We start from the raw sequence: 57,671 nt of genomic DNA, 5'->3' as shown, positions 1-57,671 counted from the left end.
CCGCCCCGGCGGACGCCGGACCGGCCCCGGCGGGGCGCATCGCCTTCGCCGGTACCGAACACCGCAGCCTGGGGCGGGCCAACGACCAGGACACCACCGACCCGCTGTTCGGCGACGGGCCCGCCCACTACGACCAGGACCCCTCCGCCCGCGGTGACGTCCTGGTCTTCACCAGCCTGCGCGACAGCGCCAAGCCCCAGGTGTACGTACGGGGCGCGGACGGGTCGGTGCGCCGGCTCACCGACGGCCGGGACGCGGCCCGGCCCGAACTCTCCCCGGACGGACGGACCGTCGTCTTCGACTCGGCGGAGCCAGGACCCGGCGGCACGGTCCAGCGCGATCTGTGGTCGGTCGGCGTCGACGGCTCGAATCTGCGGCGGCTCACCGACACCGCCGACAACGAGGAGTCCCCGACCTGGTCCCCGGACGGCACGAGGATCGCGTACGCCTGCGACGGCGACACCGTCCTCGGATGGCAGATCTACGTACGGGACGTCGCGGGCGGCCCGCAGACCCGGATCAGCGACGCGGGGGCCGGCGACGCCACCGAGCCGTCCTGGAACCCGGGCACCGACCCCGCCGACCGGAACACCGTCGCGTACACCCTCACCACCGATCCGGACCCGGACGTCGACGACGGCACAGAACTGCGGGCCACCGAGGGCCTCGGCACCGACCGCCCCCTGTTGGCCGGCGGGCACGCCGAGTGGGGCACCCGGTCGGCCTCCTGGCTGCCCGACGGGAAGGACGTCGTCTTCCTCAGCCCGTACCACACCTGCGGCTGCGACGACTTCGACCACGTCTACCGGGTGACCGCCTTCGACCCCGACCCGCCGGACCAACTGGTCAACGAGAACCGCGAGGTGGGGCCGCCCACCTGGTTCCCCCCGGCCGGGACCGTCGTCGTCCCCCGGATCACCCCGGACCCCGAGACCGTCAAGAAGCCCGGCGAACTGCTGGCCGCCGCACAGATCGTGACGCTCCAGGACGTGCGTCAGGACGGCTCCGACCCTCGCGACCTGGGCCTCACCATCCTGAAGGAGGACCCGGCGGCCCGCACCAACGAGAACCCCGCCGTGGACCCGCTGTTCAGCCCGGCCGCGGGCTTCGACCCCTGGACCGAGCGGCAGAGCTACACGCCCGACGGCCGCCGCATCGTCGTCACCCGCTTCGAGGACACCGACGCCGGGCGGATCGAGCGGATCTGGATGGCCGACGCCGACGGCGGCAACGCGGCGGCGCTGCCGCTCGCCGGGCGCGGCCCGAACGACTGGGACACCGACCCCGCCTTCTCGCCCGACGGCACCAAGCTCGCCTTCACCCGCACCTCGCCCGGTGGCACCGGCGACGCGGCGGGCCCGAGCCGCATCCTCGTCGCCGATGTCGCGAGCGGTGAGATCCTCGACGAGATCCGGCCGCCCGAGGGTCAGCAGACCGGCGGCGACGCCCAGCCCACCTGGTCCTCCGACGGCGTCAACCTCGCCTTCACCCGCAACCACGTCATCAACGGCAACGGCGGCAACAAGCACATCTGGGTCGTGCCGGTCGCCGACCTCGGCAACCAGCGGGACCTGAGCGCCACCATCTGTCCCGGTGACTGCGACGTCATCGACGACAGTCCCGCGTTCTCCCCGGACGGCCTGAAGGTGGCGTTCAACCGCAAGGACGGCGGCGGCAGGGTCAACCAGCAGGCCGGCGTGATCGTCAAGCCCCTGCGCGGCGGTGGCTGCCGCGTCGTGCTGCCCTCCATCCAGAAGGACAACCCCGACGGCTGCGACCTGCCGGTCCCCGACACCACCGCGACCGGCCCCCACCAGCCCCGCGACGTGGCCTGGACCCCCGGCGGCGACAAGCTCGTGTTCACCGCGCGCCGGGAAATCGCCCCGAACTCCATGGAGCAGCTCTCCGTCCTCGACATCGCCTCCGGCGAGCTGACCCCCGTCGACAACACGCACGCCGGACGGCAGAAGGAGCCCGCCCTCCAGCAGTCCGTCGACCTGTCGCTCACCGCGCCACCCGACCGGCCCGCAGTGGAGGTCGGTTCCGAAACCGAGGTGACGATCACCGTCACCAACCGGGGCCCCGCCCCGTCGCCCGGCACCACCCTCACCGTCGACGCCCCGCCCGGCGTACGGCTGGAGGAGCTCACCACCGACACCGCGACCTGCGCACCCGGCACCCCCCAGTGCGACCTGGGCATCGTCCCGCCCGGCACCGACGTGGAGATCACCGCCCGGCTGACCGGCGTCACCACCGGCATCCAGCGCGTCAACTGGTCCGTCACCGGGGCCGTCATCGACCCCAACCCGACGGACAACGCCACCGGCACGATCGTCCCGGTCGAGGACGCCCCACCGCCCACCCCGCCCCCGACGACACCCCCGCCGACCACGCCACCGCCGTCCCCGACCCCCACGCCGACGACCCCCGCACCCACTCCGCCGCCCACGACCACACCGCCCCCGCCGCCGGCCCACGCACCCCCGCCGCCCGCGCCCGAGGCCGGGCCCGCCGTCACCGTGCGGGCCCAGCCCAGCCCCGGCTACGTCGGCGGCAAGGTGGTCGTGACGTACACCGTGCGCAACGGCAGGAACGCCCTGGCTACCGGCCTCCGGCTGGACCTCGGACTGCCCCGCGGCATCCCCGCCGGCCCGCTCCCGGCCGGCTGCGCCGCGGGCGCCTGCACGCTCCCCGACCTCGCGCCCCGCGCCTCCACGGTCATCAGCGTCGTCCTCTCGCCCGACAAGGCGCTCCGTACGACGATCACCGCGTCGCTCACCACCACCGGCACCGACGCGAACCTCCGCGACAACGTCTCCCGGATCCCGCTGCGCATCCTGCAGCCCCGGATCATCGCGGTGCCCAAGGTCGGCAAACCCGGCTTCGTCACCTCCGTGCGCGGCAAGGACTTCCCGCCCGGCGCGCCCGTCACCCTCAGCTGGAAGCCCGGCATCACCGCCGCCGCGGCCCCGACCCGGCCGCTGGGCGACGGCACGTTCATCGCCCAGCTCCTCATCCTGGCCAAGGACGAGATCGGGCCGCGCGACATCACCGCGCAGGGCCCCGGGTTCAGCCCGGTGAAGACGGACTTCCTCGTGGTGCTCGGCACCATCACCCCGCCCGATACGGTGATCCGCCGATGATCCACGAAGTCGACGAAGGGCTACGGCTGTTGCTCGCCGAGGCCGGACTGGAGGACAGCGGCGTCGACCTGGTCTTCGACGCCCCGACGAAGGACTGGTCGGCCCGCCGCAACGCCCCGACCATCAGCGTCTTCCTGCACGGCATCCGCGAGGACGCGGCCCGACGGCGGACCGGAACGGCCGAGACACATGACGAGGAGGGCGTCATCACCGGGTGGCGGACCCCGCCGCGCTGGTTCGAGCTGACCTATCTGGTCACCGCCTGGACCAACCGCCCGCAGGACGAACACCGCCTGCTCTCAGAGGTGTTGCGCACCCTCGTCCGCACGGACACGCTGCCCGCCCGGCTCCACACCGGCAGCCTCGCCGAACTCGGCCTGACCGTCGAGCTGGAAGCGGCGGGCCCCGGAGCCGGCGGCCCGTCCGCCTCCGACGTCTGGTCCGCGCTCGGCGGCGAGCTCAAGGCCGCCATCGACCTCCGGGTCCTCGCCCCGCTGGCCGGTGAACGCACCGCCGCCGGACCGCCGGTCACCGAAGGCCTCGTCATGAAGACCGCGCCGTACGTGGACGGCGACCTCGGCGACCCTGGCCGCCGCCTGCGCTACGAAGGAGCGACCGACCCCGGCGAACAGGGCTTCGCCGCACCCCGGGAACGGCGACTGCCGCCCGGCCGACGCAGGCGGGGGAACGCCGCACGATGACACCACCCGTACAACAGGTGCAGCAGACTGCTGAGTTGACCGACATCGAGGTGCTGTGGGAGCGGCTCGGCCACCTCGAACAGCGGGTCCGGGAAGCCGTCGTCGCCCGCCGAGCGGTCGACCCGGACCCCGACGACCCCTACCGGGGGCAGTACCTCACCCCCGAGGCGGCGGCCCGCATCCTGGAGACCCGCGACGCGTTCACGCCCGTACCGGAGTACGGGGGCGGGGCGTCCTCCGACGCGGAAAGCGGCGGCCGACTCCGTGAGTTGGCCGAACGCTTCGGCCTCGCCCCGCCGGACATCGACCTCCTGCTGGTCGCTCTCGCCCCGGACATCGACCCCCGGTTCGAGCGGCTGTACGGCTACCTCAACGACGACCTCACCCGCCGCCGCCCCACCATCGGCCTGGCCCTGGAGCTGTGCGGGCTGCCCGCCGCCGGCGCGGGCCGCTTCCGCCTCGCGCCCGCCGCCCCGCTCGTCGCGGGCGGCCTGCTGGAGATCGCCGAGCCCGAACGCCCGCTGCTCTCGCGGCTGTTGTGCGTACCCGACCGGGTCGCCGCATATCTCCTCGGCGACGACGGGATCGACGGCCGACTGCGCGGGATCGTCCGGGAGGGCCCCCGCACCCCGGAGCCGGACGAGCGGCCCGAGGTCCCCCGGGTCGCGGCTGTCCTCGGCGCGGGCAGCGGCCTGGTGCACCTGCTCGACCGGGGCGGCGACCCGGGCGCCCTCGCGATCGCGGCTCTGCACACGGCAGCCCGGCGCCCGCTCGTCGTCGACATCGCCGCGCTCGCGACTGCTTCCGAACCAGCCGCTCTCGTACGGGCGTTGGCGACGGAATCCCGCCTCGTCCGGTCCGGTGTCGTCCTCGGCCCGCTCGAAACGCTCGCCCCCGAACGCCCCGAGGGGGCCCGGCTGCTCGGGTCCCTGTGTGCGGCGCTCGGCTCCACGCCCCTGATCGCGTACGGGAAGAAGAACTGGGACCCGCTGTGGACCGCGGAGAGCCCGGTGCCCGTCACCGTCCCGCCGCCCGGCCCCGACGGCATGGCGCGCCAGTGGCGGCGGGCGCTCGCCGAAGCGGGCCGCTCGGTCGGGCTGTCCGCCGCGCACGCCACCGCCGGCGACGCGCTCGTCGAGGCGGCCGCCGCCTACCGGCTCGACTCCGGACAGCTGCGCCGGGCCGCGACCGTCGCCTCCCGGCTGGCCGTCCTGGAGCCCCGCCCGGTCAGCCCGGAGGACCTGCGGGCGGCGGTCCGCGCCCAGAACGGCGCGGGCCTGGAACGGCTCGCCCGCCGCGTCGAGCCCGGCGTCGGCTGGGACGACCTGGTGCTGCCCCCGGCCACCCGCACCCAGCTCACGGAACTCGCCCTGCGCGCCCGCCACCGCGAGACGGTCCTCGGGCAGTGGCGGATGCGGCCGGGCGGCGGCCGGGGGAGAGGCGTCATCGCCCTGTTCGCCGGGGAGTCCGGCACGGGAAAGACGATGTCCGCCGAGGTGGTCGCCGCCGAACTGGGCATGGAGCTGTACGTCGTGGACCTGTCCACGGTGGTCGACAAGTACATCGGGGAGACCGAGAAGAACCTGGAGCGCATCTTCGTCGAGGCGTCCGACGTCAACGGCATCCTGCTGTTCGACGAGGCCGACGCGATCTTCGGCAAGCGCTCCCAGGTGAACGACTCCCGCGACAAGCACGCCAACATGGAGTCCGCCTACCTCCTCCAGCGCATGGAGTCCTTCGACGGCATCGCCGTGCTCACCACCAACCTCCGGGCCAACCTCGACGAGGCGTTCACCCGCCGACTCGATGTGATCGCGGAGTTCCCGATGCCCGACGCCCGCCAGCGCCTCGCCCTGTGGGACCGCTGCCTGGGCCCGGCGATCCCGCGCGACGCCACGCTCGACCTGGAGTTCTGCGCGGACCGTTTCGAGCTGGCGGGCGGCTCGATCCGGGCCTGCGCGGTGACCGCCGCCTACCTCGCGGCGGAGTCGGGGGCCCCGCTGACCATGGACCAGCTCGTCACGGCGGTGCTCCAGGAGTACCGCAAGCTGGGGCGGCTGGTGCTGGAGAGCGAGTTCGGCCCGTGGCTGGCGAAGGAACGGGCGCGCGCCGGGCGGTAGCTCGTACTGTACGGATCCGGGGCCCGCGCCCTACCCCGATCCGGGCCCGTACACCGTCAGAACGCCACCGCGTCGCGGATCAGCGGGCAGGTCATGCAGTGCCCGCCGCCCCGGCCCCGCCCCAGCTCCGCGCCGACGATCGTGATGACCTCCACCCCGGCCCGCCGCAGCAGCGCGTTCGTCTGGGTGTTCCGGTCGTACGTGAAGACCACGCCGGGCTCCAGGGCCACCGCGTTGTTGCCGCTGTCCCACTGCTGGCGCTCCGAGGCGTAGACGTCGCCGCCCGTCTCGATCACCCGCAGCTGGGGCAGGCCCAGGGCCCGGGCCACGACCTCGGTGAACGGTGTGGCGCCCTCATCGGTGATCTCGATCCCGGGCGCCCGGTCGGACGGCCGCAGCGAGAACGTGTGGACGGCGTCCATGATGCGCGGGTACAGCGTGACGATGTCCCGGTCCGCGAAGGTGAACACGGTGTCGAGGTGCATCGCCGAGCGCAGCTTCGGCATCCCGGCGACGATGACGTGCTCGGCGGCACCCTGCGCGAAGAGGGCCGCCGCGACCTGGGTGATCGCCTGTCGGGAGGTCCGTTCGCTCATGCCCATGAGGACGACGCCGTTGCCGACCGGCATGATGTCCCCGCCCTCGAACGTGGCCCGGCCCCAGTCCTTCTCCGGGTCGCCCCACCAGATCGTGGAGCCCCGGAAGTCGGGGTGGAAGGTGTAGACCGCCTTCATCAGCAGGGTCTCGTCGTGCCGGGCCGGCCAGTACAGCGGGTTGAGCGTCACCCCGCTGTAGAGCCAGCAGGTGGTGTCGCGGGTGTAGAGGGTGTTGGGCAGCGGCGGCATCAGATACTCCCGCGCCCCCGTGCCCTCCCGGGCGAGACCCACGTACGCCGAGCGGAACTCCTCCGGCAGGTCCGCGATGGCCAGCCCGCCGATGAGATGGTCGGACAGCCGGCGCGGCGTCAGTGCGTCGAGGAAGGCGCGGGTGTCGTCGACCAGCCCGAGACCCACCTCGTTCGCGTCGATCTTCCGGTCGAGCAGCCAGGTTCTGGCCTCCGGGATCTCCATGGTGGCGGCGAGCAGTGCGTGCAGTTCGACGACCTCCACCCCGCGCTCGGTGAGCCGGTCGACGAAGTCGGCATGGTCCCGCTGGGCGTTCTCCACCCACATCACGTCGTCGAACAGCAGGTCGTCGGAGTTGGTCGGGGTCAGCCGGCGGTGGGCCATGCCGGGGGCGCAGACCAGGACCTTGCGCAGCCGCCCCACTTCGGAGTGGACGCCGAGGACGGAAGCGGGGTCGGTGGGTGTCACGGTGGGCCTTTCACTCGATGCATCGGGGTTCTGTCCGTACAGGCCGGCGCTCACAGCTCGATCCAGCCGAGGGCCAGCGCCGCGATGCCGACGGCGGCGCCGGCCATCGACACCGCGCAGATCACCGCTTCGCCCGGGGAGAAGATCCGGCGCCCCTGCTCCCGGCGGGACTTGGCGAAGAGGAAGGTCGCCGGGGCGTAGAGGATGAAGGAGACGAGGACGAACTTCGGCCCGGCCGCGTACAGCAGGAACGCGGTGTAGAGCGTCGCCACGACGGCGATGACCAGCTCACGGCGGGCGGAGCGCCCCACCGAGCCCCACCGCTCGGGCCGGGCCGCGACCTTCACCGCGAAGCCGGCGGCCAGCAGGAACGGGATGAGGCTCAGCGCGCTGGTCAGATCGAGGGCGAAGGTGAACGCGTCGTCGGAGAAGAGCGTCACGACGAGCACGAGCTGGCTCAGGCACGTGGTCAGGAGCAGCGCGTTCTCGGGCACGTCCGCCGCCGTCGACTGCCCCAGGAAGCGCGGCATGTCCCTGTCCTCGGCGGCGACGAAGAGGACCTCGGCAGCCATCAGGGTCCAGGCCAGGTAGGCGCCGAGCACGGAGACGATGAGGCCGACGCTGATGAAGACCTTCCCCCACGTCCCGACGGCCGACTCCAGCACCTCGGCCATCGACGGCTGCCGCAGCTCGGCGATCTCGGCCATCGGCAGCAGCCCGTAACTGACGATCGTGACGGACGCGAAGACGGCGAAGACGCTCAGGAAGCCCAGAACGGTGGCCCGGCCGACGTCCTCGCGGCGCTTGGCGTGCCGCGAGTACACACTGGCCCCCTCGACGCCGAGGAACACGAAGACGGTCGCGAGCATGGTGCCCCGGACCTGGTCGAAGAGAGTGCCGGCCTCGGCGGTCCCGCTGAAGTTGTCGGCGAAGACGGACGGTTCGAAGTAGAAGAGCGCCAGGACGACGAAGAAGAGGATCGGCACGATCTTCGCGACGGTGACGATCCGGTTGATCGCCGCCGCCTCCTTCACGCCTCGCCGGATCAGCAGGAAGAACCCCCACAGCCCCACCGAGGAGACGACCACCGCCGTCACCGTGTCACCGTCGCCCAGCACGGGCGCCACCGCGCCGACCGTCGACATGATGAGCACCCAGTAGGTGACGTTGCCGACGCAGGCGCTGGCCCAGTAGCCGAAGGCGGAGAAGAAGCCGAGATACTCGCCGAACCCCGCCTTCGCGTACGCGTACACACCGGCGTCCAGGTCCGGCCGCCGCACGGCGAGCGCCTGGAAGACGAAGGCGAGCATCAGCATGCCCGTCCCGGCGACCGACCAGGCGATCAGGGCCCCCGCGACCCCGGTCTCCTGCGCGAACCGACTGGGCAGCGAGAAGACTCCGGCCCCGACCATCGAGCCGACCACCATCGCGGTCAGGGTCGGGAGCGACAGTTTGGCGGCCGGTCGGGGCGGGGCCTCGGGATGGCTCATGGGTTCCCTCGTCGGTGCGGTCATCGGCCAACCAGGGAAAGCTAGCAATATATAGGGTGATTTGTCCCATAATGCGGGTAGTGGCGCGACCGGGGGCCGCTCGCAGGTCGTGCGAGCGGCCCCCGGCCGGTGCTGTGCGGGGTGTCCCCGTCGGCGCCTCGTGGGTGCCTAGTTGGTGTTGAGCGTCAGCCCGTAGTAGCGGAGGCTGTCGTCGAGCGGCTGGAAGTACGAGGAGCCGCGCGAGTTGACCCCGCCGGTGCACTGCTGGTTGGTCGGGCCGCCGGAGGTCATGCCCTGGGCCTGGTTTCCGGAGATGTACGCGCCACCGCTGTCGCCGCCCTCGACGCAGACGCTGGACGTGGCCAGGCCGCTGACGACCGTGTCGGGGCCGCCGTTGCGGTCGACGTAGGTGACGGTGTTGTTGTACGAGCCGATCGTGCCGCAGGTCCAGCCGGTGGTGGCGCCGGACTTGCAGACCGCGGCGCCGGACGAGGCGCGGGTGCCGCCCCGGACGGCGACCGGGCTGCTGTTGCCCCAGGTGCCGACGCTGGTGGTGATCGAGTGGCCGGAGTTGATGGACAGGATGCCCATGTCGACGCTGCGGGTGCCGAGCTTGTAGCGGGAGTGGTAGCCCTGGGCGAAGGCCGCACCGTCGTAGCGCAGGGTGTTGGTGACGCAGTGCCCGGCGGTCACCAGGTACTGCCTGCCGGAGCTGTCACGGGCGCCGTAGCCGACGGAGCACCACTGGGTGGTGTTGTTGAACGTCATCTTGGAGCCGGGATAGATGGCGGCCTTGGCCTCCAGTTTCTCCTGGCCCCGCACGATCCGGACGGCGGAGCCGTGCTCGGCGGCCTCGGCGAGGAACGCCTTGGCGGCGGCTCCCCGCTCGTTGTTGACCTTGACGGTCACCTGGTCGGAGGGCAGGTCCACGGACCAGGCGACCACGCCGGAGGGGGTCTTGGCGGCGGCGAGCCGGTCCAGCTCGGCCTTGATTCTGTCCAGTTCGGCCTGGCCCCTGGCGGGCACCCGGGCGTCGAGGCCGGCCTTCTCGATCCGGGCCTCCTCGGCCCGGTCGTCGGCGTTGACGGTCAGCCGGCCCGAGGCGTCGAAGAACGCACCGTCGCCGGATATGCCGCGCTTCTGCAGGCCGGTGAGCTTGGCCTGCTGGGCGTCCTGCCGGTCCAGCCGCTCGACCGCGGCCTTCTCGCTCACGCCGAGCGAGGCGGCCAACGCCTCGACCATCTCGGGCTGGTAGCGGGGAGTGGCCGCCGCGTCCTGCGCCTGAGCCATGGTCTGGGTGCCCAGAACCGTGGCGGCCGAGAGCAGGACGCCCGCGGCGGCAAGGCTGTACTGACGTGTGTTGCGCATGCTGATTCCTTCCGGATGACGGCCAGAAACCCGTATGGGGGGTGAAGCGCCGGGCTCTGTCCGGCGGCGGGTTCAGAACTCGCCGCGAGCAGAACTATTGAGGCCCGGCGTTCGCCGAGATACCCGGATCGTTGAATTCACGGATACGCAGATAATGCGGGGCAGCTTCGGGGATTCGCTGCGCCTCAGAGCCGACGGAGTTCCCACAGGCGCCAGATGGCGTCCTCGGCGAGCAGATGCCCGCCCAGAATGCTTGAGCGCGTCACGACTTGGCGCTGTCTGTGCCAGACGGGAATGAGGGGAGCGTCCTTCGCGATCGTGTCCTGGACCGCCCGGAACCGCTGCATGGCCTTGCTGCGATCGGTGAACCGCTGGGTGTCCCTGATGGCATGGTCGACCTCGGCCGATGTGTAGCCGTTGCCCAGGACGTTCCCGGTCCCCACCAACGGCTGGACGAACGTGTCCGCGTCGGGGAAGTCGGGTATCCACTGGTAGAGGTGGACGTCGAACTCGCCTTTCAGGCAGCGCTTCTGATACGTGGTGAAGTCGCGCACCTCCGTGAGCTCGACCCGGAACAGGCCGCCCTTCTCCAGCTGCTCCTTCAGTACGCGCGCCTCGACGGCGGCGACACCGGCCTGATGGCCGAGTTCGATACGTACCGGGGTGGTGACCCCGGCGGACCGCAGGCGCTGGGCCGCATGCGCGGTGTCCGCCTCCGGGTAGCGGTCGAAGAACGCCGTGCTGTGTCCGACGACGCCTTGCGGGACGAGCGAGTACAGCGGTGTCACCGTGTGCTCGAACACCTCGCTCGCCAGGTGCCCGCGGTCGATGAGCGAGGCCAGGGCTCTGCGGGTCTCGGGATGCCCCAGGGGTTCTCGCGGGGAGCGCACGTTCAGCACGAGATAGTGCGCCTCGGCGCTGTCCCCGGTGGAGAGGCGTACGTCGGGGTCGCCGGGGTCGATCTCGGCGAGGGTGGCGGCCGGAAGTCCCGCATAGGCGATGTCGACCGTCCGGGCGTTCCAGGCCTCCTCGACGTTCTGTGCCGTCTCGAAGTAGTGGACCTCGACCGCCACTCCCCGCTTGGTCACGGCGCCGTCGTACCCGGCGTTCGGTTTCAGGGTGATGGATTTCCCGGCCGTGTAGGAGGCGATGACGTAGGGGCCCGATCCCGAGGCGCTCTTCTCCTCCCGCAGCCGGTCCGCCGGGAACTCCGCCGGGTCGACGACGGACCCGGCCCCTGTGGCGATCTTCGACGGCCAGGTGGCGTCCGCGGTCGCGAGGTGGAACGTCACGACGGAACCCCGGGCATCCACGGAAAGAAGGTTCGCGAACAACGGCCCGGGCCCCAGCGGATCGCGGATCCGCAGAATGCGTTCGAACGAATGCTTCACCGCCTTCGCCGTGAGGGAGTTCCCGTTGGAGAACGTGAGGCCGTCACGGAGTTCGCACCGGTACGTGGTGAGTGCGGGGGAGGTGAATTCGCAGGACTCGGCCGCGTCGGGCTTCGGGGTGGGCGACCCCGGTTCGAAGGTGAGCAGGTTCTGGTAAATGTTGGTGAAAACCGCCCAGGAACCGGCGTCGTACACCCCGGCGGGATCCAGTCCGGCCAGAACGCTGGAGGTCCCGATGGTGATGGGCTTTTCGTTCGCGGTCTCCGTCGTGGGTAACTGGCAGCCGCCGGCGAGCAGAAGTGCGAAGAATCCTGCCACGATTCCGGGGCGGATGAATTTCATGGAGGTGCTCATGCTTCCCTTGGTCATGGGCATGGCGATGCTTGCGTCGGTGGATGGAACCTAGTGACAGAGCGTGCGCACTTCCATCCGTGGGCGTGAATCACGGATACGGCGTTGTGCGTACGGTCCGGCCCGCTCCGGTGCGAGTGCCGCCGGGCCCGCCGTGGGGCACCGGGATCCGCCCGGGATGGGCACGAGATACGTATAGGTGATCGGGTCATTCCGGATATTGCGGTCCGGGCGCGCCTCGTACGTTGGGAGAACCTGCCAGTGGTGGACCCGACGCGCGGGAATCAGCCCCGTCGGCGCGCATCCGTCGCAGCCGCGCCGCCGGTAGGGCAGGAAACCGCGACACCGAGGAGATGGCGTCATGGCCGAGCTCTACTTCCAGGTCAATGTCCCCACCCGGCACGCCGTGCAGCCCGAGCGGTGCGGCCTGCACATCTTCACCGGGTGCGCGGAGACCGAGTCGGATGCCCTGCGCATCGCGCGCGAGGCGTGCGACGCGGCGGTGGCCGCACAGAAGGCGGGCTTCGCCATCCCGCGCCGACGCCCCGACGGCTGGGGAGCGCGCGGGGTCCGCTCCGGCTGGGTGTTCGACTGGGCGGCCGCGACCGTGGCCGTCTGGGAGCACGACCGGAGCTTCTGGGAGGCCAGGCCCCTCCTGCCCCTGGACGCTCCGCGGAGCCGGTGAGTTCAGAGCCGGTGGGCGAGGTCGCGGCGGGAGAGCGCGCCGGTCTTCCGCATGGCCCCGGCGATGTGCTGCTCCACGGTCCGCGGGGACAGATGCAGGGTCGCGGCGATCTCCCGGTTGGTCAGACCGGAGGACGCGAGCTGGGCGACCTCCGCCTCCCGGGGGGACAGCTGGTCGGAGTGCGACGGGCGCCCGGGCGGACGGCCCTTCCTGGCCGGCTGCCGGGTACGCAACAGGGCTCTGGCCCGCGTCGCGTCCCAGACGGCGCCCAGGTCGGTGAACTGCTGCGCGCAGGATTCCAGCTCGGCGATCGCCGAGGCGGTGGCGGCACGGTCGCAGGCGGAGCCAGGGGGGCTCGCGGGGCCTTCTGAGCCCGCCGGGGCTGCGGTGCCGGAGGAGCTCTCGTCCGATCCGCCGTCCCCGGCCTCCCCGCCGCCGCCCGCGGCATCCGCCGCCAGCACGCAGCGCCCCGCGCCCTCGGTGGTCAGTGCCTGGCTGTAGGGGCGCGGGAGCTCCGCGTAGGCCGCCGCCGCCTTCCGGTACGTCTCCGCGGCTGCCAGCAGACCGTCCGGCCGCCCCTCGCCCAGCGCCTCGCTCTCCGCGAGTACGGCCCGGCTCCAGGACAGCGCGGCCCTGGCAGCCGGCGCGTCCGCCTCTCCGAGCCCCTGGGCGAAATCCCGGACCATGGCGTGCGCCGTGGCCGTGTCGCCCGCCCGGGCCAGGGCCTCCACGGCCCACGGCGCCAGTTCCGCGGCCCAGGGCCACACCCCCTTCTCGGCCACCACCGTCCACGCCGCCCGCGCCTGTTCCGCCGCGTCCGCCACCTCCTGGCGGGCCAGCGTCAGGCGGATCACGGCACCGGCGGCGGTCGCGCCCAGGGGCACCGGCAGGTTCTCCGTACCGAACGTTCCGCGCTGGGACAGCCAGGACCGGGCCTCTCCCCAGTCGCCCTGGGCGACGGCGAGCAGGCCGCGTACGACGTAGGCGTCGGAGGAGAGGAACGGCATGTCCGCGGTGTCGGCGACGAACTCCTCGCACCGCTTGGCCAGCCCCAGCCACTGGCCGGTCCAGAACTCCTGGAGCAGCCGCGTACCGGACGCGCTGTGCTCGGTGTACGGCGCTCCGCTGCGCGTGGCCAGCTCGCGGCCCTCGGCCAGCAGACCGTCCACGCGCCGGTAGAAGCCGAGCCAGACGGCGGAGTCCGCGGCGTTGCACAGACCGCGCGCCGCCTGCCGGACGCAGGCGGGGTCCGTGCTCTGCACGGGCAGTCGCGCCACCAGGTCCCACGCCTCGGGGTCGGCCCAACTCATGGCGAGACCTACATGGTTGGCCAGCACCGCCGTCCGCATGGCGTCGTCCCCGCTGTCGTCCGCGGCGGCCGAGGCCTTGATCAGCCACCCCCGGTGGACGTCGAGGGAGGCGCCCGGCCAGTAGGGGGTGACCAGGGCCGCCATCGCGCGGGCGGCGAGCGCGGACCGTACCTCGCGCAGTTCGGCGGCGGCGACCTCCAGCACCCGCCAGCCCTCCTCGAACCGGCCCATCTGGTTGGAGAGCATCAGCCCCAGGTCGAGCCGCAGCTCCCCGCGTACGGCCGGCGGAAGATCCGCGTCCCGCACGATCTGCTCCAGCACCTCCACGGTCTGGTCCGAGCGCAGCCCGGTCACCGCGTTCCGGGCCAGCAGCGGCGCCAGCCGGGCCCGGGCCTGCGGGGGGATGCCGGGGGTGGCGAGCGTCCGCTCCAGCAGGGTGATCGCCTCCTGGTGCCGGCCGGACGACGCCGCCGACTCGGCCGCCTTCTCCACCGCCCTGAGCCAGCCGCGGTAGTCGCCGGCCGCCCGGTGGTGTTCACCCACGGCCGCCCACGCCACGGGCTGACCGCGACGGAGCACACGGGCCGCCCGCCGGTGCAGATCCTGCCGTACGGGACCGGGCACGGTGTCCCGTACGGCAGCGGCGGCCAGCGGGACGGCGAAGCCGTAACGCCCCTCACCCAGCTCCGCCAGGGCCGCGCTCTCCAGGGCCCGCAGCAGCGCGTCGCTCCCCGGTACGGCCCCGAGCCCCGCGACCGCGATCAGATCGTCGCGGGCGGCGGGCCCGTCCAGGACGGCGGCAGCCCAGACCAGCGGCCGGTGCGCCGGGGACAACGCGTACGTACGGCTGAGCACCAGCTCCGCCAGCCGGGTGGGCACACCGGCCGCGGCCACCTCGGCGGCCGTACCGGTGAAGGCGGGGCGCTGTTCCCGCAGCATGGCCAGCAGATCGACGACCGCCCGGGGAACTCCGCCGGTACGCTCGCGCAGCGCGCTCACGGCCTCGGCCGTACAGCTCTCGCTCCCGCCCAGCACCTCCGCCGCGGCCCGCCGCACGCGTTCCTCGTCCCAGGGCGCCAGGCGGTCCCTGAGCACGGTCAGCCGGAAGGGGTACGTCATGGCGGTGCCGCCCAACGGCATCCCGGGGACGGGGAGTTCCTCGGGACGGTAGGCCACGGCGGCCGCCGAACCGGGCTCCATCCCCGCCAGCACCCGGCGAAGCCGTCGCAGCTCGTCCTCGTCCGCCTGGTGGACGTCGTCCACCAGCAACAGGGTCGGCTCCCGCCAGGCCTCGTCCTCCTCCGGCCCGCCACCCGCCGCCCCGCACCGCCACCACAGCCGGGCCACGTCCGGCGTCTCGGGCAGCTCGGCCAGTCCGCGCAGCAGATGCGTCTTGCCCAGCCCGGCGGAGCCTTCGACGAACAGCAGCACCGGCCCGGCGTCACGGTCGGCGAAAGCGCGGGCGAGGGACCGCCGGGCAGAACCACACGTCGCGATCACGTCTGCCACCCTCGCTCTCCGTCGTCCCGTGGCCCGGGCCCACCACAGTGATGCCCAGGCCCATTCTCGGCGAACGACAACGGACGTACCTCTTCACGGACAGTCGCCCGTGGTCACGATCAGTGCGCGCGGGGGACGGGGATGCCCGGACGTGACGCGGATGCCCGGACGTACGGAAGGCCCTTCGGCGAGACGGCGCGCAGCGGAGCACGCCCGGCCGACTGCTGACCCGCAGGGCGCAGGGCCCTCCGGGCTGGGACCCCGAAGGACGACGCGCGCAGGCTCCTTCCGCAAGCCCGGTCACCGCGGCCCGAAGCTATGTCACGGCCGTGGCTACGGATATCCGAGGAGGCGGTTCCACGGATACGCAATCAATGTCACCGGAGACACGGCCGTGTCACCTGAGACGCCGCCGTCCGGCAGCTCGGAGACCCGCTTGCAGCCGCCGGTGGCGACGAACGAGTCGTACCAGAGGGTGCCGTAGACACCGGAAGGCGCGAATGCGCTCGTCAGAGCCTGTTCCACTAGCACTCGATGATGTTCACCGCGAGTCCGCCCCGCGCCGTCTCCTTGTACTTCACGCTCATGTCCGCCCCCGTCTCCTTCATGGTCTTGATGACCTTGTCGAGGGAGACCTTGTGGCTGCCGTCGCCCCGCAGCGCCATCCGCGCCGCCGTGACCGCCTTCACCGCCGCCATGCCGTTGCGCTCGATGCAGGGGATCTGGACGAGGCCGCCGACCGGGTCGCAGGTCAGGCCCAGGTTGTGCTCCATGCCGATCTCGGCGGCGTTCTCCACCTGCTCGGGGGAGCCGCCGAGGACCTCCGCCAGGGCGCCGGCCGCCATCGAGCAGGCCGAGCCGACCTCGCCCTGGCAGCCGACCTCGGCGCCGGAGATCGAGGCGTTCTCCTTGAAGAGGAGGCCGATCGCGCCCGCCGCGAGGAGGAAGCGGACGACGCTGTCCTCCTTCTCCGCCTCGGTGCAGCCGTGGGACGCGAAGTTCATGTAGTAGTGCAGAACGGCCGGGATGATGCCCGCCGCGCCGTTCGTGGGGGCGGTGACGACGCGCCCGCCCGCCGCGTTCTCCTCGTTGACCGCCATCGCGTAGAGGGTGATCCACTCCATCGCGTGGGCCTGCGGGTCGCCCTCGGCCCGCAGCTGGCGGGCCGAGTTCGCGGCGCGGCGGCGGACCTTGAGGCCGCCGGGGAGGATGCCCTCGCGGGACATGCCGCGCGAGACGCAGGCCTGCATGACGCGCCAGATGTCCAGCAGACCGGAGCGGATCTCCGCCTCGGTGCGCCAGGCCAGCTCGTTCTCCAGCATCATCGAGGAGATCGACAGGCCGGTCTCGCGGGAGAGCCGCAGCAGTTCGTCGCCGGTGCGGAAGGGATGCTTGAGGGCCGTGTCGTCCGGGACGATCGGGTTCTCCCCGGCCACCGCGTCCTCGTCCACCACGAAGCCGCCGCCGACCGAGTAGTACGTCTTCTCCAGGACCGGCGCGCCCTCGCTGTCGTACGCGAAGATCGTCATGCCGTTGGCGTGGTACGGGAGCGCCTTGCGGCGGTGCAGGACCAGATCGTCGTCGAAGGCGAACGGGATCTCGTGCATGCCCAGCAGGTTGATCCGGCCGGTGGAGCGGATCTCGTCGACGCGCGTGTCCGCCGTCTCCACGTCGACCGTCTGCGGCGACTCGCCCTCCAGGCCGAGCAGGACCGCCTTGGGCGTTCCGTGTCCGTGCCCGGTCGCGCCGAGGGAGCCGTACAGCTCGGCCCGTATCGAGGCGGTGTGCGCGAGCAGGCCCTCGTTCTTCAGGCGGCGCGCGAACATCCGGGCGGCGCGCATCGGTCCCACCGTGTGGGAGCTGGAGGGGCCGATACCGACCGAGAAGAGGTCGAAGACCGAGATGGCCACGGGAGGACTCCTTGGGGGGTGGGAAGACGCCGTTGTCTGCCTGGTGGTGCGGGACAAGCGGGGCAAGCGGGAGAAAAGCCGATTCGGGGGGCAAGGAACAGGGCACCGCGCTCACTTTTCTCCAGTGTGCGCGGTGCCCCGTCCGGATGCGCGGAACCGCAGGCCAGGTGCTACTTCAGCCCGGGGTACAGCGGGAACTTCTCGGCCAGCGCGGCGACGCGGGCCTTGAGGTCGTCCGCGTCGTACGACGGCTTGAGGGCGGAGGCGATGATCTCCGCGACCTCCGTGAAGTCCTCGGCGCCGAAGCCGCGGGTGGCCAGCGCCGGGGTGCCGATCCGCAGGCCCGAGGTGACCATCGGGGGACGCGGGTCGTTCGGAATGGCGTTCCGGTTGACCGTGATGCCCACCTCGTGGAGCCGGTCCTCGGCCTGCTGGCCGTCCAGCTCGGAGTTGCGCAGGTCGACCAGGACCAGGTGCACGTCGGTGCCGCCGGAGAGGACGGAGACGCCCACCTCGGTGACGTCCGGCTGGACCAGGCGCTCGGCCAGGATCCGGGCGCCGTCCAGGGTGCGCTGCTGGCGCTCCTTGAACTCCTCGCCCGCCGCGACCTTGAACGAGACCGCCTTCGCCGCGATCACGTGCTCCAGCGGGCCGCCCTGCTGGCCCGGGAAGACCGCCGAGTTGATCTTCTTGGCGAGCTCCTGGGTGGAGAGGATCACGCCACCGCGCGGACCGCCGAGGGTCTTGTGCGTGGTGGTGGTGACGACGTGGGCGTGCGGCACCGGGTTGGGGTGCAGCCCGGCCGCGACCAGACCCGCGAAGTGCGCCATGTCGACCATCAGGTACGCGCCGACCTCGTCCGCGATCCGGCGGAAGGCGGCGAAGTCCAGCTGGCGGGGGTAGGCGGACCAGCCGGCCACGATCATCTTCGGCCGGGACTCCTTGGCGAGGCGCTCGACCTCCTCCATGTCCACCAGGCCGCTCTCGTCGACGTGGTACGGGACCACGTTGTAGAGCTTGCCGGAGAAGTTGATCTTCATGCCGTGGGTCAGGTGACCCCCGTGGGCCAGGTTCAGACCCATGATCGTGTCGCCCGGCTTCAGCAGCGCGAACATCGCGGCGGCGTTCGCCTGGGCGCCGGAGTGCGGCTGCACGTTCGCGGCCTCGGCGCCGAACAGGGCCTTGATCCGGTCGATCGCGATCTGCTCGACGACGTCGACGTGCTCACAGCCGCCGTAGTAGCGGCGGCCGGGGTAGCCCTCGGCGTACTTGTTGGTGAGGACGGAGCCCTGCGCCTCCATGACGGCGACCGGAGCGAAGTTCTCCGAGGCGATCATCTCGAGGGTGGACTGCTGACGGTGGAGCTCGGCGTCGACGGCGGCGGCGACGTCCGGGTCCAGCTCGTGGAGAGAGGAGTTCAGAAGCGACATCAGGGGTCCCTTAAGGTCTCAGTTGCCGGTAAAAGCGGTGTACTCGTCGGCGGAGAGCAGATCGGCCGGCTCCTCGGCGATGCGCACCTTGAACAGCCAGCCGCCCTCGAAGGGAGCGGAGTTCACCAGCGAGGGGTCGTCCACGACGTCCTGGTTGGCCGCCGTCACCTCACCGGTCACCGGCGAGTACAGATCGCTGACGGACTTGGTCGACTCCAGTTCGCCGCAGGTCGCGCCCGCGGTCACCGTGTCACCGACCTCCGGGAGCTGGGCGTAGACGACGTCACCGAGCGCGTTGGCCGCGTACTCCGTGATGCCGATCGTGGCCACACCGTCCTCGACGGCCGACAGCCACTCGTGCTCCTTGCTGTACCGCAGCTGCTGGGGGTTGCTCATGACCTGAATTCTCCTGTACGCGGGGGAGTGCTGATGAACGGTGGTCTTGCGGTGTGAGACGGAGGTACGTCACTTCCGTGACGTCCGCACGCCGATATGAGGGTCCGGGTTGTTCCGGAATGTCACTTCTGGCGCTTGTAGAACGGCAGCGCGACGACCTCGTACGGCTCGTGCGTGCCCCGGATGTCCACGCCCACGCCCTCGGTGCCCGGCGCGGCGAAGGCCGCGTCCACGTACGCCATGGCGATCGGCTTGCCCAGGGTGGGGGAGGGGGCGCCGGAGGTGACCTCACCGATCACCTTGCCGTCCGCCACGACCGGGAAACCGGCGCGCGGGACCCGGCGGCCCTCGGCGATCAGGCCGACCAGCTTGCGCGGCGGGGCGGTCTCGGCGCGCTCGGCGGCGGCCGTCAGCGCCTCACGGCCGACGAAGTCGCCCTCCTTCTCGAACTTCACGACCCGGCCCAGGCCCGCGTCGAACGGGGTCAGCGCGGTCGTCAGCTCGTGCCCGTACAGCGGCATGCCCGCCTCCAGGCGCAGCGTGTCCCGACAGGAGAGACCGCACGGGATCAGGCCGTGCGGCGCGCCGGCCTCGGTCAGCGCCCGCCACAGCTGCTCGGCGTGCTCGGGCGCGACGAACAGCTCGAAGCCGTCCTCGCCGGTGTAGCCGGTACGGGCGATGAGCGCCGGGACCCCGGCGACCGTGCCCGGCAGGCCCGCGTAGTACTTCAGCCCGTCCAGGTCGGCGTCGGTGACGGCCTTCATGATCGCGGGGGACTCCGGGCCCTGGACCGCGAGCAGCGCGTACGCGTCCCGGTCGTCGCGCACCTCGGCGTCGAAGCCGCCGACGCGCCCGGTCAGCGCGTCCAGCACGATCTGGGCGTTGCCCGCGTTGGCGACGACCATGTACTCGGTCTCGCCCAGGCGGTAGACGATCAGGTCGTCGACGATCCCGCCGTCCTCCTGGACGATCATCGTGTAGCGGGCCCGGCCGTTGCCGACGGTGGCGATATTGCCCACCAACGCGTAGCTCAGGAAGGCGGCGGCCTCGGGCCCGGTGACGGTGATCTCGCCCATGTGGGAGAGGTCGAAGAGACCGGCCCGGGTGCGTACGGCGTTGTGCTCGTCGCGCTCGCTGGCGTACCGCAGGGGCATGTCCCAGCCCGCGAAGTCGGTCATGGTGGCGCCGAGCGAGCGGTGCAGCGCGTCGAGGGCGGTGAGACGGGGGGCAGTGCTCATGGATACGGCTCCAGGGCATGACGACGTCAGGACGGAAAATCCTCCCCATCTGTCATCGGAACCTGAGAGGTTCGCCGATAGCCCCTGACGGGGTATGCCCCTGGAGGGCGCCCCTGTTCAGGGGGCTCGGCTTGCACCTTGGGTGGAGTCGTGGGACGACTCGCTTTTCAGATCTGCCTCATCCACGCGGTACGGGGCCTGAGAGATTCAAGGGAGGATCTTGCTCCTTCGGCGCCCGGCTCACACTGTGGCCGGAACTCTCCCGCGCGGATTCGAACGGCCGGTATGCAGTTGGCGGGGTCATCATCGCATGCATCGGGCCGGAGTGGGGGCCCGGTCTCCACTCCGTTCCCCGGAGACGTGAAGCCCCGCGATCGGGGCATGATCCGGACGGCGGGTCCGATGTCGGTTGTGCCGCATTGCCTTTTCTTTACACTTCAGGAGCAGACGTGCGAGACCCGACAGCAGGGGGATGGGCGATGACGTTGCAGCGGTCGGTACCGGCCGCGGGGGTCGCGCACGGCGCGGTGCCCGCCCGGCGCAGCGCTCCCGCGCGGGAGCTGCTGGACAACCCTGCGCCGGTGGTACGTGACCTGCGCGGGCGCACCGGCTCCGGCCCGTACAGCCTCGATCTCACCGCCGGTGACATCGTCGTGGTCTCCGGGCTGCCCGGCAGCGGTAAGTCCACCCTCATCCGGCGGGCCGTGCGGGGGCGTGCCATCGACTCCCAGAACACCCGCGACAGCTGGGCCGCCGCCGTGCCCGGCTTACTGCCCTACGCCCTCTACCGGCCCCTCGTCCGCGCCGCGCACTACCTGGGCCTCCGCAAGGCCCTGCGCTCCGGCGAATCCGTCGTCGTGCACGACTGCGGCACCCAGACCTGGGTGCGCCGCTGGCTCGCCCGGCACGCCGCGGCCCGGGGCCGCACCCTCCATCTGATCCTGCTCGACGTGACGCCCGAGGTGGCCCGGCAGGGCCAGCGCGAACGCGGGCGCGGGGTCTCCGGCTACGCCTTCGCCCGTCACCGGCACGCGGTGGCCCGGCTGCTCCGCGACACCGAACAGGGCCTGCTGCCCGCCGGCTGCACCTCCGCGGTGCTGCTCGACCGCGAGGCCGCGGGGGCGCTCGGCCGGATCTCCTTCACGGACGCCGGAGCTTCCACCGCCCGCTGAGGTTAGGGTGCTGGCCGGAGCAGAGGGCCGCCGCGGCGCGGCCCGGGCGGTTGAGAGAGGGCACAGAGCCAGTGGACATTCCGGCACCCGCACCGGCCCACCCCCAGCAGGGGTGGCCCGCCAACGAGCTCGAAGAGGTGCTGACGGCCTCGCTCGGCGTCCCGGACGCGGGCGGCCGCCTCGTCGAGGTGCTCGGCCGCAGCTCGGTCTGGGTGCCCCTGCCGAACGGCGGCACGCCCGCGAGCGCTGACCTCGACCTGCCGATGATGGAGATCGACGGCGCGGCCTTCGTCCCCGTCTTCAGCTCCGAGGCCCAGTTCCTCAGCTGCGTCGGCAGCCACATGTCCTTCACCGTCGCGCCCGCCCGCGACTTCGCCCGCGGCCTGCCCCCGCAGGTCGGCATCGCCGTGAACCCGGGCGGCGCCGTCGGCATACCCCTGCCGCCGCCCGCCGTCGCCGAGCTCTGCCGGGCGGGCCGCACCGCCCTGGACGGACCCGCCACCGGCGGCCGGGTCCGGCTGTTCGAGCCGGACTGGCAGCACGATCCGGTCGATTTCCTCACCGCCGTGTCCGAGGAGTTCGAGGCCACCGGAGTCGTGAGCACCGCTCGCCGGACGCTGGCCAGCATCGAGGGCGGCGACCCGGTCCTCTTCGTCGGCGTCGAGTTCGCCACCTGGGACGGAGCCGGGCAGAGCGCCCCCATGGACGCCATCGGCCGGGCGCTCGGCCGGGTCCAGGTGCCCTGGCCGGTCAACCTGGTCCTGCTCGATGTGGCCCAGGACCTCGTCGGCGACTGGATGCGGGAGAAGGTCCGCCCGTTCTACCGCCGCGAGGGCCACTGAGGGCCACCGGTTCACCGGCGCGAGGGCCGGTGAGCGCCCCGGGACCGGGCGCCGCGGGACCATGGCGTCAAGTCGGTCCCTGAAGTGGCGCATAAGCTGGTTTGATGGCGTGGTCGCTCCCGTGTGCCCGGGAGCGATGGCGTGAATGCGACGGATCTGCGACGGATCGACGAGGGGCGGAACCCAGGGTGAGTGCGTCAGGCACCGCGGCGGCCGGAAAGGTGGAGCAGCTGCTCCGCCAGGTGACCCCCGGGCGTTACGACGCCTACGAGGAGCTGCTCTCCGCTGTCGCCGAGGGCCGGATCTGGATGCTCCTCTGGCACGGCACGGCGGGCTCGCCGGACGCCCAGTACGGGAACATGGAGATCGACGGCCTGGGGTACGCCCCCTGCGTCACCTCCGCCCAGGAACTCTCCGCCAGTGGCTGGAACCGTGCCCACGAGCTGGTCACCGGACGCGAGATCGCCCGCACCCTGTTCCCCGACCGCTGGGGCATCTGGCTCAACCCGCACGCCCCCGGCGGCGGCGTCGGCATCCCCTGGCTCGATCTGCGCCGCATCGCCACCGGCCTCGACCGGCTGCCCGCCGGACCGCTCCGGCTGAGCGAACCCGCCATCGAGCTCCCGCAGTTCTACGCCCTGCTCACCCAGAACGCCCACCGCACCCCCGCGATCCGCTCCCTGCGCCGCGCCTGGGTGCACCCGGCGGTCGGCGTCCCGTATCTCGCGATCGGCCTCGACCTCTACGACACCGGCCGCGCCGCCGTCGAATCGGTGCGCGAGATGATGCGGCAGTCGGTCGGCGCGGTCCCCGACGGGCTGCCCGTCTCCACCGTCGCGCTCTCCGACGAGTACGACCCGGTCGGCATGTGGCTGCGCGCCAACACCCGCCCGTTCTACGACCGCGAGGCCCACGCCCCGGCGGGCCCCCCGCCGGCCGCCGCCCCGGGCTACGGCTACCCGCCGCTTCCGCGCTGAGCCGAAAGACCTCGCAGGACCCGCAGGGCCCCGCCGACCCGAAGGACCACCGTCGCGGGGGAGGGCTCCGCCTTCGGTCACGCCCTCGGTCACCCTCCGTCGAACTCCCCTCGATGTCCGGCTTGTTAACTTCCCCCGTGAGGATGTCCCGGAACTGGACGGTTTGTTAACTGTCCGGGTCTCGACTAGGTCTCACCGCTATCCGGACTGTTCTCTTGCGGCGGGCACCGTCTGTAGTGTGCGGCCATCAAACCTCACCACATGGCGAACCAGGGGTGGACCCATGCGAATATTCAAGTCCCGGGCTGTCCGGGCGATCACGACAGCGGTCGCTGTCGGGCTGATCGCCACGGGCTGTTCCAGCGATCGGGACGGGGGTGACGCCAAGGGGGGCGACAAGGACACCTTCGTCTTCGCCGGAGCCGGTGACCCCGGTTCCCTCGACCCTGCCCTCGCGAGCGACGGCGAGACGTTCCGCGTCACGCGCCAGGCCTTCGAGGCGCTTCTGGAGCACGAGCCCGGCGGCAGCAAGCTCGTCGGCGGTCTCGCCGAGAAGTGGTCGAGCGACGAGGCCGGCAAGGTCTGGACGTTCAACCTCCGCCAGAACGTCAAGTTCCACGACGGCGAGGCGTTCAACGCCGCCGCGGTCTGCGCGAACTACGACCACTGGTTCAACTGGAAGGGCACGTACCAGTCCAGCGCGGTCTCCTACTACTGGCAGACCATCATGGGCGGGTTCGCGAAGAACGAGGACGCCGAGGCGCCCAAGCCCAACTACAAGTCCTGCACCGCCAAGGACGAGAACACGGCCGTCATCGAGGTGAACGAGCCCTCGGCGAACCTTCCGGGCGGATTCTCCCTCCAGGCGCTCGCGATCCACTCGCCGAAGGCCATCAAGGAGTACGAGAAGCAGGACGCGACCGCCAAGGGCGACGCGATCACGTACCCCAAGTACAGCCAGGAGGCCGGCACGGTCGCCGGCACCGGCCCGTACAAGATCGTCAAGTGGAACAAGGGGAACAAGGAAGTCTCCCTGGAGCGCTTCGACGACTACTGGGGCGCCAAGGCCAAGGTGAAGAACCTGGTCTTCCGCACCATCTCCACCGAGGAGACCCGCCGCCAGGCGCTCCAGGCGGGTGACATCGACGGCTACGACCTGGTCGCGCCGGCCGATGTGACGACGCTGGAGAAGGAGGGTTACGAGGTTCCGACCCGTGACGTCTTCAACATCTTCTACCTCGGTATGAGCCAGTCGGCGAACCCCGCGCTGAAGAAGCCCGAGGTCCGTCAGGCGATCACCCACGCCATCGACCGCGAGAACCTCGTCAACACCCAGCTGCCCGAGGGCGGCAAGGTCGCGACCCAGTTCATGCCCGACACGGTCGCCGGCTTCTCGGACAAGGTGAAGACCTACCCGTTCGACACCGCCAAGGCGAAGGACCTCCTCAAGCAGGCCGGCGAGGAGAAGCTCTCCATCGACTTCTGCTACCCGACCGAGGTCACCCGCCCGTACATGCCTGCCCCGCAGGACATGTTCGAGCTGATGAAGGCCGACCTGGAGAAGGCCGGCATCACCATCAAGCCTAAGGCCATGAAGTGGGCCCCGGACTACCTGGACGCCACCGAGGCGGGCTCCTGCGCCCTGCACATGCTCGGCTGGACCGGTGACTTCAACGACGGCTACAACTTCATCGGCACCTGGTTCGCCGGACCGGACAAGCAGTGGGGCTTCAAGGACCAGAAGGTCTTCGACGCCGTGAACGCCGCTTCCAAGATCACGGACCCGGCCGGCCGCACCGAGGCCTACAAGAAGGCCAACGAGGCCATCATGGAGTACATCCCGGGCGTCCCGATCTCCTCGTCGCCCCCGGCCATCGCGTTCGCGAAGAACGTCAACCCGCCGAAGGTCTCCCCGCTGACGCAGGAGAACTTCGCCGAGGTCTCCTTCAAGTAATCGCACACCAGCGGGTCCGCCCGGCCACAGCAACCAGGTGGCCGGGCGGACCCGCATCGACGCACGTGAGAAAGGGGCATGCGGGGTGCTGCGACTCGTCGTAAGAAGACTTCTCCAGCTCATTCCCACCCTGCTCGGCCTGTCGGTCCTGCTGTTCCTCTGGCTGAACCGACTGCCCGGCGGACCCGCCTCAGCGATCCTGGGCGAGCGGGCCACCGAAGCCGAAGTGGCGAGAATCAACCGTGCACTCGGGCTCGACGAGCCGGTGCACGTCCAGTACTGGCGCTTCCTCAAGCGCATCTTCGAGCTCGACCTCGGAACCTCCACCCAGACCGGCCAGCCGGTGTGGGACGAGTTCGCCCTGCGCTTCCCGGCCACCGTGGAGCTCAGCGTCGCCGCGATCCTGATCGCCGTGGTCGTGGGCATCCCGATGGGCTACCTGGCAGCCAAGCGGCGCGGCGGCTGGCTGGACGTCGCCTCGGTCTCCGGATCGCTGCTCGGCATCTGCATCCCGGTCTTCTTCCTGGCCATGCTGCTGCGCGGGATCTTCTCCGTGGAGCTGGGCTGGTTCCCGAGCCAGGGCCGCCTCACCACCGGTATCAACGCCACCGACGTCACCGGATTCGCGGTGCTGGACGGGTTGCTGACCGGCGAGTTCGACGCCAGCTGGGACGCGATCATGCACCTGGTCCTGCCCGCCGTCGCCCTCGCCTCCATCCCGCTCGCCGTGATCGTCCGGATGACCCGGGCCAGCGTCCTGGAGGTGCTCGGCGAGGACTACATCCGTACCGCCGAGTCCAAGGGCCTCGACAAGGGCACCGTGCGCGGCCGGCACGTGCTGCGCAACGCCCTGCTGCCGGTGATCACCGCGGTCGGCCTGCTGACCGGCAGCCTGCTCTCGGGCGCGGTCCTCACCGAGTCCGTCTTCGACTTCGGAGGCATCGGCTCCTTCATCCGTACCGCGATCGACGGCCGCGACTACCCGGTCCTCGTCGGGTTCATTCTCTTCATCGCGATGGTGTACGTGCTGATCAACCTGCTGGTCGACCTCGCGTACAGCATCATCGACCCGAGAGTGCGGGTGCACTGACGTGACGATCCTGACCAACAAAGCCGACAAGATCGACCGTCTTGCCGAGCTGACCCAGAGCACCGAGAGCGTCAGCGGCAGCAGCCTGTGGCGCGAGGCGTTCCGGCGCATGCGCTCCAGCAAGATGGCGATCATCGGTGCGGCCATCATCGCCGCGTTCATCGTCGTCGCGATCGTCGGGCCGATGCTGGCCCCGCACGGAGCGACCGCGCAGAACTGGCGCAGCGAAGTCTTCCCCAACCAGGGCAAGTTCGTCGGCATGCGCGGCGAGAACTGGTTCGGCCTGGACCACCTGGGCCGCGACATGTTCTCGCGCTGGCTCGTCGGCGCCCGGCAGACGCTGCTCGTGGGCGTGGTCTCCATGCTCATCGGCCTGATCGTCGGCGCGCTCGTCGGTGTGCTCTCCGGAGCCGCCGCCACTCTCGGCGGCAAGGCCGGGCAGCGCGTCGACACCGTGATCATGCGCTTCACCGACATCATGCTGTCGCTGCCCTCGCTGCTGCTCGCCGTCTCCATCGCGGCGGTCCTCGGCCAGTCCCTGACCACCGTGATGATCGCCGTGGGTGTCGTCCAGATCCCCATCTTCGCCCGCCTGCTGCGCGGTTCGATGCTGGTGCAGGGCGGCGCGGACTACGTGCTCGCCGCGAAGGCGGTCGGCATCCGGCGCAAGCGGATCGTGCTCACGCAGATCCTGCCCAACTCGCTGAGCCCCGTGATCGTCCAGGCCACGCTCAGCCTCGCCACCGCGATCATCGAGGCGGCGGCCCTGTCCTACCTGGGGCTCGGCAACCCCGACCCGGCCGTTCCCGAGTGGGGCGTGATGCTCTCCCAGGCACAGCGCTTCTTCGACAACGAGCCGATGATGGCCGCCTATCCGGCCGTCGGGATCATCATCACCGCCCTCGGCTTCACCCTGCTCGGCGAGTCCATGCGCGAGGCCCTCGACCCGAAGTTGCGAGGCTGAAGTCCCATGTCACTGCTCTCCGTTGAGGAACTCAGCGTCACCTTCACCGCCCGTGGCCGCAAGGACGCCACGGCCGTGGACGGCGTCTCCTTCGCCGTCGACCAGGGCCAGGTCGTGGGCCTGGTCGGCGAGTCGGGCTGCGGCAAGTCCGTCACCTCGCTCGCCCTGATGGGGCTGCTGCCCCGCAAGGGCGTGCGGATCGGCGGCCGCGCCGAGTTCGACGGCCAGAACCTGCTGACCATGAACGAGCGCACGCTCCGCGACATGCGCGGCAGCCGGCTCGCGATGATCTTCCAGGACCCGCTGTCCTCGCTGAACCCGGTCGTCCCGATCGGCATCCAGGTCACCGAGATCCTCCAGCGCCACCGCGGGCTGAAGGGCGAGAAGGCCCGTAAGGAAGCCGCGTCCCTGCTCGACCGGGTCGGCATCCCCGACCCGACGCGGCGGCTCAAGGAGTACCCGCACCAGCTCTCCGGCGGTATGCGCCAGCGGGCGCTGATCGCCATGGCGGTCGCCTGCGCGCCCCGGCTGCTGATCGCCGACGAGCCGACGACGGCACTCGACGTGACCATCCAGGCGCAGATCCTGGAGCTCCTGAAGGAACTGGTCGACCAGGAGGGCACCGCCCTGCTGATGATCACGCACGACCTCGGCGTCGTCGCGGGTCTCTGCGACGAGGTCAACGTCCTGTACGCCGGACGGGCGGTGGAATCGGCGGGCCGGCGCGAGCTGTTCGCCCACCCCACCCACCCGTACGCGCACGGGCTGCTCGGCTCCATCCCGCGCCTGGACGCACCGCGCGGTGAGCCGCTCAACCCGATCCGCGGCTCCATCAACGACAAGATCGCCTGGGCCGACGGCTGCGCGTTCGCGCCCCGGTGCGACCACTACACGATGGAGTGCCTCACCGGCACCCCCGAACTGACCGAACCACGCACGGCCGGCCACCAGGTGCGCTGCGTCAACCCGGTCCTGCCCAAGGCGGAGGTCCCGGCATGAGCCTTCTCGAACTGGACGACGTCAAAGTCCACTTCCCGGTCAAGAAGGGCCTCTTCTTCGACCGTACGGTGGGCCACGTCTACGCGGTCGACGGCGTCTCGCTGTCCATCGAGGCCGGTCAGACGTACGGCCTGGTCGGCGAGTCGGGCTGCGGCAAGACGACGCTCGGCCGGGCGGTCCTGCGGCTGAACGACATCACCGACGGCGGGGTCGTCTTCGACGGCACCGACCTGGCGAAGCTGCCGGGCGAGGAGATGCGGGCCTTCCGCCGCCGCCTCCAGATGGTCTTCCAGGACCCGCTGGGCAGCCTCAACCCCCGGCAGAACATCGAGTCGATCCTGTCCGAGGGCATGGCCGCCCACGGCATCGGCAAGGACCAGGCGGAGCGCCGGGAGAAGATCAAGGACATCCTGGCCAAGGTCGGCCTGCCGTCCAACGCGCTCTCCCGCTACCCGCACGAGTTCTCCGGCGGCCAGCGCCAGCGCATCGGCATCGCCCGCGCGCTGGTCCTGGAGCCGGACGTGATCATCTGCGACGAGCCGGTCTCCGCGCTCGACGTCTCGGTCCAGGCGCAGGTCATCAACCTGCTGGAGGAGCTCCAGGAGTCCCTCGGCCTGACATACCTGGTGATCGCCCACGACCTCGCGGTCGTCCGGCACATCTCGGACGTCATCGGGGTGATGTACCTCGGCGGGCTCGTCGAGGAGGCCCCGAGCGACGCGCTGTACGCGGGGCCCCGGCACCCGTACACCAAGGCGCTGATGTCGGCCGTCCCGGTGCCGGACCCCGAGGTGGAGGACCGCCGCGAGCGCATCCTCCTCCACGGCGACCTGCCCTCCCCGGCGAACCCGCCGGCCGGCTGCCGCTTCCACACCCGCTGCCCGTGGGTGCAGGAGACCAAGTGCGCGACAGAGCGCCCGCCGCTGCTGGACACCGGCGACGGGCACAAGGTGGCCTGCCACTTCACGGCCGAGATCGAGGCCGGCACGGTGAAGCAGACCCTGGCGACCGGCATCGAGGCGGTCACCGGGACGGAGACGGTGGCGGCCGAGGCGGTCGAGGTCTCGGAGGACGAGACCGGGGCCCCGGCGGCCGACGCCCCCGAGAAGGAGCCCGCGACCGTACCGGCCCAGGCCGACGCGGACGCCAAGGAGCAGTCGGCGGCCGCCGAGGACATCAAGAAGGAGACGGCCGACGCCACGGAAGAGGCTTCGGACGCCACGGAGAAGGCGGAGGGCAGCCCCCAGGCCTAGGGAGCGTCCGGGACCGGCACAATTGCCCGGTGCTCACCGAACTGTTCACGCCCTCCGTCCAGCATGCGCTCGACCTCGTCGGGATCTTCGTCTTCGCGATCTCGGGCGCCCTGCTCGCCGTCCGCAAGAACTTCGATGTCTTCGGCATCGCGGTTCTCGCGGAGGTGACAGCGCTGGGCGGAGGGCTGTTCCGTGACGTCATGATCGGCGCGATCCCGCCCGCCGCCTTCACCGACCTCGGCTACTTCATCACCCCGCTGTTCGCCGCAGGCCTGGTCTTCTTCCTCCACCCGCACGTGGAGCGCATCCAGGTCGGCGTCAACGTCTTCGACGCGGCGGGGCTCGGCCTGTTCTGCGTGACCGGCACGGTCAAGGCGTACGAGTACGGCCTCGGGCTCACCGCGTCGGCGGCGCTCGGCCTGGCCACGGCGGTCGGCGGCGGTGTGCTGCGCGACGTCCTCGCCAACGAGGTCCCCTCGCTGCTGCGCTGGGACCGGGACCTGTACGCGGTGCCCGCGATCGTCGGCGCGACCATGGTGGTCCTGTGCATCCGCTTCGACACCCTGAACGCGCTGACCAGTGGGCTGGCGGTGATCGCCGCGTTCGTCCTGCGGCTGCTGGCGCTGCGCTTCCACTGGCGGGCGCCCCGGGCCTACAACCGGTCCTCCGCGCGGGCCGAGGAGGGGCCGGCGGCGACGTAGGGCGGGTTCGCCGGGGTAACGGGGCTCACAAAAAGCTACCGCTCAGTAGGGTGATGGATGTACCGTGCATGCCATGGCACAGGCAGCGACTGAGGCAGTGACCGGAGCGGCGGAGACCGCACGGGCGACCATCGGCGACAGCGAGTTCGACCGGGACACGGCGGTCACCCTGCGCGAGGAGGGCGTCTACGACGCCGAGCTCTCCGCCGGCTGGACGATCATCCACGCCGTCAACGGCGGCTACCTGCTGGCCCTGCTCGGCCGGGCCCTGAGCGAGGCCCTGCCGCACCCCGACCCGTTCTCCGTCTCGGCGCACTACCTCACCGCCTCGGTGCCCGGCCCGGCGGTGATCCGCACCCAGACCGTCCGGACGGGCCGGACCCTCTCCACGGGCCAGGCCTCCCTCTTCCAGTACGCGGAGGACGGCAGCGAGGTCGAGCGCATCCGGGTCCTGGCCACCTACGGCGACCTCGACACGCTCCCCGACGACGTCCGCACCACGGCCCTGCCGCCCGCCATGCCCGACCGGGACCACTGCCTCGGCCCGAGCGACGGCGCACCGAGGATCCCCGGCAGCTCCGCCATCACGGACCGCCTCGACATCAAGCTCGACCCGGCCACCGTCGGCTGGGCGGTCGGCGCCCCCTCCGGCAAGGGCGAGATGCGCGGCTGGTTCGGCCTGGCCGACGGCCGCGATCCGGACCCGCTGTCGCTGCTGCTCACCGTGGACGCCCTGCCGCCGACCTCGTTCGAGCTGGGCCTGACCGGCTGGACCCCCACCGTCGAGCTGACCACCCACATCCGCTGCCGCCCCGCGCCCGGCCCGCTGCGCGTCGCCATCACCACCCGCAACCTCGCGGGCGGCTTCCTGGAGGAGGACGCCGAGGTCTGGGACAGCGCCGACCGCCTCGTCGCCCAGTCCCGCCAGCTCGCCAAGGCCCCGCGGACTTCCTGAAGGCCTCCGCGGACTTCTAGAGGGCGTCCGGGTCCACCCCGTGGGCCCGGGCGTTCGCGGCGATCACCCCGCACAGCCAGCCGCCCAGGCCCGGGGCGACGGCGTCGTAGTGCGCCACCCACCCGGGGTCCTCGGCATACGTCCGGCCGATGCAGACCTGCAGGGCGTACGTGCAGTCGAAGTACGTCGAGATCAGCGCGCGGTGCCGTTCGGCGAGGGCGTTCGCACGGTCCGAGCCCGGCTCGGCGCCGTCGCGGTGGACGGAGGCCAGGTCCGCCTCCAGGGCCTCGGTGGCCGCCGCCACGTCCTTCCAGTCCTCGGGGTCCATCCGGGCCGCCCGCTCCGTGTACTGCGCCCACTCCTCCGTTCCGCCCCAGCGCTCCTCGGCCTCCTCGGTCCAGGAGGGCTGCCAGTCGGCCCCGAAGATCTCGACCTGCTCCTCGGGTGTCAGCCGGATGCCGGGCCTCGACTCCAGCAGCATCCGGTCGACCGCGCCGACCATCCGCTCCAGCCGGGAGATCCGGTCCACGAGCTGCCCCCGTTGCCGGCGCAGATGCTCGCGCGCGTCGACCTCCGGGTCGTCCAGGAGCCGCCCGATCGCGGACAGCGGGATGCCGATCTCCCGGTAGACGAGGACCCGGTGGAGCCGGGCGACGTCGTCGTCCCCGTACACCCGGTAGCCGGACCGGGTGCGTCCGCCCGGCCGCACCAGGCCGATCGCGTCCCAGTGGTGCAGCGTCTTCACGCTGACCCCGACGAGCGCGGCGGCCCGCCCCACGGTCAGTCCGTAGGCGGGCGGTTCCCCGGGGCAGCGGTCCTCGTTGCTCACCGGACCAGTCTCCCGCAGCCGGGACGCGGGAGCCGCGGGCCAACCGGTCACGCGGTCGTGGCCACGCCCGCGCATCCGAGGATCCGCCGGGCGGGCAGGGCGACGCTCGCGGCGGCGGTCAGTCCGGTGGCGGCTAGGTGGGCGTCCACGAAGCGCAGCCCGGCCGCGTACCCGGCGAAGTCCGGCAGCCCCACCGGCCGCTGCCCCAGCCGAAGGGCGGTGCGGTCGCCGAAGACGTACGGGGGCAGGTTCTCCATCCCCGCCACGTCGATCCCGGCCGCCACCTTCGCGCAGACCTCGTCCAGCGCCGGGCCGCGCAGGGACGTCGCCCAGGGGCCCATGGCGGCCTCGCCGGCCAGCTCCCGCACGAACGCCTCGGCCAGCCCCTCGGCGACGACCTGCTCGCCGACCGTGACCGCCGTCGGGTCCCAGGTCACGTTGGCGTAGCGGACGTTGTGGTGCAGCTCGTGGGCGGCGGCGTGGTCGATCCTGTCCAGGGCGGTTTCGGTGGGCCACATCATCAGCAGGATCGCGCCCGGGATGCCGCCGAGGCCGAAGTACCCCTGGTTGAGGGCCATCAGCGGGTCGTCCGGGTCGCCGAGCACCAGCACCACGTGGACCGTGTCGGCGGTCCGCGCCCCGGGCGCCGCCGTGCCCAGCAGCTCCCGCGCGGCTGCGAGGGAGTCCTCGATCCGCTGCCACACCCGGGCCTCCCGCATCCGGTCCAGGGCGGGCAGGAGGCGCGGGTCGTCCCGGTCGATCGGGAATCCGCTGCCCGCGCGGTGCGTCTCGACCAGGTCGCCGACCCCCACCCGGGACATCACCTCCTGCAAGGGGGCGTACATCTCGCGCAGGGCGTCGGGACGTCGGGCCACGGGGCGGTTCAGGAGGTCGAGCAGGGTGGACGCGGTGTCATGGACGACGATCTTCATACCCGGGGACCGTAGGGCCTCCTGTTACGGGAGGGTCAAGGGCGGACGAGGGCGGTCCCGAGGGTGGTCGGGGCTCGTCGAGGGCGGCAGCGGGAGGTCAGGGGGCGGTCGTGCGGGTCGCCGAGGGCCGTTGCGTGCCGTCGCCGTCAGCCCTCGTCCAGCCAGTGCGCCCGGCCGATGGTGACCAGTCGCAGCCGCCGCCGGGCCACCCGGACGACCTCCGCCTCGCCCTCAGGCCCGGCCTCCAGCAGGGTCGACGTGGTGATCACCATGTGGTCCACATAGAGGCCGCCGAGCATCAGCAGGTCCTCCTCGCTCCACCCGGCGGCTCCCGACTCCTGGCCGAGCGCGCACGCCACCTCCTCGGCGAACCGCCGCAGTTGAGCCGCGATGGCCGCGCGCACCGGGCCGACCCCGCCGTGCTGCTCACGCGCGATGAACCGGAAGTGGGCGGGTTGCGCGCCGACATGACGTGCTATCACCGCCACGCTGCGGTCCAGCCGCTCCTCGCTGTCGCCCGTCTCCGTGAGCACCGCGGCGATCAGCCCGTGCAGGCTGCCCAGGGTCTCCTCGACCAGGGCGACGCCGAGCGCCGCGGTGTCCTCGAAGTGCCGGTAGAAGGCCGTCGGCGTGACCCCGGCGGCCCGGGTGACCTCCCGCAGCCCCAGGCTGCTCAGGCTCTGGTGCTCCAGGAGGGCGAGCGCCGCGTCCAGGAGGGCCTGGCGCGTCCTGAGCTTCTGGGTCTGGCGGATGCCGACAGGAGTGTGACTCATGCCATTCAGTAAACAACCGTTCTCCGAGTCTGGGGAAGGGTGCGGGGTTTAGACTTCTGAGTCAGTGAACACTCGTACTCCGAACGGCCTTCGTCGTCGCACAGAGAGGTTCCGCCGTGCTCGTCCTCGTCGCCGCGCTGCTCCTGCTGGGAATCCTCCTCGGGGCGGTCGCGCACATGCCCCTGCCGCTGACCCTGGCCGCCGCGGCCGTGATCGGCTGCTGGCTGCTGATCTTCGCCGTACGCGAGCGCGCGTCGCGCCGCGCCCACTGACCCGCCGCACGCACCGACCCGTAGCACGCACCGACCCGTAGCACCCGCACCCGCCGAGCCTGCCGTTTCCCGGACCGATCCGAAGGAGCTCGCACCATGACCCTCACCCTCCTCGACCGCACCCGCTGCACGGACGCAGCCAGCGGCAAGGACGCGGACGCCTCCCCTGGCAAGGACGTCGTCGACCCGGGCGCGGCACCGGAACCGGAGAAGAGCCCCGACTCAGCTCCGCGCCGGGCCGCCGGCCGGGAGGCGGACGGTCTCGCCGTCGCCTCGTTCGTCCTCGGCCTCGTCGGGCTGCTGGTCTTCAACATCGTGCTCGGGCCCATGGCGATCGTGATGGCGCTGCTGGCCCTGACCCGTCGCACCCGCCGCCGGGGACGCGCCTTCCTCGGCCTCGCCCTGGGCGTCGCCGACCTCGTCGTGCTCGCCGCCCTGGTCACCGCCAACGGCACGGTCGCCTGGAGCATCGGCGGCTGACGCAACGCCCCACGCGGCCCCGCGAGCCGCTCTCCCCGTTCCGGATCGGGCTCCGGGCCGGGGTCCTCGGCCGGTCTCCGCACCGGTCCGCCGTACCCCCGGAAAGCGTGCGCGGGGGCCGGGCCGTGACGCGCCCGGCATGCGCCCCACCCGGGGCTCGTAGAATCGGCCCCACCATGGCTTACCTCGACCACGCCGCGACCACCCCGATGCTCCCCGAAGCGATCGGGGCGATGACCGCCCAGCTCTCCGTCACCGGCAACGCGTCCTCGCTGCACGCCGCCGGACGCCGGGCCCGCCGCACCGTCGAGGAGTCCAGAGAAGCCCTCGCCGACTCCCTCGGCGCCCGCCCCAGCGAGGTGGTGTTCACCTCCGGCGGCACGGAGGCCGACAACCTCGCCGTCAAGGGCCTCTACTGGTCCCGCCGCGACGCCGACCCCCGCCGCACCCGGGTCCTCGCCGGGCCCGTCGAACACCACGCCGTCCTCGACGCCGTCGACTGGCTCGCCGAACACGAGGGCGCGAACGTCGACTACCTCCCCGTCGACCGCCACGGCCGGGTCCACCCCGAAGACCTGCGGGCGGCGATCCTCAAGAACCCCGACGACATCGCGATGATCACCGTGATGTGGGCCAACAACGAGATCGGCACGATCATGCCGGTACGGGAACTGGCTTCGGTGGCAGCGGAGTTCGGGATCCCCATGCACGCCGACGCGGTCCAGGCCTTCGGCCAGCTGGAGGTCGACTTCGCCCGCTCCGGACTGGCCGCGATGACGGTCAGCGGACACAAGATCGGCGGCCCGTTCGGCATCGGCGCGCTGCTGCTGGGCCGCGACCACACCCCCGTACCCGTCCTGCACGGAGGCGGCCAGGAGCGGCACGTCCGCTCGGGCACCCTGGACGTGCCCGCCGTCGCCTCGTTCGCCGTCGCCGGACGGCTGGCGGCCGAGCGGCGCGAGGAGTTCGCCCGGAGGGTCGGCGGGCTGCGCGACGAACTCGTCGCCGCCGTGCGCCTCGCCGTGCCGGACGCCGTGCTCGGCGGCGACCCGGATCCGGCCGGACGCCTGCCCGCCAACGCACACTTCAGCTTCCCCGGCTGCGAGGGCGACTCCCTGCTCCTGCTGCTGGACGCGCAGGGCATCGAATGCTCCACCGGCTCCGCCTGCACCGCCGGGATCGCCCAGCCCAGTCACGTACTCCTGGCCACCGGGACCGATCCGGACCTGGCCCGGGGCACCCTGCGCTTCTCGCTCGGCCACACCTCGACCGAGGACGACGTGAAGGCGCTCGCCGAGGCGATCGGCCCGGCGGTCGAGCGCGCGAGGACGGCCGGGCTCAGCTGAGGCGGGCCCGGACGGCCGGGCTCAGCTCACGCACGCCTCCACCAGGTGGCGCTACGCCTTCGCCGACGCCGAGGGCGTGGGGCTCGGCGGGGCCGTCGCGGCCCGACGCACCAGCTCCATGTACCGGTCCCAGTCCCAGTGCGGACCCGGATCGGTGTGGTCGGTGCCCGGCACCTCCACATGCCCGATGATGTGCTCCCGGTCGATGGGTATGCCGTGCCGCGCGCAGATCGACGCCGTGAGCCGCGCCGACGACGCGTACATCGCCTTCGTGAGGTCCTTCGGCCGGTCCACGAACCCCTCGTGCTCGATGCCGACCGCACGCTCGTTGTAGGAGCGGTTGCCCGCCTGGTACGCCACGTCCAGCTCGCGGATCATCTGCACCACCCGGCCGTCCTGCCCCACGATGTAGTGCGTCGCGGCCTGGTGGGCGGGGTCCTGGAACACCTTCACCGCACTGGCGAAGCTGCCCTGGGTGACATGGATGATCACCCGGTCGATGGGGAAGTCGTCGGGCCGGTCCGCGCGCCGCCAGTTCGCCTCCGACGCGGCCACCCAGGTCGCTCCCGCGTAGTCCAGCTCGCCCGGCTTCCTGGGCTTCTCGACGCCGGGGACCTGCCACCACAGGCGCTTCACCTGGTCGCGCGCGAGCACGGCGGCGGTGCCGGCGGCCGCCACCGCGCCACCGCCGATCAGCAGTGCGCGGCGGCTGACGCCGTCCGCCGGCTTCTTCCGCGAAGGCTTTCCCGACGGCTTTCGCCCGGCCCGGGTGCTCCCGTTGTTCCCCATGTCGTCGTCAACGCTTATCCGCGAGCGTTCGGTTCCCGGCGACCCGTACCCTGGAGGGGCTATGACTCAGACTTCCCAGCGCCCCCTGCGTGTCCTCGCCGCGATGTCGGGCGGCGTGGACTCCGCCGTCGCCGCCGCCCGCGCCGTCGAGGCGGGCCACGACGTGACCGGTGTCCACCTCGCCCTGTCCGCGAACCCCCAGTCCTTCCGGACCGGGGCGCGCGGCTGTTGCACCATCGAGGACTCCCGGGACGCCCGCCGCGCGGCCGACGTCATCGGCATCCCGTTCTACGTCTGGGATCTGGCGGAACGCTTCCGCGAGGATGTCGTCGAGGACTTCGTCGCGGAGTACGAGGCCGGGCGCACGCCCAACCCCTGCCTGCGCTGCAATGAGAAGATCAAGTTCGCCGCGCTGCTCGACAAGGCGCTCGCCCTCGGCTTCGACGCCGTCTGCACGGGCCACTACGCCACCGTCGTGCTCACCGAGGACGGCAGCCGCGAGCTGCACCGCGCGTCCGACATGGCCAAGGACCAGAGCTATGTGCTCGGCGTCCTGGACGAGAAGCAGCTCGCCCACGCCATGTTCCCGCTCGGCGACACCCTCACCACCAAGGACGAGATCCGCGCCGAGGCCGAGCGCCGGGGCCTGGCCGTCGCCAAGAAGCCCGACAGCCACGACATCTGCTTCATCGCCGACGGCGACACCCAGGGCTTCCTCGCCGACCGCCTCGGCGGCCCGGCCGAGGGCGACATCCTCGACGAGTCCGGTACGAAGCTGGGCACCCACGAGGGCGCGTTCGGCTTCACCATCGGCCAGCGCAAGGGCCTGAAGATCGGCCACCCGGCCCCCGACGGCAAGCCGCGCTACGTCCTCGACATCTCCCCGGTGAACAACACGGTCACCGTCGGCCCCGTCGAGGCCCTGGACGTCACGTCCCTGACCGCGATCAAGCCCCGCTGGTGCGGAACGCCCCCGTCCGGCCCGGGCACGTACACCGCCCAGCTCCGTGCCCACGGCGGCGAGACCGAGGTCACCGCCGAGCTGGTGGACGGCTCCGAGCTGAACGTCACCTTCACCGAGCCGGTCCGGGGCGTCGCCCCCGGCCAGGCGGTCGTCCTCTACGACGGCACCCGCGTGGTCGGCTCGGCCACCATCGCCACGACGGTCCGCCGCGAACGGGTGGCGGCGGGCGGCTGAGACCGGGCGACCCGGGCCCCGGCTGAACCCCGCCCGCGTACCGGCTGGGAAGCCCGCCGGTACGCGTACACAGACAGGCCGGAACGGCTAGGACGCCCGCCCGTACGCGTACACGTCCCTGGCGAAGAACTCCGTCAGCACCGGCGCGAGCACCTGGGGCGCCACCTCGCGCAGCTGGCCCGTCAGCGTGCGGTGCCGGCCGCGTGGCAGGGCCTCGGCCAGCGTCCGGGTCGCCGCCCGCGCCTGGGCGCTGCTGAAGCCCCCGCAGATCACCAGGGTCCGGGCGGTGACGGCCGCGAACCGCCCGGCCGGGATCTCCCCGTCGCCCAGCAGCGCGTCGTCGTACGCCAGGGTGTGCGCCCTCGCCTCCAGCTCCGCCCACACCGGGGTGCGCCGCATCAGGGCGGCCGTCTCCTCGGCGACGCCCGTCATGGACAGGAACAGCTCCACCGCCCCGCCCCGGTCCCCGGCCGCCAGCAGCCGCTGGAGCCGGGCCGTGCAGCGGGCCTTGAACCGTAGCCCCGACACCCCCGGCGTGTAGGGCGGCTCGTACACGGCGAGCAGCTCCACCGGCAGCCCGGCGGCGGCCGCCTCCAGGGCCAGCGCCCCGCCCGAGGACATCCCGAACACCGACGTGCCCGGCCCGGCCGCACCGACGACGGCGGCCAGGTCCTCGACCTCCCGCGCCACGGCCGGCCGCCCGGTGTCACCGCTGGCGCCCCGGCCCCGCCGGTCGTAGGTGATCACCGTGAAGCGCGGCGCGAGCAGAGCGGCCAGCGCCGCGTCGGTCGCGGCCACGCTCAGCGCCCCGCCGACCAGCACCAGCGGTGGCCCCTCGCCCTGGCGGCGGTAGGCGATCGGCGTGCCGTCGGCGGAGAGAATCCTGTCCATGGGAGAGGAGACCGGGGCGGGCCGGGAAACTCATCGCTCGCCCGGAAAAAACTTCCCGTGCGAGCGGATCGAGGGTCAGTCCGCCACCGTCTCCGCCACGGTCTCCGTGGCGTAGAAACAGAAGTGGCCCTTGATCGCGGCGACTTCGGGCTTCGGATCCGGGTAGGCCCAGACAAGATCGGCGGCCCCGGGCCGCGACCAGTAGGAGGCGTCGCCCTTGAACGGGCAGTGGGTGGAGGTGTCCGACGGGGCGAGCAGTTCGGTGCGGACGTCCTCGGGCGGCAGGTAGTAGCGGACCGGACAGCCGGTCTCGCGGAGCACGAGCGGGCGGCGGCTCTCGGCCAGCACCTGTCCGTCGTGCACGGCCCGGACGTGCTCGGTGCCCTGCTCGACGGTGATGCGGTGTCCTCGGGTGGCAGTCATGCCTGTTTCAGCGGCGTACGGGGCCGGCTTCTTCCCCGTACGCCGAACCTTCCCCGGAACGGGGGAGTGTCCGAGGCGGGTCGTACGGTGGCTCCATGAACATCTGCGTCTTCCTCTCCGCCGCCGACCTCGACGACCGCTACACCGTGCCCGCCCGCGAATTCGCCGAGCTGCTCGGACGGGGTGGGCACACTCTCGTCTGGGGCGGATCGGACAAGGGGCTGATGAAGGTCGTCGCGGACGGTGTGCAGGCGACGGGAGGCCGGCTCGTCGGGGTGTCGGTCGAGTTCCTCGCCGCGAGCGCCCGCCCGAACGCCGACGAGATGGTCATCGCCCGCGACCTCGCCGAGCGCAAGGCGCTGCTCCTGGAGAAGGCCGACGCCGTGGTGATCATGGTCGGCGGGACCGGGACGCTCGACGAGGCCACCGAGATCCTGGAGCTGAAGAAGCACGGCAAGCACACCAAGCCCGTCGTCCTGCTCAACACGGCGGGCTTCTACGACGGGCTGCACCGGCAGTTCCAGCGCATGGAGGACGAGGGCTTCCTGCCACTGCCCCTGACCGACCTCGTCTTCTTCGCCAAGGACGGCGTCGGCGCGCTCGCTTACCTGGAGGAGGCCGCCGGACTCCAGTGAGCGGCCCGGATCCTGGATCGGCGCCCGCCCGGCGGAAACCGCTCGACTCCACCAGGAAGCCCGCACTTAGGATCGACCCATGGCTACCCACCTCATCACCGGCGCCGGTTCCGGCATCGGCGCCGCTGTCGCCCGCCGTCTCCAGGAGCGCGGTGACGACCTCGTCCTGCTCGCCCGCGACGCGGGCCGCGCCAAGGAGTTCGCCGAGCGCTACCCGGGCGCGCGCACGCTCGTCGGCGACCTCGGCAACCCCGACCGGCTGTCCTGGGCGTTCGGCCAGCAGGCCATGCCCGAGCGGATCGACACCCTGCTGCACATCGCGGGCGTCGTCGAGCTGGGCGAGGTCGGGGAGCTCACCCCCAAGGCCTGGCACTTCCAGATCGACGCCAACCTGATCGCCCCCGCCGAGATCACCCGCCTCCTCCTCCCGCAGCTGCGCGTCGCCCAGGGCCACGTCCTCTTCGTGAACTCCGGCGCCGGACTCAACGCCCACGCCGGGTGGAGCGCGTACGCCGCGAGCAAGCACGGCCTCAAGGCGCTCGCCGACTCGCTGCGCCACGAGGAGCACGGCAACGGGGTGCGCGTGACCTCCGTCTACCCGGGCCGCACCGCCAGCCCCATGCAGGCCAAGGTGCACCAGCAGGAGGGCAAGGAGTACGACGCCGAGCGGTGGATCGACCCCGAGTCGGTGGCCACCACGATCCTCATGGCGATCGACCTGCCGCGCGATGCCGAGGTCAACGACCTCACGGTCCGCCCCGGCCGCTGACTCCCTGGCGAGCAGACGCCCCGCCGGGGACCGTAGGCTTCCCGGGTGAGCGAGAAGAGCAAGTTCAGCGGGTGTCCGGCGACCGGCATCGGGTCGATGCCCGGGGGAGACGCGAGGGAGGCGGCGAAGACCGTCACCGGCTCCTTCGCCGACGGCCAGGGCATGCCGTATCTGGCCGAACTGCCCGCGCGCGGACCGGGCGCCGACATGATCGGCCGGAGCGTCGGCCTGCTCGTCGAGATGTACGGGCACGTCGAGCCGAGCGGCTGGCGGATCAGCGACCGGCCCGGCCGTGACACCCGCAGGGCCCGTTCCTGGCTGGGGGAGGACCTGGACGCCCTGGAGGAGTTCACCCAGGGGTACGAAGGGCTGCTCAAGGTCCAGGCGGTCGGGCCCTGGACTCTTGCCGCCGCCCTCGAACTGCGCGGCGGCGAAGCCATGCTGGCCGACGCGGGCGCCTGCCGCGATCTGGCCGGGTCCCTGGCCGAGGGGCTCCGAGCCCACCTCGCCGAGGTCCGCCGCCGGATGCCCGGGGCGGACGTCGTCCTCCAGCTCGACGAACCCTCCCTGACCGCCGTCCTGCTGGGCCGGGTCCGCTCCGCCAGCGGCTACCGCACCTACCGCGCCGTCGACCGCCAGATCGTCGAGGCGACCCTCCGCGACGTCCTCGCGGCGGCCGGCGAGGACGGGACGACCCTCGTCCACTCCTGCGCCCCCGAGGTGCCCGTCGCCCTGCTGCGCCGCGCCGGGGCCGACGGCGTCTCGCTCGACTTCTCGTTGCTCACGGAGCGTGAGGAGGAGGCGATCGGGGAAGCCGTCGAGGGCGGCACCCAGCTGTTCCTGGGCGTGGTGCCCTCCACGGACGCGGCTTCGGAGGGAATGTCAGACCCGGGCGGTAGCGTCAAGGGAGTCAGGACGCTGTGGCGCAGGCTGGGGCTGAATCCGGGGACTCTCGCCGAGTCCGTCACGATCACCCCGTCGTGCGGCCTCGCGGGCGCCTCGCCCGCGTACGCCCGTACCGCGCTCGCCCACAGCGCCCGGGCGGCGAGGTCGCTCGCGGACAACCCTGAGTGACGGGGACGACGGGTACACAGGAGGACGGGACGATGGCGGGCGAAGAGCGGGTGGAGCAGGACGGTTCGGTCCCGGCGGGCGTGCGGGAGACCCACGCCCTGCTGGCCGAGCAGATCGAGGAGCACCGCTTCCGGTACTACGTGAAGGACCAGCCGGTCGTCAGCGACGCCGAGTTCGACCGGCTGCTGCGCTCCTTGGAGGCCCTGGAGGACGAGCACCCCCCGCTCCGCACCCCGGACTCCCCGACCCAGAAGGTCGCCGGGCCGTACATCACGGAGTTCACCTCCGTCGAGCACCGCGAGCGGATGCTCTCCCTGGACAACGCCTTCGACGACGAGGAGCTGGCCGGCTGGGCCGACCGCGTCGCCAAGGAGACCGGCACCCCCGACCACCACTTCCTGTGCGAGCTGAAGGTCGACGGCCTCGCCGTCAACCTCACCTACGAGCACGGCCGCCTCACCCGGGCGGCCACCCGCGGCGACGGCCGCACCGGCGAGGACATCACCCCCAACGTCCGGACGATCGCCGAGATCCCGCACCGCCTGAAGGGGGAGGACATCCCGGCGCTCGTCGAGATCCGCGGCGAGGTCTTCTTCCCGATGGAGGGCTTCGAGGAGCTGAACGCCCGGCTGGTCGCCGCCGACGACAAGCCGTTCGCCAACCCGCGCAACGCGGCCGCCGGATCGCTCCGCCAGAAGGACCCCAAGGTCACCGCGAGCCGCCCGCTGCACATGGTGGTGCATGGCATCGGCGCCCACGAGGGCCTGAGCATCGACCGCCTCTCCCAGGCCTACGACCTGCTCCAGTCCTGGGGCCTGCCCACCGCCCAGCACAACAGGGTCGTCGACTCCCTCGCCGGCGTACGGGAGTTCATCGCGTACTTCGGCGAGCACCGGCACTCCGTGGAGCACGAGATCGACGGCGTCGTCGTCAAGCTCGACGAGATCCCGCTCCAGGGGCGGCTGGGCTCCACCTCGCGCGCCCCGCGCTGGGCCATCGCCTGGAAGTACGCCCCCGAAGAGGTCAACACCAAGCTGGTCAACATCCGCGTCGGCGTCGGGCGTACCGGCCGCGTCACCCCGTACGCCCAGGTCGAGCCGGTCGAAGTGGCCGGTTCCGAGGTCGAGTTCGCCACCCTCCACAACCAGAACGTGGTCAAGGCCAAGGGCGTCCTCATCGGCGACACCGTGGTCCTGCGCAAGGCGGGCGACGTCATCCCGGAGATCCTCGGCCCCGTCGTCGATCTGCGCGACGGCACCGAGAAGGCCTTCGAGATGCCGACCCACTGCCCCGAGTGCGGGACGGAGCTGCGGCCGATGAAGGAGGGCGACATCGACCTCCGCTGCCCCAACGCCCGCACCTGCCCGGCCCAGTTGCGCGAGCGCGTCTTCTACCTCGCCGGGCGCAAGAGCCTCGACATCGACCACTTCGGCTATGTGGCCGCCGCGGCTCTCACCCGCCCGCTGGAGCCCGCCGAGCCCGTCCTCAAGGACGAGAGCGATCTGTTCTCCCTCACCATCGAGCAGCTGCTGCCGATCCGGGCGTACGTCCTGGACCAGGACAGCGGGCTGCCCAAGCGTGACCCGAAGACCGGCGAGGAGAAGATCGCGACGGTCTTCGCCAACCAGCAGGGTGAGCCGAAGAAGAACGCGGTGGCCATGCTGGAGGGCATCGCCGCCGCCAAGGAAGCGCCCCTCGCCCGGATCCTCACCGGCCTCTCGATCCGGCACGTGGGCCCGGTCGCCGCCCAGGAGCTGGCCCGTCAGTTCCGTTCCGTCGACCGCATCGACGAGGCGACCGAGGAGGAGCTGGCCGCCGCCGACGGCGTCGGGCCGACCATCGCCGCCTCGGTCAAGCAGTGGTTCGCCGAGGACTGGCACCGCGAGATCCTCCGCAAGTGGCGCGAGGCCGGTGTGCGGATGGCCGACGAGGGCTCCGACGAGGACGAGGGCCCCCGCCCCCTCGAAGGGCTCACCGTTGTCGTCACCGGCACCCTCGCGGGCCACACCCGCGACGGAGCCAAGGAGGCGCTCCAGACGCTCGGCGCCAAGGTCACCGGATCGGTGTCGAAGAAGACCGCCTTCGTGGTCGTCGGCGACAACCCCGGCTCCAAGTACGACAAGGCGATGCAGCTGAAGGTGCCCGTGCTGGACGAGGACGGATTCGCGATCCTGCTCCAGGACGGCCCCGAACGCGCCCGGGAAGCCGCCCTGGCCGTGCCGGAAGCCGCGCCCGGGGCCGCCCCGGAGGACAGCGGGGCGTAGACGGGGGTGTGGGCGGGGCGTGAACGGGGAGTGACCGCCCCGCCGTTCGCTGCCCGTTCGCTGCCAGTTCCCCGGATCGAGACGCCTTCGAGACGATGCCCCGGCGTGGCGCGGCCCGGGTGGGGAAGGAAACGGGGCAGAGGGGTGAAGAAGGGTCGGCCGCTCCCCGAATGGCCCTGCCGTACCACTCGTTCGGGCCAATAGCAGATGGTGACGGGTGGTCGGTTCGCATTCGGGCAAGAGCTGTATAGCGCTGCCCCTGGAAGCCTTTCGCGGCCTACTGTTGAGAGGTGCGCCCCGCCGTGCACGGCCCTCGACCGGGCCGTGGAGCCACGGAGGCGGGCGCCACCGAGGGTCATCGGCACCGCCGGCTGTGAGAGGGACGGAATGAAACCGACCGAGAGCGCCGCCCCGGTGTCGCGGCTGCAAGGTTTCGTCGGCCTCACGCCCCCGGTGGGCGCCGCCGTCGTGGGGATCGCCGCGTTACTACTGGCGGTCGGGTCCTACCGGACCGTCCAGCAGGGCCAGGCGCTCTTCCCGAACGGGGTGGTCGGCTGGTCCTTCGCCGTGCTCACCGGGATCATCGTCGGCCATCTGGTGGCCCTCGGCCGCGACCGGTGGTGGGGCGGCACCGGCTCCGGCGCCGCCCTCACCCTCGCCGTGCTCCTGCTGTACGGCTGGCTGCCGGCCGTCCTGGTCAGCCTCGCCGTCGTGGTGCTCGTCGGGACCGCCCGCCGGCACCGCTGGTGGCAGGGGCTGCTGCACGGCGGGGTCGACATGCTCGGCATCGGCGCGGCGGCGCTCGTGCTGGCCGCGTTCGGGGTGGTCCCCACCGTCGAGGAGCCCTGGCGGCCACTCGACTGGGGCATCGCGGCCGTCCCGGAACTGCTCCTGACCGCGTCGACGTATCTGCTCGTCACCCGGGTCCTCCTGTGGTACGCCCAGGCCCCGCACAACGGCGGGCTGCCCACCATCGCCCGGACCGCGATGCTGCGCCAGGGGCTCGTCGCCGTCGCGCTCCTCGGGCTCGCCCCGCTGATCTGCGCCGTCGCGATGTCCATGCCCATCCTGCTGCCGCTCTTCGCGGTGCCGCTGATCGCCCTCGACTCCACGCTCTGGATCGCCCGCGCCCGCGCCGAGGAGCAGCTGCGCGACCCGCTGACCGGGCTGCCCAACCGCCAGTGGCTGCTGGAGCGGACCTGGTCGGCGCTGGAGGACGCCGAGTCCATCGGCACCCGCTCCGCGCTGGTCCTCATCGACCTGGACCGCTTCCGCGCGGTCAACGACACCCTCGGCCACCTGGCCGGGGACCGGCTGCTGCTCCAGATAGCGGAGCGCCTGCGGCTCGCCCTGCCCCGCGGCGCGGAGGCGGCCCGCCTCGGCGGCGACGAGTTCGCCGTCCTCCTCCCGCACACCGACTCCACCACCAGCGCCCAGCAGGTCGCCCGCCATCTCGTCGCCGAGCTGTCCTCGCCGCTCGACCTCGACGGGCTCACCCTCGTCCTGGAGGCCAGCGCCGGGGTCGCCGTCTACCCCGACCACGCCCTGGACGCCGAAGGGCTGCTGCGCCGGGCGGACGTCGCGATGTACCAGGCCAAGCGGGACCGCACGGGCGTGGAGGTCTACGAGTCCAAGCGGGACAGCAACACCCCCGACCGGCTCGGCCTCCTCGGCGATCTGCGCCGGGCGCTGGACGCGGGCGAGGTCGAACTGCACTACCAGCCCAAGGTCCGCTTCGACGGGCAGGTCGCAGGGCTTGAGGCCCTGGTGCGCTGGGTGCACCCGGAGCGCGGCCGGGTCCCCCCGGACGAGTTCATCGCCATCGCCGAGTCCTCCGGGCTGATGCCGCACCTCACGGAGTACGTCCTGGAGACGGCGCTCGCCCAGGTCGCCCGCTGGCGGGCGCAGGGACTGTGCGTGCCCGTCGCGGTCAACGTCTCCCCGCGCGACGTCCACACCCCCGGCTTCGCGGGGGGCGTCGCGGCCCGCCTCGCCCGCCACGGCGTGCCCGCGGGAGCGCTCCAACTGGAGATCACCGAACATGTGCTGCTGGAGGACCCGCAGCGCGCCGCCGACACCCTGGCCGGGCTCACCGCCCACGGCGTGAAGATGTCCCTGGACGACTTCGGCACCGGCTACTCATCGCTGGTCCATCTGCGCCGGCTCCCGGTCAGCGAGCTGAAGATCGACCGCTCCTTCGTCGCCCGGCTGGCGGTCGACCACGAGGACGCGGAGATCGTCCGCTGCACCATCGACCTGGCCCACTCGCTCGGCCTGGTCGTCGTCGCCGAGGGCGTCGAGGACGACACGACGTGGGAGCGGCTGCGGGATCTGCGGTGCGACGCGGTGCAGGGCTGGCTGGTGGCGGCCGCGATGCCGCCGCAGGAGACCACGGCCTGGCTGCGGGCGCGCGGCGAGCACGGCTGGCGGCGGCCCGCCGAGCTGAAGGCCCAGGCGGCGGCCGCCGCGGGGTCGGCGACCGCCTCGGCGAGCGGCTCGATGAACGGGTCGTTGAACGGGTCGTTGAACGGCGCGGTGAACAGCGCGGTCAACGGTGCGGTGAACAGTGCGGCGGAGACCGACACCCCCTGAAGATCCCGGGAGTGGACCAGGCAGAGGCGTAGCCCGATCGGGCCGGGGCACCCGTCCCCCGGAGACCCCATAGGATTGGGCTCAAAACCACACACCAACCCCTGAGGATCGCTGCATGCCTGGCATCACGCGCGAGGAGGTCGCCCACCTCGCCCGGCTGGCGCGTCTGGAGCTGAAGGGCGAAGAGCTCGATCACTTCGCCGGTCAGCTCGACGACATCATCGGCGCGGTCGCCCGCGTCTCCGAGGTCGCCGACCAAGACGTACCGCCGACCTCCCACCCGCTGCCGCTGACCAACGTCATGCGCGCGGACGAGGTCCGTCCGTCGCTCACCCCCGCGCAGGCGCTCTCCGGCGCCCCGGCCCAGGAGCAGCAGCGTTTCAAGGTGCCGCAGATCCTGGGGGAGGACTAAACAGCCATGACGGACATCAGCACCATCATCAAGCTCACCGCGGCCGAGATCGCCGGGAAGATCGCCTCCGGCGAGCTGACCGCCGTCGAGGTCACCGAGGCCCACCTGGCCCGGATCGACGCCGTCGACGAGAAGGTCCACGCCTTCCTGCACATCGACCGCGAGGGCGCGCTCGCCCAGGCCCGTGCCGTGGACGCCAAGCGCGAGGCGGGCGAGAAGCTCGGCCCGCTGGCCGGCGTCCCGCTCGCGCTGAAGGACATCTTCACCACGAAGGACATGCCGACCACCGTCGGTTCCAAGATCCTCGAAGGCTGGGTCCCGCCGTACGACGCCACGCTCACGCAGAAGCTGCGCGCCGCCGACGTCGTCATCCTCGGCAAGACCAACATGGACGAGTTCGCCATGGGGTCCTCCACCGAGAACAGTGCCTACGGCCCCACCGGCAACCCCTGGGACCTCACCCGGATCCCCGGCGGCTCCGGCGGCGGCTCCTCCGCCGCCCTCGCCTCCTACGAGGCCCCGCTCGCCATCGGTACGGACACCGGCGGCTCGATCCGCCAGCCCGCCGCCGTGACCGGCACCGTCGGCGTCAAGCCCACCTACGGCGGCGTATCCCGCTACGGCATGGTCGCCTTCTCGTCCTCCCTCGACCAGGGCGGGCCCTGCGCCCGTACGGTCCTGGACGCGGCGCTGCTGCACGAGGCCATCGCCGGGCACGACCCGCTGGACTCCACGTCCATCGACGCCCCGGTCCCGCCGGTCGTCGAGGCTGCCCGCAACGGCTCCGTACAGGGCATGCGCGTCGGCGTCGTCAAGCAGTTCCGCGGCGAGGGCTACCAGGCCGGTGTCCTCCAGCGCTTTGACGAGTCGGTCGAGCTGCTGAAGTCGCTGGGCGCCACCGTCGTCGAGCTGGACTGCCCGTCCTTCGACCTGGCGCTCTCCGCGTACTACCTGATCGCCCCGTCCGAGTGCTCCTCCAACCTGGCCCGCTTCGACGCCATGCGCTACGGCCTGCGGGTCGGCGACGACGGCACGAAGTCGGCCGAGGAGGTCACCGCGCTCACCCGTGAGGCGGGCTTCGGCGACGAGGTCAAGCGCCGCATCATCCTGGGGACGTACGCGCTCAGCTCCGGCTACTACGACGCGTACTACGGCTCGGCCCAGAAGGTCCGCACCCTCATCACCCAGGACTTCGAGAAGGCCTTCGAGCAGGTCGACGTGATCGTCTCCCCGACGACCCCGACCACCGCCTTCCCGATCGGCGAGCGCGCCGACGACCCGATGGCGATGTACCTCGCGGACCTGTGCACCATCCCCACCAACCTGGCCGGCAACTCCGCCATGTCGCTGCCCTGCGGCCTGGCTCCGGAGGACGGTCTGCCGGTCGGACTGCAGATCATCGCCCCCGCCATGAAGGACGACCGGCTGTACAAGGTCGGATCCGCCGTCGAGGCCGCCTTCGTGGAAAAGTGGGGGCACCCGCTGCTTGAGGAGGCTCCGTCGCTGTGAGTGCCATGGCAAAGAAGGCCAAGAACTTCCAGAAGTCCAAGACGGGCGCGTACATCGCGATCGGCAGTACCGCGTTCGGCGCCATCAGTGTCGTCAAGCAGGCGAAGCTCGCCCGCAACGACAACGACGTGCTGCGGCTCGTCGACGCGGCCGTCTCCGCGGCCGCCATCGTCACCGGACTCGCGATCCTCTATCGCGAACTGAAGCGTCTCGGCGACGACGACGTCCTGCTGGGCTGAGAGGGAAAGTTTCACCGTGACTGTCACTGACCTGGTGTCGTACGAGGACGCGCTCGCGTCCTACGACCCCGTCATGGGCCTCGAAGTCCATGTCGAGCTCGGCACCAAGACCAAGATGTTCTGCGGCTGCTCCACGGAGCTGAAGCAGGACGCCAACTCCCAGACCTGCCCGGTCTGCCTCGGACTGCCCGGCGCGCTGCCGGTCGTCAACGAGATCGGCGTGGAGTCGGCCATCAAGATCGGTCTCGCGCTGCACTGCGAGATCGCCGAGTGGTGCCGTTTCGCCCGGAAGAACTACTTCTATCCGGACATGCCGAAGAACTTCCAGACCTCGCAGTACGACGAGCCGATCGCCTTCAACGGCTATCTGGACGTCCAGCTGGAGGACGGCGAGATCTTCCGCGTGGAGATTGAGCGCGCCCACATGGAGGAGGACACCGGCAAGTCGACCCACGTCGGCGGCGCCACCGGCCGTATCCACGGCGCGTCCCACTCCCTGCTCGACTACAACCGGGCCGGCATCCCGCTCATCGAGATCGTCACCAAGCCGATCGAGGGAGCCGGGGCCCGAGCCCCCGAGGTCGCCAAGGCGTACGTCGCCGAGCTCCGCGAGCTGATCAAGGCCCTCGGGGTCTCCGAGGCCCGCATGGAGATGGGCCAGATGCGCTGCGACGTCAACCTGTCGCTGCGCCCCAACGGCACCGAGACGTTCGGCACGCGCTCCGAGACCAAGAACGTGAACTCGCTGCGTTCGGTCGAGCGGGCCGCCCGCTTCGAGATTCAGCGGCACGCCGCCGTGCTGTCCTCGGGCGGCACGATCGTGCAGGAGACCCGGCACTTCCACGAGGAGGACGGCTCCACCACGGCAGGCCGCATCAAGGACAACGCCGAGGACTACCGCTACTTCCCCGAGCCGGACCTGGTCCCCGTCGCGCCCGCGCGCGACTGGGTCGAGGAGCTGCGCAAGGGCCTCCCCGAACTGCCCCGGCTGCGCCGGGCGCGGCTCAAGGAGGAGTGGGGCGTCTCCGAGCACGACATGCAGTCCATCCTCAACGCGGGCGCGGTCGACCTGATCGTCGCCACGATCGAGGCGGGCGCCCCCGCGGACCAGGCCCGCAAGTGGTGGATGGGCGAGCTCGCCCGTAACGCCAACGAGACCGCACGCGGCCTGGACGAGCTCCCGATCACCCCGGCGCAGGTCGCCCGGGTGGCCGCGCTCGTCGCCAAGGGCGACCTCAACGACAAGCTGGCCCGCCAGGTCATCGAGGGCGTCCTCGCGGGCGAGGGCGACCCGGACACCGTCGTCGAGAAGCGCGGCCTGAAGGTCGTCTCCGACGAGGGCGCGCTGTCCACGGCCGTGGACGAGGCCATCGCGGGCAACGCGGCCATCGCGGACAAGATCCGCGGCGGCAAGGTCGCGGCGGCGGGCGCGCTCGTCGGCGCGGTCATGAAGGCCACCCGGGGCCAGGCCGACGCGGCGCGCGTGCGCGAGCTGATCCTGGAGAAGCTCGGCGTCGAGGGCTGATCCCCCGATCGTCCCCGAAGGGGCGGTGCACCTGTACGTACTCACGTACCGCGGGTGCGCCGCCCCTTCGGCCGTGATCCGTACGTCATCGCCCGCACCGCCCCTTCATCCGTGAACCCTCGTGAACCCTCGCTCTGAGAGAACCCCCTGAACACCGTCACCGCCGAGATCGTCTCCTTCGCCCTGCTCCTGGGCGTCCTCGCCTTCGCCGTCCTGAGGCCCCGGGGCCTGCCGGAGGCGACCGCCGCCGTGCCCGCCGCCGTGCTCGTGGTGGCCCTGGGCGCGGTTTCCTGGCCCGAGGCGCGGGAACAGGTCGGCGAGCTGCTGCCCGTCGTCGGCTTCCTCGCGGCGATCCTCGTGCTGGCCCAGCTCTGTGCGGACGAGGGGCTGTTCCGGGCCGCCGGTGACTGGGTCGCCCGCGCCTGTCGCGGGCAGACGCGCCCCCTCCTCGGCGGCGTCTTCGTCGTCGCCTCGGTCGTCACGGCCGTCCTCAGCCTGGACGCCACCGTGGTCCTGCTCACCCCGGTCGTCCTCGCCACCGCCGCCCGGGTCGGCGCACGGCCCCGCCCGTACGTCTACGCCTGCGCGCACCTGGCCAACTCCGCCTCCCTCCTGCTCCCCGTCTCCAACCTCACCAACCTCCTGGCGTTCACCGCGAGCGGTCTCTCCTTCACCCGGTTCGCCGCACTGATGGCTCTGCCGTGGCTCGCCGCGATCGCCGTCGAGTACGCCGTCTTCCGCCGGGCCTTCCGGGACGACCTGGCCGCCGGGGCGCACGCGCCGGGTCCCGAGGCGGAGCGCACGCCGGTGCCCGTCTTCACGCTCGTCGTGCTGGCGCTGACGCTGGCCGGGTTCGTCGTGACCTCGTTCGAGGGGGCCGAGCCGCTGTGGGCGGCGCTGGCGGGGGCCCTCGTGCTCGCCGTACGGGCGCTCGCCAAGCGGGAGACCACGCCGCTCGCCGTCGTCCGCTCGGCCAACCCGCTGTTCTGCCTCTTCGTCCTCGCGCTCGGCGTCGTCGTCAAGGCGGTCGTCGACAACGGCCTCGGCGACGGGATCGCCGCCCTGCTGCCGGACGGCGACACCCTGCCCGCCCTCCTCGGCGTGGCCGTGGTCGCGGCCCTGCTCGCCAACCTGATCAACAACCTGCCCGCGATCCTCGCCCTGCTGCCCATCGTCGCGGCGGCCGGGCCCGGACCCCTGCTCGCCGCCCTGATCGGGGTGAACCTCGGACCGAACCTCACGTACGTCGGATCGCTGGCCACGCTCCTGTGGCGGCGCATCCTGCACGTGCACGGGGACGCCCCCGAGCTCGGCCACTTCACCCGGCTGGGGATCGCGACCGTACCGGCGACGCTGCTGGCCTCCACCCTCGCGCTCTGGGGATCGCTGCACCTCATCGGGGTGTGAGGGCGCCGTCACCGACGGTTGGACTTTCGGGACGGCCTGTTGGACGTTCACCACCGGGCCGTACACAGTCCTTCCCGCCGCCACCCGGTCTGACTAGCTTCCCGGCTGTAACCACCGCAACCAGGAGGCTCTTTTGACCACGGACATGTCACGGCGACGGCTCTTCGCGCTGGGCGGCGGCGCACTCGGCGCCGCTGCGGCCGGATCGTTCCTGCCGCCGTCGCTCCAGGCCGCCATCGCCGCGCAGCCCGCCCACGCGGGGTCCGGCGGGCTGGGGTCCATCAAGCATGTGGTGATCCTGATGCAGGAGAACCGGTCCTTCGACCACTACTTCGGCACGCTGCGCGGCGTACGCGGCTTCGGCGACCGCAACGCCATCGAGCTGCCCACCGGCTCCACCGTCTTCGAGCAGCCCGGCGCGGCCGGCTCCACCGTGCTGCCCTTCCCGGTGCGCGGCGCGGCCGAGGAGCAGAAGAAGGACCTCCAGTACATCGGCGCCCTCGACCACTCCTGGAACGGCGGGGCGAAGGCCTGGGGCGGCGGCTGGATGAACGGCTGGATCAGCGCGAAGACCGCGGCCACGATGGCGTACTACGACCGCCGAGACATCCCGCTCCACTACGAGCTGGCCGACACCTTCACCGTCTGCGACGCCTACCACTCCTCCATCCACACCTCCACCAGCCCCAACCGCAACCACCTCTGGAGCGGGAAGACCGGCTTCGAGGCGAACGGGAAACGGGCCGTCGGCAACGACGCGTACAACGAGGGCACCCACCCCGGCTACGACTGGTCCACCTACGCCGAGCGGCTGGAGAAGGCCGGGCACAGCTGGCGGACGTACACCGAGTGGGAGAACTTCACCGACAACCAGATCGAGTTCTACGCCACCTTCAAGGCCATCGCCCGCAAGGCACTGGCCAGGACCGGCGGCCACACCTACATGGAGGCCTTCTACGCCAAGGTCCGCGGCGCGTCCGAAACCGAGCGCACCCGGCTGCTCGGGCTCCTGGAGGAAGGCGTCGCCACGCTCACGCGGCAGGAGCGGAGCCTGTTCGAGCGGGGGCTGCGGCGGGTGCCCACCGGGACCCTGGCGGACGAGTTCGCCAAGGACGTGGCCGCAGGGACGCTGCCGGAGGTCTCCTACCTGGTCCCCTCGGCGATCGACTCCGAGCACCCGAGCACCTCGTCGCCGGTGCACAGCGCCACCATCGTCTACAAGATCCTCGACGCGCTCGGCAAGCACCCCGACGTCTGGCGGCACACCGCCGTCCTGATCAACTACGACGAGAACGACGGCTTCTTCGACCACGTCCCGCCGCCCGTCGCGCCCCCCGAGGTGGCCGAGGAGCAGTGGGAGGGCCGCCCGACCGGCCTCGGGATCCGGGTGCCGCTGCTGGTCGTCTCGCCGTGGACCGTCGGCGGCTACGTCTGCTCCGAGGTGTTCGACCACACCTCCGTGATCCAGTTCCTGGAGCGCTGGACCGGGGTGAAGGAGCCCAACATCGGCGACTGGCGGCGACGTGTCACCGGCGACCTCACCTCCGCCTTCGACTTCAGCCGGGCCCGCCGGAAGCCCGCCGTGCAGAGCCCCGGCGCGATCCCGCCGTTCGAGGGCCGCTGGCAGCCGAAGCCGCCCGCCGTCCAGCACCTCCCCGAGCAGGAGCCCGGCCTGCGCCCGGCGCGCCCGCTGCCCTACCGGCCGGACGCCCAGGCGCGGCGGGTGGAGGGCGGACTGCGGGTGGAGCTGGAGAACAGCGGCCGGTCATCGGCGCACTTCACGCTCTACCCGTACGCGGACGAGTTCCCGGCCCCGCAGCACAAGGACGTCCGGGGCCGCGCGCACTGGACGGTCCCCGTGACGGGGGAGGCGTACCGCTTCACGGTCACCGGGCCGAACGGCTTCCGGCGCGAGTTCGCCGGACCGGCCGACGGGGGAGCGGAGGTCGCCGGCCGCATCGACCACCGCGACCGCGACATCCACCTCACCCTGCGCAACACCGGCCGCCGCCCGCTGACCTTCCTGGTACGCCCGCTCGGCTACGTCGACGAGGACGACGTACGGGACTGGACGCGGCGCGTCACGGTCAAGCCGGGCCGCAGCCGGTCGCTGGTGCACTCGGCGGCCGACGCCCACGGCTGGTACGACCTCGACGTCACCGCGGACGGGGAGGACGGCTTCCGGCGGCGGCTCATGGGGCACATCGAGAACGGCCGGGCGAGCGTTTCGGGCTGACCGGCCGCTGGGGCCGTTGGGCCTGGTCCGTCCCGTATAAGGGGCAGATCAGGCCCTGTGACCATGGCCACGAAACGGACAAAGGATCACGATCTGCTGTCAGAGTTGGCGGTCTCAGGTCATGAGACGTTTACGGGCAGATCACGTTATCTGCGGGTAAAGGTCCACGAACCCGCAGGGAGCTCGTCCGTTGGCTGCCATCGCCCGCTGGTGCATCAGGCACCGCCTCGTCGCCGTTCTCATCTGGCTCGCCGCTCTCGGCGGGACCGCCGCAGCGGCGGGCATCGCCGGTTCGGCGTACTCCAACGACTACGAGGTCCCCGGCACCGAATCCGGCCGGGCCACCGAGCTGCTCTCCCGTGGCTTCACCGACCTCGGCGGCGACACCGACACCGTCGTCTGGCACACCACCGACTCCGCGGTCGGAGCCGCCGACGTCGAACAGACCATGACCCGCACGCTCCACGCGATCGAGGACCTGCCGGGCGTCGGCGCGGTCACCGGCCCCTACGGCACCGCGGGCCCCGGCCAGATAAGCCAGGACGGCCGCACCGCCTACGCCACGGTCACCTTCGACCGCCCCGCCGACGAGATCCCCGCCTCCCAGGCGCAGGCCCTCGTCGACACCGCGAAGGCCGCCGAGGCCGACGGACTCCAGGTCGAGCTGGGCGGCACCGCCGTCGCACTCACCGAAGCGCCCTCAGTCCACTTCGCCGAGGGCATCGGCGTGATCGTCGCGGCCGTCGTGCTCTTCCTCGCCTTCGGCTCGCTGGCCGCCAGCCTGCTGCCCATCGCCACCGCCCTGGTCTCCGTCGGCACCGCCTACGCGGGCACCGTGCTGCTCGGCCATCTGATGACCGTCGCCGACTTCGCCCCGATGCTCGGCATGCTCATCGGGCTCGGCGTGGGCATCGACTACGCGCTGTTCATCGTCACGCGGCACCGCAGAGGACTCAGGCGCGGCATGTCCGTGCCCGAAGCGGCCCAGAACGCCGTCGCGACCACCGGCCGCGCCGTCGTCTTCGCCGGGGTCACCGTCTGCATCGCCCTGCTCGGGATGCTGATCCTGCGGCTCGACTTCCTCAACGGCGTCGCCATCGCCGCATCGCTCACCGTCGTCCTCACCGTGCTGGCCTCCGTCACCCTGCTGCCCGCCCTCCTCTCCCTCATCGGGATGCGGGCCCTCAGCCGCCGCGAACGACGGCAGCTCGCCGAGCACGGGCCGCGCCCCGAACTGCCCACCGGCTTCGCCGCCCGCTGGTCAGCCTTCGTCGAGCGTCACCCCAAGCTGCTCGGCGGGATCGCCGCCGTCGTGATGCTGGTGCTCGCCCTGCCCGCCCTCGGCCTCCACCTGGGCACATCGGACCAGGGCAACAACCCGGCCGGCGCCACCACCCGGCAGGCCTACGACCTGCTCGCCGACGGCTTCGGGCCCGGCGTCAACGGACCGCTCACCATCGCCGCCCAGCTCGACGGCGCGGACGACCGGCTCGCCCTGGACTCGCTGCCCGAGAAACTGCGCACCACCGAAGGCGTCGCGTCCGTCAGCCCGGTCACGTACAACAGCGGCGGCGACACCGCCTTCCTCACCGTCGTCCCCGACTCCTCGCCCCAGTCGCAGGAGACCAGCGAGCTGGTCGACCGGATCCGGGGCGACGTACTGCCGCCGGTCCAGGCCAACACCTCGCTGGAGGCCCACGTCGGCGGGGTGACGGCGAGCTACGACGACTTCGCCGAGATCATCGTCGGGAAGCTGCCCCTGTTCGTCGGGGTCGTCATCGGGCTCGGCTGTCTGCTGCTGCTCCTGGCCTTCCGGTCCATCGGGATCCCGATCAAGGCCGCCGTGATGAACGTGGCCGCCGTCGCCTCCTCCTTCGGCGTCGTCGTGGCCGTCTTCCAGTGGGGCTGGGGGAGTGAGCTGCTCGGCCTCGGCAGCGCCGGGCCCATCGAACCCTTCCTTCCCGTGATCATGGTCTCGGTCCTCTTCGGCCTCTCCATGGACTACCAGGTGTTCCTGGTCGGCCGGATGTACGAGGAGTGGCTGGAGACCGGCGACAACCGGCGCTCCGTACGGGTCGGCCTCGCCGAGACCGGCCGGGTGATCAACTCCGCCGCCGTGATCATGATCTCCGTCTTCCTCGCCTTCGTGCTCAGCGGCGACCGGGTCATCGCCATGTTCGGCATCGCGCTCGCCACCGCCGTCGCCCTGGACGCCTTCGTCCTGCGCACCCTGCTGGTACCCGCCCTGATGCACATGCTCGGCGGGGCGAACTGGTGGCTGCCGGGCTGGCTGGAGAAGCGGCTGCCGCGGATCTCCATCGAGCCGCCCGACTGCGTACCGCTCCATGCGAAGATCCCTGGGGCGCGCGCCACCGAGGAGGGTGTCGCGCAGACGGAGGAGGAGCACGATGTTCGCCATACCCCTGGGTGACGACAAGGCGGAGCTGCGGCCGCTGGAGGTCTGGCAGGACGAGGAGTTCCTCGCCCACATGGACCGGGCCCGCGAGCTGGTCGACCCCTGGATCCCCTTCGCCTCCTTCGCCACCGACCGGGAGTCCGCGCGCGATCTGCTCCGCCGGTACGCGGAGAAGCAGGCGGCCGACACCGGGCGGCTGTACGGGATCTGGCTGGACGGCACCCTCGTCGGCGGCGTCCTCTTCCGGATCTTCGACACGGCGTCCGGCAACTGCGAGATCGGCGTCTGGCTGGAGCCCGCCGCCCAGGGCCGCGGCCTGATCACCCGGGCCGCCGAGCGGCTGATCGACTGGGCGGTGTACGAGCGCGGCATGCATCGCGTCGAGTGGGACGCCTCCGCCGCGAACACGAAGTCGATCGCGGTGGCGAAGCGGCTGGGCATGACCCGGGACGGGGTGATCCGGCAGAACTACCTCTACCGGGGCGTACGCCACGACTCCGAGATCTGGTCGGTCCTCGCCCCGGAGTGGAAGGCCCGCGCGGGGCGCTGAGCCCCGGCGCACGCCCGGCGTTAAGGGGGCTCTCATCCGGGCCCCCTAGCGTGCGGCTCATGAACACCACCCCCTCCAAGACGACGAACCCCGACGAGACGGCTGCCGCGGAGGACGCGGCGGCGAAGGACGCCCCAGTCACGTCGTCGGAGGCCGTCGACTCCGCGACGGCCTCCGACGACCTCGGCGAGCAGGCCGCCCGGGACGACGCGGCCGACGACGGCATCGCGGACGAGGACCTGGAGTCCGACCCCTTCGAGGCCGCCCGGCACGGCGTCGGCGCGGGTGCAGCGGCCGTCGTCTCCGCGGCCCTCGGCGTCGTCGCCCTGACCGGCGCGTGGACCGGCCGGGTCGCCGCCGAGCGCGAGACGCTCATCGGCCAGATCAAACTCTCCGGCGGTGGCAGCGCGGCCCAGCAGATCTCGGAGATCTACGGAGACGCCTGGCACACCACCGCCCTGGTCAACGGCGTCTTCGCCCTGCTGGCCCTGTTCGTCGGCGTCGTCGTCCTGGTCCGTCCCGCCTTCGGCGCCCCCGCCGGCCGGCCGCAGCCCGCCTGGGTCCGCGCGGTCGCCCTGGCCGGTGTCGCCCTCGGCGTCCTCGGTGTGCTGATCTCCGCGGGCATGTACCTCGACCTCTTCGTCTCCCTGCCCAGCGCGGGCACCCCGGCCGGCGGCTGACCGGCCCGATGGCCCGCGTAAGGCGGGCGGCCCCGCCTCCTGGGCATGCCCTAGTAGGGCTTTGTTAGGTGGTGTCGTAGGGCTGCCATGGGGTGGGTTGTCGGCAGGTGGGGCAGGTTCCGGTCCAGGTGGCCAGTAGGTGTTGGAGGAGGTCCAGGGCCTGGTAGAGGGTCAGGC

At 71.8% G+C, this 57,671-nt stretch carries 47 protein-coding genes and 1 riboswitch (1 of these 48 running past the window's edge); of the genes, 32 read left to right on the top strand and 15 right to left on the bottom strand.

The features are described 5' to 3' along the window. The 3 genes in view from IE140_RS00235 to IE140_RS00225 are tightly spaced (each overlapping or abutting the next) and all read left to right on the top strand, a layout consistent with a single transcriptional unit that may run on beyond the window. A protein-coding gene (locus IE140_RS00235) for a DUF11 domain-containing protein (protein WP_229826652.1) crosses the window boundary here: on the top strand, window positions 1-3,143 show its 3' portion. It extends 127 nt beyond the left edge of the window; only the last 3,143 of its 3,270 coding nucleotides appear in the window; its start codon lies off the left edge, out of view; it ends in the stop codon at window positions 3,141-3,143. Continuing rightward, the gene (locus IE140_RS00230; protein ID WP_150196266.1) at window positions 3,140-3,844 is read left to right on the top strand and encodes a Pvc16 family protein; all 705 of its coding nucleotides are present in this window, start codon (window positions 3,140-3,142) and stop codon (window positions 3,842-3,844) included. The genes IE140_RS00235 and IE140_RS00230 overlap by 4 nt, the downstream gene beginning before the upstream one ends. Next, window positions 3,841-5,964 carry an ATP-binding protein gene (locus tag IE140_RS00225; protein ID WP_150196267.1) on the top strand — a complete coding sequence of 708 codons (2,124 nt, stop codon included), beginning with the start codon at window positions 3,841-3,843 and terminating at the stop codon, window positions 5,962-5,964. The genes IE140_RS00230 and IE140_RS00225 overlap by 4 nt, the downstream gene beginning before the upstream one ends. 56 nt (window positions 5,965-6,020) lie before the next feature. Here IE140_RS00225 and IE140_RS00220 read toward each other — a convergent pair whose 3' ends face one another. The 4 genes from IE140_RS00220 to IE140_RS00205 form a co-directional block, all read right to left on the bottom strand. Beyond that, window positions 6,021-7,277 (bottom strand): arginine deiminase, encoded by a 1,257-nt coding sequence (locus IE140_RS00220; RefSeq protein ID WP_093444704.1) that lies wholly within the window; start codon window positions 7,275-7,277, stop codon window positions 6,021-6,023. Window positions 7,278-7,327: 50 nt separating this feature from the next. Continuing rightward, a complete protein-coding gene (locus tag IE140_RS00215) occupies window positions 7,328-8,767 on the bottom strand; it encodes a basic amino acid/polyamine antiporter (protein WP_150196268.1) in 1,440 nt (479 codons plus the stop codon). A 168-nt stretch (window positions 8,768-8,935) separates the two neighbouring features. Continuing rightward, entirely contained in the window at window positions 8,936-10,135 is a 1,200-nt protein-coding gene (locus IE140_RS00210) for an alpha-lytic protease prodomain-containing protein (protein ID WP_109180174.1), read from the bottom strand. A 185-nt stretch (window positions 10,136-10,320) separates the two neighbouring features. Then, the gene (locus IE140_RS00205) at window positions 10,321-11,901 is read right to left on the bottom strand and encodes an ABC transporter substrate-binding protein (RefSeq protein ID WP_150196269.1); all 1,581 of its coding nucleotides are present in this window, start codon (window positions 11,899-11,901) and stop codon (window positions 10,321-10,323) included. 337 nt (window positions 11,902-12,238) lie between these two features. Here IE140_RS00205 and IE140_RS00200 point away from each other — a divergent pair, with 337 nt between their 5' ends. Then, window positions 12,239-12,562, top strand: a complete 324-nt coding sequence (locus IE140_RS00200) for a hypothetical protein (RefSeq protein WP_006127717.1) — start codon at window positions 12,239-12,241, stop codon at window positions 12,560-12,562. Window positions 12,563-12,564: 2 nt separating this feature from the next. On the opposite strand, the gene IE140_RS00195 is transcribed toward IE140_RS00200, so the two are convergent. From IE140_RS00195 to gcvT, 5 genes are all read right to left on the bottom strand, one after another. Continuing rightward, window positions 12,565-15,372: a helix-turn-helix transcriptional regulator gene (locus tag IE140_RS00195; protein WP_150196274.1), complete on the bottom strand. Its 2,808-nt coding sequence runs from the start codon at window positions 15,370-15,372 to the stop codon at window positions 12,565-12,567. A 524-nt stretch (window positions 15,373-15,896) separates the two neighbouring features. Beyond that, entirely contained in the window at window positions 15,897-17,282 is a 1,386-nt protein-coding gene (locus tag IE140_RS00190; RefSeq protein ID WP_093444691.1) for an L-serine ammonia-lyase, read from the bottom strand. A gap of 170 nt (window positions 17,283-17,452) precedes the next feature. Further along, entirely contained in the window at window positions 17,453-18,712 is a 1,260-nt protein-coding gene (gene glyA, locus IE140_RS00185; protein ID WP_093444690.1) for a serine hydroxymethyltransferase, read from the bottom strand. Between the two features lie 18 nt (window positions 18,713-18,730). After that, window positions 18,731-19,108, bottom strand: coding sequence for a glycine cleavage system protein GcvH (gene gcvH, locus IE140_RS00180; protein WP_150196270.1), 378 nt, complete (start codon window positions 19,106-19,108; stop codon window positions 18,731-18,733). Between the two features lie 122 nt (window positions 19,109-19,230). Next, window positions 19,231-20,346 (bottom strand): glycine cleavage system aminomethyltransferase GcvT, encoded by a 1,116-nt coding sequence (gcvT, locus tag IE140_RS00175; protein WP_032780622.1) that lies wholly within the window; start codon window positions 20,344-20,346, stop codon window positions 19,231-19,233. A 177-nt stretch (window positions 20,347-20,523) separates the two neighbouring features. Then, a riboswitch (glycine riboswitch) is annotated at window positions 20,524-20,621 on the bottom strand. A 204-nt stretch (window positions 20,622-20,825) separates the two neighbouring features. On the opposite strand from gcvT, the gene IE140_RS00170 reads away from it, so the two are divergent. The 10 genes from IE140_RS00170 (at window position 20,826) to IE140_RS00125 (ending at window position 31,253) form a co-directional block, all read left to right on the top strand. Then, window positions 20,826-21,518 (top strand): AAA family ATPase, encoded by a 693-nt coding sequence (locus IE140_RS00170; RefSeq protein WP_150196271.1) that lies wholly within the window; start codon window positions 20,826-20,828, stop codon window positions 21,516-21,518. Between the two features lie 71 nt (window positions 21,519-21,589). Continuing rightward, the gene (locus IE140_RS00165; protein WP_032770303.1) at window positions 21,590-22,360 is read left to right on the top strand and encodes an enhanced serine sensitivity protein SseB; all 771 of its coding nucleotides are present in this window, start codon (window positions 21,590-21,592) and stop codon (window positions 22,358-22,360) included. Window positions 22,361-22,548: 188 nt separating this feature from the next. After that, window positions 22,549-23,337 carry an enhanced serine sensitivity protein SseB C-terminal domain-containing protein gene (locus tag IE140_RS00160; protein ID WP_109180181.1) on the top strand — a complete coding sequence of 263 codons (789 nt, stop codon included), beginning with the start codon at window positions 22,549-22,551 and terminating at the stop codon, window positions 23,335-23,337. A 283-nt stretch (window positions 23,338-23,620) separates the two neighbouring features. Next, complete coding sequence (locus tag IE140_RS00155) at window positions 23,621-25,291, top strand: ABC transporter substrate-binding protein (RefSeq protein WP_150196272.1); 1,671 nt, start codon at window positions 23,621-23,623, stop codon at window positions 25,289-25,291. An 85-nt stretch (window positions 25,292-25,376) separates the two neighbouring features. Continuing rightward, on the top strand, window positions 25,377-26,381 hold the full coding sequence (locus IE140_RS00150; protein ID WP_032770300.1) for an ABC transporter permease: 1,005 nt from the start codon (window positions 25,377-25,379) through the stop codon (window positions 26,379-26,381). A 1-nt stretch (window position 26,382) separates the two neighbouring features. Then, a complete protein-coding gene (locus IE140_RS00145; protein ID WP_093444685.1) occupies window positions 26,383-27,345 on the top strand; it encodes an ABC transporter permease in 963 nt (320 codons plus the stop codon). A gap of 6 nt (window positions 27,346-27,351) precedes the next feature. Beyond that, a complete protein-coding gene (locus tag IE140_RS00140) occupies window positions 27,352-28,344 on the top strand; it encodes an ABC transporter ATP-binding protein (protein ID WP_189459956.1) in 993 nt (330 codons plus the stop codon). Further along, window positions 28,341-29,597, top strand: a complete 1,257-nt coding sequence (locus tag IE140_RS00135) for an oligopeptide/dipeptide ABC transporter ATP-binding protein (RefSeq protein ID WP_093444683.1) — start codon at window positions 28,341-28,343, stop codon at window positions 29,595-29,597. The genes IE140_RS00140 and IE140_RS00135 overlap by 4 nt, the downstream gene beginning before the upstream one ends. A 29-nt stretch (window positions 29,598-29,626) precedes the next feature. Continuing rightward, window positions 29,627-30,298 (top strand): trimeric intracellular cation channel family protein, encoded by a 672-nt coding sequence (locus IE140_RS00130; RefSeq protein ID WP_032770296.1) that lies wholly within the window; start codon window positions 29,627-29,629, stop codon window positions 30,296-30,298. A gap of 73 nt (window positions 30,299-30,371) precedes the next feature. Beyond that, window positions 30,372-31,253 (top strand): thioesterase family protein, encoded by an 882-nt coding sequence (locus IE140_RS00125; protein WP_175466414.1) that lies wholly within the window; start codon window positions 30,372-30,374, stop codon window positions 31,251-31,253. 16 nt (window positions 31,254-31,269) lie between these two features. On the opposite strand, the gene IE140_RS00120 is transcribed toward IE140_RS00125, so the two are convergent. The 3 genes from IE140_RS00120 to IE140_RS00110 all read right to left on the bottom strand — a co-directional run bounded on the left by IE140_RS00120 (window position 31,270) and on the right by IE140_RS00110 (window position 33,787). Next, a complete protein-coding gene (locus IE140_RS00120) occupies window positions 31,270-32,082 on the bottom strand; it encodes a MerR family transcriptional regulator (RefSeq protein WP_150195744.1) in 813 nt (270 codons plus the stop codon). A 47-nt stretch (window positions 32,083-32,129) separates the two neighbouring features. Beyond that, on the bottom strand, window positions 32,130-33,014 hold the full coding sequence (locus IE140_RS00115) for a DUF2268 domain-containing putative Zn-dependent protease (protein WP_150195742.1): 885 nt from the start codon (window positions 33,012-33,014) through the stop codon (window positions 32,130-32,132). A gap of 146 nt (window positions 33,015-33,160) precedes the next feature. Next, entirely contained in the window at window positions 33,161-33,787 is a 627-nt protein-coding gene (locus tag IE140_RS00110) for a TetR family transcriptional regulator (RefSeq protein WP_098897716.1), read from the bottom strand. Between the two features lie 116 nt (window positions 33,788-33,903). On the opposite strand from IE140_RS00110, the gene IE140_RS00105 reads away from it, so the two are divergent. The 3 genes from IE140_RS00105 (at window position 33,904) to IE140_RS00095 (ending at window position 35,885) form a co-directional block, all read left to right on the top strand. Then, complete coding sequence (locus tag IE140_RS00105; protein WP_167533509.1) at window positions 33,904-34,059, top strand: hypothetical protein; 156 nt, start codon at window positions 33,904-33,906, stop codon at window positions 34,057-34,059. A 96-nt stretch (window positions 34,060-34,155) separates the two neighbouring features. After that, window positions 34,156-34,539 (top strand): hypothetical protein, encoded by a 384-nt coding sequence (locus IE140_RS00100; RefSeq protein ID WP_150195740.1) that lies wholly within the window; start codon window positions 34,156-34,158, stop codon window positions 34,537-34,539. A 176-nt stretch (window positions 34,540-34,715) separates the two neighbouring features. Continuing rightward, window positions 34,716-35,885: a cysteine desulfurase family protein gene (locus IE140_RS00095; RefSeq protein ID WP_109180188.1), complete on the top strand. Its 1,170-nt coding sequence runs from the start codon at window positions 34,716-34,718 to the stop codon at window positions 35,883-35,885. Window positions 35,886-35,936: 51 nt separating this feature from the next. Here IE140_RS00095 and IE140_RS00090 read toward each other — a convergent pair whose 3' ends face one another. Next, window positions 35,937-36,674, bottom strand: coding sequence for an N-acetylmuramoyl-L-alanine amidase (locus IE140_RS00090; protein ID WP_150195738.1), 738 nt, complete (start codon window positions 36,672-36,674; stop codon window positions 35,937-35,939). 61 nt (window positions 36,675-36,735) lie between these two features. Here IE140_RS00090 and mnmA point away from each other — a divergent pair, with 61 nt between their 5' ends. Beyond that, window positions 36,736-37,872: a tRNA 2-thiouridine(34) synthase MnmA gene (mnmA, locus tag IE140_RS00085; RefSeq protein WP_006127761.1), complete on the top strand. Its 1,137-nt coding sequence runs from the start codon at window positions 36,736-36,738 to the stop codon at window positions 37,870-37,872. An 87-nt stretch (window positions 37,873-37,959) separates the two neighbouring features. Here the strand turns inward: mnmA and IE140_RS00080 are convergent, their stop codons facing one another. Then, entirely contained in the window at window positions 37,960-38,763 is an 804-nt protein-coding gene (locus IE140_RS00080) for an alpha/beta fold hydrolase (protein ID WP_150195736.1), read from the bottom strand. Between the two features lie 75 nt (window positions 38,764-38,838). Beyond that, window positions 38,839-39,186 carry a DUF427 domain-containing protein gene (locus tag IE140_RS00075; RefSeq protein WP_150195734.1) on the bottom strand — a complete coding sequence of 116 codons (348 nt, stop codon included), beginning with the start codon at window positions 39,184-39,186 and terminating at the stop codon, window positions 38,839-38,841. A gap of 95 nt (window positions 39,187-39,281) precedes the next feature. Between IE140_RS00075 and IE140_RS00070 the strand changes: the two genes are divergently transcribed. The 14 genes from IE140_RS00070 to IE140_RS00005 all read left to right on the top strand — a co-directional run bounded on the left by IE140_RS00070 (window position 39,282) and on the right by IE140_RS00005 (window position 57,494). Next, window positions 39,282-39,821 carry an LOG family protein gene (locus IE140_RS00070; RefSeq protein ID WP_100561642.1) on the top strand — a complete coding sequence of 180 codons (540 nt, stop codon included), beginning with the start codon at window positions 39,282-39,284 and terminating at the stop codon, window positions 39,819-39,821. Window positions 39,822-39,900: 79 nt separating this feature from the next. Further along, entirely contained in the window at window positions 39,901-40,590 is a 690-nt protein-coding gene (locus tag IE140_RS00065) for an SDR family oxidoreductase (RefSeq protein ID WP_088572873.1), read from the top strand. 45 nt (window positions 40,591-40,635) lie between these two features. Continuing rightward, window positions 40,636-41,664: a methionine synthase gene (locus tag IE140_RS00060; RefSeq protein WP_150195732.1), complete on the top strand. Its 1,029-nt coding sequence runs from the start codon at window positions 40,636-40,638 to the stop codon at window positions 41,662-41,664. 32 nt (window positions 41,665-41,696) lie between these two features. Beyond that, on the top strand, window positions 41,697-43,928 hold the full coding sequence (gene ligA, locus IE140_RS00055; RefSeq protein WP_150195730.1) for an NAD-dependent DNA ligase LigA: 2,232 nt from the start codon (window positions 41,697-41,699) through the stop codon (window positions 43,926-43,928). Window positions 43,929-44,315: 387 nt separating this feature from the next. Beyond that, on the top strand, window positions 44,316-46,520 hold the full coding sequence (locus tag IE140_RS00050) for a putative bifunctional diguanylate cyclase/phosphodiesterase (protein WP_150195728.1): 2,205 nt from the start codon (window positions 44,316-44,318) through the stop codon (window positions 46,518-46,520). Window positions 46,521-46,635: 115 nt separating this feature from the next. Next, a complete protein-coding gene (gatC, locus tag IE140_RS00045) occupies window positions 46,636-46,932 on the top strand; it encodes an Asp-tRNA(Asn)/Glu-tRNA(Gln) amidotransferase subunit GatC (RefSeq protein WP_003966094.1) in 297 nt (98 codons plus the stop codon). 6 nt (window positions 46,933-46,938) lie between these two features. Next, the gene (gene gatA / locus IE140_RS00040; protein WP_032770276.1) at window positions 46,939-48,441 is read left to right on the top strand and encodes an Asp-tRNA(Asn)/Glu-tRNA(Gln) amidotransferase subunit GatA; all 1,503 of its coding nucleotides are present in this window, start codon (window positions 46,939-46,941) and stop codon (window positions 48,439-48,441) included. 5 nt (window positions 48,442-48,446) lie between these two features. Next, the gene (locus tag IE140_RS00035) at window positions 48,447-48,680 is read left to right on the top strand and encodes a hypothetical protein (protein ID WP_030580164.1); all 234 of its coding nucleotides are present in this window, start codon (window positions 48,447-48,449) and stop codon (window positions 48,678-48,680) included. Between the two features lie 16 nt (window positions 48,681-48,696). Continuing rightward, window positions 48,697-50,205 carry an Asp-tRNA(Asn)/Glu-tRNA(Gln) amidotransferase subunit GatB gene (gatB, locus tag IE140_RS00030; protein WP_032770274.1) on the top strand — a complete coding sequence of 503 codons (1,509 nt, stop codon included), beginning with the start codon at window positions 48,697-48,699 and terminating at the stop codon, window positions 50,203-50,205. Between the two features lie 168 nt (window positions 50,206-50,373). Beyond that, window positions 50,374-51,612, top strand: coding sequence for an arsenic transporter (locus tag IE140_RS00025; RefSeq protein WP_373296146.1), 1,239 nt, complete (start codon window positions 50,374-50,376; stop codon window positions 51,610-51,612). Window positions 51,613-51,745: 133 nt separating this feature from the next. Then, on the top strand, window positions 51,746-53,848 hold the full coding sequence (locus tag IE140_RS00020) for a phosphocholine-specific phospholipase C (RefSeq protein WP_150195724.1): 2,103 nt from the start codon (window positions 51,746-51,748) through the stop codon (window positions 53,846-53,848). A 190-nt stretch (window positions 53,849-54,038) separates the two neighbouring features. Then, on the top strand, window positions 54,039-56,279 hold the full coding sequence (locus IE140_RS00015) for an MMPL family transporter (RefSeq protein WP_150195722.1): 2,241 nt from the start codon (window positions 54,039-54,041) through the stop codon (window positions 56,277-56,279). Further along, window positions 56,257-56,814 carry a GNAT family N-acetyltransferase gene (locus IE140_RS00010; protein ID WP_150195720.1) on the top strand — a complete coding sequence of 186 codons (558 nt, stop codon included), beginning with the start codon at window positions 56,257-56,259 and terminating at the stop codon, window positions 56,812-56,814. Before IE140_RS00015 ends, IE140_RS00010 begins: the two co-directional genes overlap by 23 nt. Before the next feature lie 59 nt (window positions 56,815-56,873). Further along, window positions 56,874-57,494 (top strand): hypothetical protein, encoded by a 621-nt coding sequence (locus IE140_RS00005; protein ID WP_150195718.1) that lies wholly within the window; start codon window positions 56,874-56,876, stop codon window positions 57,492-57,494. The last annotated feature ends 177 nt before the right edge of the window (window positions 57,495-57,671 follow it).

Origin of the sequence: Streptomyces parvus, from assembly GCF_014648875.1 — a bacterium.
Classification (GTDB): domain Bacteria; phylum Actinomycetota; class Actinomycetes; order Streptomycetales; family Streptomycetaceae; genus Streptomyces; species Streptomyces parvus.
The sequence above is the reverse complement of the archived record's forward strand: the minus strand, read 5'-3'. Positions and strand labels throughout refer to the sequence as shown.

Bases quoted from the DNA above. Each gene is read 5' to 3' on its own strand.
- IE140_RS00230 (WP_150196266.1), top strand. From the start codon at position 3,140: ATGATCCACGAAGTCGACGAAGGGCTACGGCTGTTGCTCGCCGAGGCC.
- IE140_RS00225 (WP_150196267.1), top strand. From the start codon at position 3,841: ATGACACCACCCGTACAACAGGTGCAGCAGACTGCTGAGTTGACCGAC.
- IE140_RS00215 (WP_150196268.1), bottom strand. From the start codon at position 8,767: ATGAGCCATCCCGAGGCCCCGCCCCGACCGGCCGCCAAACTGTCGCTC.
- IE140_RS00210 (WP_109180174.1), bottom strand. From the start codon at position 10,135: ATGCGCAACACACGTCAGTACAGCCTTGCCGCCGCGGGCGTCCTGCTC.
- IE140_RS00205 (WP_150196269.1), bottom strand. From the start codon at position 11,901: ATGCCCATGACCAAGGGAAGCATGAGCACCTCCATGAAATTCATCCGC.
- IE140_RS00200 (WP_006127717.1), top strand. From the start codon at position 12,239: ATGGCCGAGCTCTACTTCCAGGTCAATGTCCCCACCCGGCACGCCGTG.
- glyA (WP_093444690.1), bottom strand. From the start codon at position 18,712: ATGTCGCTTCTGAACTCCTCTCTCCACGAGCTGGACCCGGACGTCGCC.
- gcvH (WP_150196270.1), bottom strand. From the start codon at position 19,108: ATGAGCAACCCCCAGCAGCTGCGGTACAGCAAGGAGCACGAGTGGCTG.
- gcvT (WP_032780622.1), bottom strand. From the start codon at position 20,346: ATGAGCACTGCCCCCCGTCTCACCGCCCTCGACGCGCTGCACCGCTCG.
- IE140_RS00170 (WP_150196271.1), top strand. From the start codon at position 20,826: ATGACGTTGCAGCGGTCGGTACCGGCCGCGGGGGTCGCGCACGGCGCG.
- IE140_RS00155 (WP_150196272.1), top strand. From the start codon at position 23,621: ATGCGAATATTCAAGTCCCGGGCTGTCCGGGCGATCACGACAGCGGTC.
- IE140_RS00140 (WP_189459956.1), top strand. From the start codon at position 27,352: ATGTCACTGCTCTCCGTTGAGGAACTCAGCGTCACCTTCACCGCCCGT.
- IE140_RS00135 (WP_093444683.1), top strand. From the start codon at position 28,341: ATGAGCCTTCTCGAACTGGACGACGTCAAAGTCCACTTCCCGGTCAAG.
- IE140_RS00125 (WP_175466414.1), top strand. From the start codon at position 30,372: ATGGCACAGGCAGCGACTGAGGCAGTGACCGGAGCGGCGGAGACCGCA.
- IE140_RS00115 (WP_150195742.1), bottom strand. From the start codon at position 33,014: ATGAAGATCGTCGTCCATGACACCGCGTCCACCCTGCTCGACCTCCTG.
- IE140_RS00110 (WP_098897716.1), bottom strand. From the start codon at position 33,787: ATGAGTCACACTCCTGTCGGCATCCGCCAGACCCAGAAGCTCAGGACG.
- IE140_RS00100 (WP_150195740.1), top strand. From the start codon at position 34,156: ATGACCCTCACCCTCCTCGACCGCACCCGCTGCACGGACGCAGCCAGC.
- IE140_RS00095 (WP_109180188.1), top strand. From the start codon at position 34,716: ATGGCTTACCTCGACCACGCCGCGACCACCCCGATGCTCCCCGAAGCG.
- IE140_RS00090 (WP_150195738.1), bottom strand. From the start codon at position 36,674: ATGGGGAACAACGGGAGCACCCGGGCCGGGCGAAAGCCGTCGGGAAAG.
- mnmA (WP_006127761.1), top strand. From the start codon at position 36,736: ATGACTCAGACTTCCCAGCGCCCCCTGCGTGTCCTCGCCGCGATGTCG.
- IE140_RS00080 (WP_150195736.1), bottom strand. From the start codon at position 38,763: ATGGACAGGATTCTCTCCGCCGACGGCACGCCGATCGCCTACCGCCGC.
- IE140_RS00075 (WP_150195734.1), bottom strand. From the start codon at position 39,186: ATGACTGCCACCCGAGGACACCGCATCACCGTCGAGCAGGGCACCGAG.
- IE140_RS00070 (WP_100561642.1), top strand. From the start codon at position 39,282: ATGAACATCTGCGTCTTCCTCTCCGCCGCCGACCTCGACGACCGCTAC.
- IE140_RS00065 (WP_088572873.1), top strand. From the start codon at position 39,901: ATGGCTACCCACCTCATCACCGGCGCCGGTTCCGGCATCGGCGCCGCT.
- ligA (WP_150195730.1), top strand. From the start codon at position 41,697: ATGGCGGGCGAAGAGCGGGTGGAGCAGGACGGTTCGGTCCCGGCGGGC.
- IE140_RS00050 (WP_150195728.1), top strand. From the start codon at position 44,316: ATGAAACCGACCGAGAGCGCCGCCCCGGTGTCGCGGCTGCAAGGTTTC.
- gatC (WP_003966094.1), top strand. From the start codon at position 46,636: ATGCCTGGCATCACGCGCGAGGAGGTCGCCCACCTCGCCCGGCTGGCG.
- gatA (WP_032770276.1), top strand. From the start codon at position 46,939: ATGACGGACATCAGCACCATCATCAAGCTCACCGCGGCCGAGATCGCC.
- IE140_RS00035 (WP_030580164.1), top strand. From the start codon at position 48,447: ATGGCAAAGAAGGCCAAGAACTTCCAGAAGTCCAAGACGGGCGCGTAC.
- IE140_RS00010 (WP_150195720.1), top strand. From the start codon at position 56,257: ATGTTCGCCATACCCCTGGGTGACGACAAGGCGGAGCTGCGGCCGCTG.
- IE140_RS00005 (WP_150195718.1), top strand. From the start codon at position 56,874: ATGAACACCACCCCCTCCAAGACGACGAACCCCGACGAGACGGCTGCC.